Genomic DNA, 54310 nt, shown 5'->3' with positions numbered 1-54310 from the left:
GGCGGTTCGTTGCCGCTCGACGTCACGGTGTTCCTGCAAACCGCGCAGCTCGGCCTCGCCCATATCGCGCGCAACAGCTTCAACCGCTGCGTGCTGCTCGGCAATGGCCAGCGCCGCGACCTGCCGGTGAACCTCGTGGTGCCCGGCCAGATCGCCACCGGCTTTGGGCCCGTCATCAAGCTGGCCGGCGAGCTGTTTGCCCGCGTGCTAACCATGACCAATCCCATCTCGGCCAATTCCATGGTGGTGGCCGGTGGCATCGAGGACGAGGCGACGTTTCTGCCGCTGGTGGTGGAGCGGCTCGAGCGCCAGGTGCTGGCCCTGCGCCGGCTCGCCGCCATCGAGGCCATGCTGGCCGCCCAGGCCATGGACATCTCCGGCGACACGCCCGGCAATGTCCCCGGCATCATTTACGCACTGGTGCGCCGCCATGCTGACACCTATCGTCAGGATCGCCCGCTATCGGCAGAGGTTGAGGCCATAGAAGACGCCCTTGCGTCCGAAAGCCTCATGAACGAACTAATTTCTCACTCGACGATTATGGAGTTGGACGAGTTTTTCGCTTTGGGTCCGGTTGCTTAGCACAGGCGGCCTCGCTCAATTCCACCAACACGTTAGGTTAGGGACAGCCGGACCCGCCCAAAGTGGCAGCCGGAGAAAACGGAGAAACCAATGCGCCTCACTACCAAGCTCCTGAGCGCCGTCGCTGCGCTCGCCATCACGGTGACCGCCGCTCAGGCCCAGGTCGTCGTCTCGTCCAAGATCGACACCGAGGGTGGCGTTCTGGGCAACATTATCAAGCAGGTGCTGGAAGCCAACGATATCGCCGTTGAAGACCGGATCCAGCTCGGCGGCACGCCGATCGTCCGCGAAGCCATCACCGCCGGCGAAATCGACATCTATCCCGAGTACACGGGCAATGCCGCCTTCTTCTTCGAAAAGGCCGATGATCCGATCTGGAACGACGCCGCTTCGGCCTATGCCGAAGCCGCCAAGCTCGATTTCGAAGCCAACAAGATCGTCTGGCTGACCCCGTCGCCGGCCAACAACACCTGGGCCGTCGCCGTGCGCAATGACGTTGCCGAAGCCAACAACCTCTCGACCTTCACCGAATTCGGTGCCTGGGTTGCCGGCGGTGGCGAGGTCAAGCTCGCGGCCTCTGCTGAGTTCGTGAACTCGCCGGCGGCGCTGCCGAAGTTCCAGGAAGTCTATGGCTTCACCCTGACGCCCGACCAGCTCGTGACCCTCTCGGGTGGCGATACGGCCGCTACCATTGCCGCTGCTGCCCAGCAGACCAATGGCGTCAACGCCGCCATGGTCTATGGCACCGACGGTGGCATCGCCCCCTCGGGCCTGAAAGTTCTCGAAGACGACAAGGGCGTGCAGCCGGTTTACCAGCCCGCGCCGATCATCCGCGAGGAAGTGCTGGCTGAATATCCGCAGATCGAAGAACTGCTCAAGCCCGTCTTCGAAGGCCTGACCATCGAATTGCTGCAGGACCTCAATGGTCGCGTGCAGGTGGGTGGTGAAGCTGCTGCCGCCGTGGCGACGGACTACCTGACCAAGGGCGGTTTCCTGAACTAAGCCTTGCTTACCTCTCCCCTGAGGGGAGAGGTCGACCCGAAGGGGCGGGTGAGGGGTTCACTTCTTCGGCTTGGGCCGAAAGGCTGAACCCCTCACCCTAACCCTCTCCCCTCAGGGGAGAGGGGACCGCCCGGAGTTCTGCCTAGTATCGGAGGCCCAATGACCGCAGCAGAACTTTCGACCGTCTCCACCCGCCCCACCTGGCTCGCCCTCGACAAGCTCGGCGTTCTCATCGCCCTGATTGCCTTGGCCGGCGCCGTACTCCCCTTCGCCCTGTTCCGCGCCAATCGCATCGTCCTCGGCGAACCACGCTCGCTGCTCGATGCGCTGCCCAGTTTCCCGTCCGGCTTTCTTACCGGCATCCTGCTCGCCGGCATCATCGTGGCCCTGCTGCGTTTCCCAGTCGTGGCAAAACTCATCGCCGGCTTCCTCCTTCTGGCCGTGCTGTTCTTCTTCATCGGCCTGTCCGCCAGCTATCTCACCCCCGATGGCGACACCTTCGCCCGCGTCTCGCCCGGCGCCGGGTTCTGGCTGCTGGTCTTTGCCTTTGCCCTGCTGGTCACCGATGCCCTGACCCGCCTCCGCTTCAAGCCGCTGATCCGCATCGGCATTCTGGTGGCCGTCATCGCCGCAGTCTCGCTGCTCTTGTGGAGCGGCAGCTGGAACGATCTTTCCATCCTCAAGGAATATGCCACCCGTGCCCCCGCCTTTTGGGCCGAGGGACGCACCCATCTGGCGCTGGCCTTTGGCTCTGTCGCCATTGCCACCGTGGTCGGCATTCCGCTCGGTATTCTTTGCTACAAAGTCAAGCCGCTGCGCGCCGGCGTGCTCAACGTACTCAACATCGTCCAGACCATTCCCTCCATTGCCCTGTTCGGCCTGCTGATCGCCCCGCTGGCCTGGGTCGCCGCCAATATTCCCGGCGCCTCCGAAATCGGCATTTCCGGCATCGGTGCCGCGCCGGCGCTGGTTGCCCTTTTCGCCTATTCGCTGCTGCCCATTGTCTCCAACACCGTCGTCGGCCTGCAATCGGTCTCGCCCGCAGCAGTCGATGCGGCGCTGGGCATGGGCATGACCAGCCGGCAGCGGCTGATGGCGGTTGAACTGCCGCTGGCCTTTCCGGTCATCCTCACCGGCATCCGCATCGTGCTGGTGCAGAATATCGGCCTTGCCACCATTGCCGCGCTGATCGGCGGCGGCGGCTTTGGCGTCTTCGTCTTCCAGGGCATTGGTCAGACGGCCATGGACCTGGTGCTGCTCGGGGCGGTGCCGACCGTTGCCCTGGCCTTTGCCGCCGCCGTGGTGCTCGACGCCCTGGTTGAACTGACATCCCGTGGGAGCCGCCGCGCATGATCGAGATCGACGACATCACCAAGACCTATACCGGCACCACCGTCGTGGATCGGGTCACGCTGGCCATCCAGCCGCGCAGCATCTGCGTCATCGTCGGCACTTCGGGCTCCGGCAAGACCACGCTGATGCGCATGATCAACAAGCTGGTGACCCCCACCTCGGGTCATATCCGCATCGACCGCGAGGACATCGCCGGCATTCCCGCCTATGAGCTGCGCCGCCGCATCGGCTATGCCATCCAGGGCCACGGCCTGTTCCCGCATCGCACGGTCGGGCAAAACATCGCCACGGTTCCCAAACTCCTCGGCTGGGACAAGAAGAAGACGGCCGACCGCGTCGATGAACTGCTTAGCCTGTTCCAGCTCGATCCCGCCCAGTTCCGCGATCGCCTACCGCATGAACTGTCTGGTGGCCAGCAACAGCGCGTCGGCGTGGCCCGCGCGCTGGCCGCCTCGCCCAATATCCTGCTCATGGACGAGCCCTATGGCGCGCTCGATCCGGTGATCCGCGCCAAGGCGCAGGAGGACCTGCTGGCCATCCAGCGCAAGTTCGGCACCACCGTGGTGCTGGTGACCCATGACATGGAAGAAGCGATCCATCTCGGCGACACCATCGCCGTGATGGACAAGGGCAAGCTGCTGCAATGCGCCAAGCCGGCCGAAATCATCGCCAATCCGGCCACGCCTTTCGTTGCCGAACTCATCGGCACCAGCGAGCGGCCATTCCGCCTGCTGTCGCTGGCCAAAGTCTCCGACCATATCGAGCCCGGCGAAGTCACCGGCGAACCGATCGAAGCCTCAGCCTCGCTGCGCGATGCCTATGCCGAACTACTGTGGTCCGGTCGGCCGTCCCTGCCGGTGCGCCGTGACGGCCAGATCGTCGGCCAGGTGACGCTCAACGCCCTGTCGCGGCTGGCGGCGAGGCCACAATGAAGCCAGGCAATCTGATCCGGCTGGCGGTGTTTGCCCTGCTGATCCTGTTCCTCGCCAAGCCCGAGCTGTTCGCCGGCTTCTTCAGCCTGTTCACCAAGAACAGTCAGCCCGCCATCTACAATCAGGGCAGCCTGCTCGATATCACGCTCAACCACCTGGCCATCGTGCTGGCGGCGACGGTCGCCTCGACCATCATCGCCGTCGGCCTTGCCGTCATCGTGACGCGGCCCTTCGGCGCCGAATTCCTGCCGCTGTCGCGTTCGCTCGCCAATGTCGGCCAGACCTTTCCGCCCGTGGCGGTGCTGGCGCTGGCCGTGCCCATGCTGGGTTTCGGCACCGCGCCGACGCTGGTGGCGCTGTTCCTATATGGCCTGCTGCCGATCTTTGAAAACACCCTGACCGGCCTCACCAACCTGCCGCCCGCGGTGACCGATGCCGCCAAGGGCGTCGGCATGACCGGCTGGCAACGGCTTATCAAGGTCGAACTGCCGCTGGCCCTTCCGGTGATCCTCGCCGGCATCCGCCTCTCTACCGTCATCTCGCTGGCCACGGCGACAATCGGCTCGACCGTTGCCGCCCGCACGCTCGGCGAAGTCATCATCGCCGGCCTGCTCTCCAGCAATACCGCCTTTGTGCTGCAGGGCGGCCTCATCGTCGGCGTGCTGGCCGTGCTGATCTATGATGCATTGTCCGCGCTGGAGCGTTATCTGATGGCCCGGACCGGCCAATTGGGCCGTGCTGCAGCGTGACCATGGGCCTCTAACGATGATTCCCAATTCTCCCATTCGCGCCGAGCGTATCGCTGGCGATATCGACGCCCTGGCCGCCATCACCGAGCCGGGCCGCCCCTGGACCCGCCGCGCCTTCACCCCCATGTTCCTCGAAGGCCGCAAATGGCTGGAACATGCCATGCAGGCCGCTGGAGCCGTGACGCAGGTCGATGCGGCCGGCAATCTGATCGGCACCATTCCCGGCCGCAAGCCCGAGCTCGGCACCATCATGCTGGGATCCCATTCCGACACCGTGCCCGATGGCGGACGCTTTGACGGTATCGCCGGCGTGGTGGTGGCGCTCGAAGTCGCCCGCGCGCTGCGCGACCAGAACATTGTGCTCGATCACACGCTGGAAATCGTCGATTTCCTCGCCGAGGAAGTCTCGATCTTTGGCGTCTCCTGCATTGGCAGCCGTGGCATCAGCGGCACAAGGCCGGCGGAATGGCTGGCGCGGCAAAGCGACGGCGTGACGCTGCAGCAGGGCATTGCCCAGGTCGGCGGCCGGCCGCATCTGTCGGCCCAGCGCGACGACATCAAGGCATTCCTTGAACTGCATATCGAGCAGGGTCCCGTGCTGCAGAACGAGCAGCTCGATATCGGCGTCGTCACCGCCATTGCCGGCATTACCCGCGTGGAAATCATTGTCGAAGGGCGCGCCGATCATGCCGGCACCACGCCGATGAGCGCCCGCAAGGATGCGCTCACCACGGCTGCGTGGATCGCACTGGGCGTCGAAGAACTGGGCAAGGCCCTGGCCTCCGGCGAGGAGCATTTCGCGGCAACGGTCGGCGAATTCGAAATGACGCCCAATGCCGCCAATGTCGTGCCGGCCCGCGTCCGCATGCTGATCGACGCCCGGGCCGAATTGCGCGACGACATGGAGCGCTTCGTCGACGAGCTGGCCAATGGCGTTGCCGCCATTGCGGAAAAGACCGGCGTCAGCGTTTCGGTGCCGCGCATCGTCTCCGACAATCCGCCAACGCCCTGCGACGCCGGCCTGCTCAACGTGCTCGACGCCGCCTGCGAAAGCACAGGCGCCCGCCATCGCCGCATGGCCTCGGGTGCCGGCCACGACACCGCCTGGATGGCGCGCATCACCAGGGCGGCGATGATCTTCGTGCCCTGCGTCGACGGCCGCAGCCATTCCGCCGATGAATATGCCAGCACCGAGGATATCGCGCTCGGCGCCGCGGTGTTGCTGGACGCCGTCAAGACACTCGACGCCAAGCTACAAGGGGACTTCTAAATGGGCCGCATCCTCACCGAAAAGGACGTCGAAGCCGCCGTGCGCGGCGGCTCGATCTACGCCGCCGGTGGTGGTGGCTGGGCCGACCACGGCCGCATGCTCGGCAAGGCCGCAGTCAATGCCGGCAAGCCGGAACTGGTCTCCATCGACGAGCTCGACGAAAACGACTGGGTGGCCACCGCCGCCGCCATTGGCGCGCCGGCCTCGAGCACGCCGTGGGAAATGCAGGGCGTCGATTACATCAAGGCCGTGCAACTGCTGCAGGATGCGCTGGGCGAGAAGATCTCCGGCCTGATGGTCGGCCAGAACGGCAAGTCCTCCACCCTCAACGGCTGGCTGCCTTCGGCGATTCTCGGCACCAAGGTGGTCGACGCGGTGGGCGACATCCGTGCCCATCCGACCGGTGACATGGGTTCCATTGGCATGGCGGGCTCGCCCGACCAGGTGATCCAGACCGCCGTCGGCGGCAATCGCGCCGAGAACCGCTATATCGAGCTGGTAACGCGCGGCGCCACGGCGAAGGTCTCGCCCATCCTGCGCACCGCCGCCGACATGTCCGGCGGCTTCATCGCCTCCTGCCGCAATCCGCTGCGCGCCAGCTATGTGAAGCAACACGCGGCGCTGGGCGGAATTTCGCTGGCGCTGAAACTGGGCGAGGCGATGATCGCGGCCGAGGGCAAGGGCCCCGGCTCGATGATCGACGCCATCGTCAAGACCACCGGCGGCACCATCCTCACCAAGGGCTATATTACTGATATCGACGTGACCTACACCAAGGAAGCCTTCGACATCGGCAAGGTGCGGATCGGCGACGGCGACAAGGCCACGACGCTGCACATCATGAACGAATACATGGCCGTCGAAGACGCCGGCGGCACCCGGCTGGCGACCTTTCCCGATGTGATCACCACGCTCGATGCGGCCGGGCAGGCGCTGTCGGTCGGCCAGCTCGGGCGCGGGCAATATATCTTCGTGCTGCATGTGCCCAAGACGATCATTCCGCTCAGCTCGTCGGTGCTCGACCCGGCGGTTTATCCCTTCGTGGAAGAGCGGATGGGGATCGATCTGGCGAGCTATGCGCTGAACCGCGGTCGCCGTTCCGCGGACAAGGAATAGACTATGCCCACAGCCAATCCACGCCACCCGAACTTCCCCATCCCCGGAGGCCCTGAACTCCGCGCCAAGGGCTGGCGGCAGGAGGCTTTGCTGCGCCTGCTGGAAAACGTCCTCTCCGTCGGCGAGAACCCCGATGAGCTGGTGGTCTATGCGGCGCTCGGCAAGGCGGCGCGCAATTGGGCGAGCCACAAGGCGATCGTTGCGGCGCTGACCACGATGGACGAGGATCAGACGCTGATCATCCAGTCGGGCAAGCCGATTGGCCTTTTGAAAACCCATGCCAAGGCGCCGCTGGTCATCATGGCCAATTGCAACATTGTCGGGCAATGGGCCAAGGCCGAGGTGTTCTACGAGCTGGAGAAGAAGGGCCTGATCTGCTGGGGCGGGCTGACCGCCGGCGCCTGGCAATACATTGGTTCGCAGGGCGTCATTCAGGGCACCTATGAAATCTTCATGCGCATCGCCGAGAACCGCTTTGGCGGTTCGCTGGCCGGCCGCTTCATCCTGACCGCCGGCCTTGGCGGCATGGGCGGCGCGCAGCCTTTGGCCGGTCGCATGGCCGGCGCGGCCATCCTCTGCGTCGATATCGATGCCGAACGCGCCAGGAAGCGTCAGGCCATCGGCTATCTCGAAGAGATCGCGCCCGATCTCGATAGCGCGCTGGCCATGGTGGACAAGGCCGTTGCCGAAAAGCGCGCCACTTCCATCGGCCTCGTCGGCAATGCCGCCGAAATCTACCCCGAGATCGCCCGCCGCGGCATTGTTCCCGATATCGTCACCGACCAGACCTCGGCGCATGACCTGGTCTATGGCTATGTGCCCAAGGGCATGAGTCTCGATGAAGTGAAGCGCCTGCGCGTCGAAGGCCCCGGCCAGTTGATGGCGGCGAGCCGCGCCTCGATCGTCGATCATGTCCGCGCCATGCTGGCCTTTCAGGCGGCAGGCTCGGAAGTCTTCGACAATGGCAATCTGATCCGCACCCACGCCCGCGATGGCGGTGTCGAGAACGCTTTCGACATCAAGATATTCACCGAAGCCTATCTGCGGCCGCTGTTCGCTCGCGCCATCGGCCCCTTCCGCTGGATGGCGCTGTCGGGTGATCCAGCAGACATCGCCAAGATCGACGACAAGCTGCTCGAGATGTTCCCTGACAACAAGATCGTCACCAACTGGATTTCCCTCGCCCGCCAGCACGTGCCCTTCGAAGGCCTGCCGGCCCGCATCGCCTGGCTCGGCCACGGCGAGCGCACGGCGCTGGCCGAGGCGGTCAATCAGATGGTCGCGGACGGCAAGCTGGCCGGACCGGTTGCCTTCAGCCGCGATCATCTCGATGCCGGGGCCATGGCCCATCCCAATATCATGACCGAGCGGATGAAGGACGGGTCCGACGCCATTGCCGACTGGCCGCTGCTCGACGCCATGCTGCTCTGCTCGTCCATGGCCGATCTGGTGGTCGTCCATTCCGGCGGTGGCGGCTATGCCGGCTACATGACCTCGGCGGGGGTCACCATAGTAGCCGACGGCACTCATCTGGCTACAGAACGGTTAACCCATGCACTAACCAACGACACCGCCCTCGGGGTCATGCGTTATGCCGACGCCGGCTACGAAGAGAGCCTCGACGAGATCGAAAAGAAGGGCATTGGCTACATTCCGGTTGGATAACCGGATGGTGAACACCGCGGCGCAACGCATTGCGCCATCAGCGGGTTCTTCAAGCACTGTCCGGTGGCGGATCGCGCCGCCGTGACGTTCCTGTCCGGCCTTGTGCCGGCTCCACGAACCCATGGTGCTCCAATGATCCACATTCCCAACCTCCTGACGGCCACGCTGCTGTCCTCGGCTCTGCTGGCCGGTCCCGTATTCGCCCAGGTCGAGACGGCCCCGCCCAATGCGCCGGACCAGACCCCGGCTTTTGAGGGGCAGACCCGCGCGCCGACGCCTGCCGAGGCCACGGCAGTTAGCACTGAAGTGGTGGCCGATGGCCTGCCGCATCTCTGGGCCATGGAATTCCTGCCCGATGGCCGCATGCTGGTGACGGCCAAGGCCGGCGCCATGCATATCGTCAGCGAAGCGGGCAATGCCGGACCGGAAATTACCGGTGTACCAGAGGTGGATAGTCGCGGGCAGGGTGGCTTGCTCGATGTGGCACTGGCGCCCGATTTTGAGACCAGCGGGCTGATCTATTTCTCCTTCTCCGAGCCGCGTGATGGTGGCAATGGCACCTCGGTGGCCTCGGCCAAGCTGGTGCAGGACCCCGGCAACAACACCGGCGCGCTGGAAGACGTGAAGGTCATTTTCCAGCAGACGCCAACCTATAATGGCGACAAGCATTTCGGCTCGCGGCTGGTGTTTGGGCCCGAGGGCGAACTCTATGTGACGGTGGGCGAACGCTCCGATGTCGAGCCGCGCGTGCAGGCGCAGGATATCGGCAGCGGCCTCGGCAAAACCTTCCGTATCGATGTGACGGGCGCGGCTTTGACCGACAATCCCTTCGTCGATACCGAGGGCGCATTGCCGGAAATCTGGAGCCTCGGCCACCGCAACATGCAATCGGCAGCGCTCGATGGCGAAGGCCGTCTGTGGACGGTAGAACATGGCCCTAAGGGCGGTGACGAACTCAATCGCCCGGAAGCCGGCAAGAATTATGGTTGGCCGGAAGTGACTTACGGCGTCGACTATAGCGGCGCGCCAATCGGCGAGGGGATCACCGAAAAGGCTGAGACCGAACAGCCGGTCTACTACTGGGACCCGGTGATCGCCCCGTCCGGCATGGCCTATTACGAGGGCGCGGAATTCCCCGCCTGGGACAATAGCTTCATCATCGGCGGCCTGGTCGCGCAGGGGCTGGTCGTCGTGCATCTCGACGGCGACCAAGTCACCTCCGAAGAACGCATTCCGCTGCAGGCGCGCGTCCGTGACGTCAAGGTCGGCACCGATGGTGCGGTCTATGCGGTGACTGAAAACTCCGGCAGCTCGCAGATCATCCGCGTGTCGAGCGGCAGCTAGGCTTTCGCCGGCAGGTTACGACCTGCCGGCCACCTCGTTGCGCCAGCTGAACTGGGGCGAAAAGCCCAGCATGCGCTTGGCTTTTTCGATCGACAGCAGCGTGCCATTGGTCGTGAGGTTGCCCTTGGTCGGGACCGTTGGGAACACCTCGGCCAGCAGCGACATGTTGGAGCGGCTCATCACCGTATCGGCATTGGCGATGATGAACGCTTCGAAACCCTTGAAGTCCGCCTGGATCGAACGGCGGACGGCCTGGGCGCCGTCGCGGGCGTCGATATAGCCCCACAGGTTCCATTTGCGCGCCTGAGGATCGGCGTCGAACTTGGGGAAGGCGGTATAGTCGTCCGGGTTCATGACATTGGAAAAGCGCAGACCCACGATGCGCAGTTCCGGGTCCCAGCGGCAGAATTGGGCGGCCATGGTTTCGTCGAGCAGCTTGCCGAGCGAATAGGCGCTCTCGGGACGCGGGTAATATTCCTCATCGACGGGTGCGTAGGGGGGCGGGGTGTCGAATGGTAGGCCGAGCACGGTCTCGCTCGAAGCAAACACGATATTCTTGATGCCTGCCAATCGGCTAGCTTCGAAGACATTATAGGTCGTCGGCACATTGTTGGCGAAAGTCCTGGCATTGGCAGCGAGGCCCGGCGCCGGAATCGCGGCCAGATGCACGACCGCATCGAAGGGGCCAGTGCGCTCGTCGACGCCACCGAGAATGGCGGCAGCCACTTCGCCGAAATTGGTCAGATCGACGCGAATGCTGGGGCAAATCGCCTCGGGCAGGGCCTGCTGGTCGAGGTTCAGCACGTCATAGCCGTGCGCCACCAGGTCCTTCAGCACGGCACGTCCAAGCTTGCCGCTGCCGCCGGTCACCAGAATCTTGCTCATCGTCGGTCTCCTCTTTTCCCCATTCTGGCACGGCTCGGCGGCCAAGATGAACGGATTCTGAACGCCGACATCACGATGGGTTCAAGCCGGGGCGGGCAATCTGGCGACAACAGATGAAACGTCCAGGGGGACAGAATGAACAAGCGTCAGGAAAAACTACTCGTCGCCATGCTGTGTGGCCTGATCATGGTCTCGGCCGGTGCCTTCGCCGTGCAGCCCGCCATGGCCAAAAATGCCCAGCCCGTTTTCGCTAGTTCGGTGCAGCACGTGTCCCTGCACCGCTAAAAATTTCGTGCGGGCCTCCTTCCCATGCTGTGTTGACTTTTCCGGTCCTGCGCTGTTCCTCGTGACCAGCCTGGACCGGAGTTTTTCTGATGGATGCCAATCCCATTCTTGCCGAAACCATTCGCGGCAACTGGGTCGAAAACCGCCACCGCGGCGCCTATGTGGTGGTCGATGCCGATGGCAGGGTGATCGCCTCGGCTGGCGACATCGAGCGGCCGATCTTTCCGCGCTCGGCCATCAAGTCCATGCAGGCCCTGCCGATCTTTACGCGGGAGGCTGAGGGAAAATTCCATCATACCGCTGAAGAACTGGCTTTGGCCTGCGCCAGCCATCACGGCGAGACCGAGCATGTCGCGACCGCCAATGGCCTGCTGACGCGCATTGGCCTCTCGGCCGCCGATCTTGAATGCGGGGCCCATGCCCCGACCAATGCAGCGGCCCGCGATGCGCTGCGGGCCGCAGGCGGTGAGCCGAGCCCGTTACACAACAATTGCTCGGGCAAACATTCCGGCATGCTGAGCGTGGCGCTGGCCATGGGCGTGCCGACTGCTGGCTATGTCGGGCGAGAGCATGAGGTGCAGAAGGCCGTACGCGCGGCGGTGGAAGCCGTGATCGGCGAAAGCCTGACCGAAGACAAATGCGGCACCGATGGCTGCTCCATCCCGACCTATGCCGCCCCGCTACGCGCTTTTGCCTATGGCTTTGCGCGCATGTCGACGGGCAAGGGCATCACGCCCGAGCTGGGTCAGGCCGCACAGCGCCTGTTCAATGCGGCGATCAGCCATCCCCATCTCGTGGCCGGTACCGGCCATGCCGATACGCTGCTGATGACAGCGTTCAAGGGGCGGCTGATGCAGAAGGTGGGCGCCGAGGGGGTGCAATGCGGCGCCATCCGCGACAAGGGCTGGGGCTATGCGCTCAAATGCGACGACGGCAATATTGCCGCCAGCCAGGCCATGCTGGCCGGCCTGCTGCTGAAACTGGCCGATCCCGATACCGAGCAGCGCAAGCTGCTGGAGACGCTGGCGCACCAGACGATCAAGAGCGTGCGCGGTGCCGAAGTTGGCGAATTGCGCACCACGGTCTAAACGCACGAACTGCAATGGAAAATCGAGTTACGAGTTGTCCCCCGGCGAGGGGGACGGCTATAAGTGCGCAATTCACCAGGGGCGGCGCACATGCTCGTTGACGACAAGATCTTTCTCGGCACCAGCACGCAGCCCGAATACCTGGCCTTGAAATACGGCAATCGCCATGGCCTCGTCACCGGGGCCACCGGCACCGGCAAGACGGTGACGCTGCAGGTGATGGCCGAGGGCTTTTCGGCCGCTGGCGTGCCGGTGTTTGCCGCCGACATCAAGGGCGACCTCTCGGGCGTCGCCAAGATGGGCGCGGCGCAGGGCTGGCAGACCCAGCGCGCCACAGACATCGGCTTTACCGATTACAAGGACGACGTGTTCCCGGTGATCTTCTGGGACCTGTTCGGCCGCCAAGGTCATCCGATCCGTGCCACCATTTCCGAAATGGGCGCGCTGCTGCTCAGCCGCATGCTGCAGCTCAATGATACCCAGGAAGGCGTGCTCAACATTGCCTTCAAGCTGGCCGATGATGAAGGCTTACTGCTGCTCGATCTCAAGGATCTGCGCGCGCTGCTGGTTGATATCCAGGAGCGCAGCAAAGAAATTTCCACCCGCTACGGCAATGTTTCGGCGACCTCGATTGGCGCCATTCAGCGGGCGCTGCTGGTGCTGGAACAGCAAGGCGCCGAAAATTTCTTCGGCGAACGCGCGCTGGAAATTGCCGACCTGATGCGCACCGATCGCGACGGCAGGGGCTTCATCTCGATCCTTGCGGCGGACGAGCTGATGCGTTCGCCAAGGCTCTACGCGACCTTCCTGCTGTGGATGCTGAGCGAGCTGTTCGAGGAACTGCCGGAAGTCGGCGATGTCGACAAGCCCAAGCTGGTGTTCTTCTTCGATGAAGCGCATCTGCTGTTTGACGACGCGCCGAAAGTGCTGATCGACAAGGTGGAACAGGTGGTCCGCCTCGTCCGCTCCAAGGGCGTCGGCGTTTATTTCGTGACGCAGAACCCGGTCGATATTCCCGAATCCGTGCTGGCCCAGCTGTCCAACCGCGTGCAGCATGCCTTGCGCGCCTATACGCCGCGCGAGCAGAAGGCGGTGCGCGTTGCCGCCGAGACCTTCCGGCCCAATCCGGCTTTTTCGACGGAAGAGGTCATCACCCAGCTTGGCATCGGCGAGGCGCTGGTCTCAGTGCTGGAAGCCAAGGGCATTCCGTCGATGGTTGGGCGCACGCTGATTCGTCCGCCCTCGGCGCAGGTTGGGCCGCTGCTGGCCGAAGAGCGCCGGGCAATCATCGCCAATTCGCCGGTGGCCGGCCTCTATGACACCACGGTCGATCGCGAGTCGGCCTTTGAAGTGCTGGCCAAAAAGGCGCGCGACAAGCAGCTTGCCGAAGAACGACAGCGCCAGGACGACGAGATCAAGAAGACCGAGCGGACCTATCAGGAAGCACCGGCCCCACGTCGTTCGACCCGGCAAACCCCGGCCGAGGCGGCGATGAACTCGCTGGCGCGGACCGTGGCCAATCGGCTGGGGTCGGCCCTCGTGCGCGGCATTCTCGGCAGCCTGAAGCGCGGACGATGAGCATGGACACCAGCATGGCCCCGATGATTGCGATCTTTGCCTCGGACAAGGGCCCGGGCGATCCCGAACGCGCTTCGATCATGAGCCAGACCGGCACCTATTTTGCCAAGCGCGGTGCGCGGATCATCTGCCTCGCCGAAAATGGCGTCATTCCCGTGCCGCTGATCACCGCTGCGCGGGCGGCCGGTGGCCAGGTGCAGATCATTGCCGACAGCACCGTAGTGCTGCCGCCAGCTTTGTCGGGCGTCACCATGGAAGTGCTTGCCGGACGCGACGAGCGGCTGGAGCGGTTGGCACAATTGGCACATGCCTATGTGGCACTGCCCGGCTCGCTGGCCTCGGCCTCGGCGCTGTTCGGCACCTGGGCAGCGGCCAAGCTGCAGGGGCGCACGCCGCCGGTGGTGATGCTCAACCGGCACAAGGCCTACGAGGTCATTCGCGGCTATGCGGCGGACGTGCTGTCGCCGGGGCTCGCCGGTTACGAGCGCGCGGTGCAGTTTGCGGATTCGATCGAGGATCTGTGGGCGCGGCTGTCGCGGCTGGTGAGCGAGGGGCGGTAGCGTTCGCTACCCCTCCAACCCCGGATGCCGTGGCTTGCGGCGGTCTGGGAACAATTGCACGACATTGTCGGAGATGCGGCGCGTCGGTGTGGGCTGCGGCACCGGCATGGCGAGGCGGTTGCGGCGCTCGGGGCCGCGATAGCCGCCGAAGGTGCCAACGACGCTGCGACCGCGCAGGCGTGCTTGGATACGCTGCAGCAGATGACGCGGCGACATCGGTTTGATGATGACTTCGTCGATCCCGGCGCTGATCGCCTGATGGCGCATCGGCGGGGTGATTGTGCGGGTCAAGGCTATGACCGGCACATCTTGGCTGATCAGGTCGCCATTGAGGCGGATGCTTTCGACCATTTCATAGGCCGGACGGCCCTCGCGGTCGAAGTCGCAGACCAGCATGTCGACGGGGGCAATGCGCATATAGGCGATCAGGTCGATGTCGCTCTCGAACTGGCGCACCTTGAGATGCGAGTCGCCAGCCACCACCATCGCCAGCAGGGACGAAAGCGCAGGATTTGCCGCAATAATGGCAACGACCTTGGTGGAAACTGACAATGGGACCCCCGGATAGTAAACGAAACGTTACCATGTGTCGGGGAAGGGGTGAAGGGCTCGGCTCCGGAGATAGCTAATTGCCGGGGAAAAAACATGAAAAAGCCCGCCAGCGCAGGGCGCGGCGGGCTTCGTCCCTAAGAGCCTGAAAGGCGCTTAAGCCTTGGCTTCTTCGAACAGCAGTTCGACATGTTCCCAGTTCACCAGGTTGTCGAACCAGGCTTCGAGGTACTTGGGACGCGCGTTGCGGTAGTCGATGTAATAGGAGTGTTCCCAGACGTCGACGCCAAGGATCGGCTTGCCGCCGTGCACCAGCGGCGACTCGCCGTTGGCAGTCTTGGAGATTTCCAGCTTGCCGTTCTTGAGCGAGATCCAGGCCCAGCCCGAACCGAACTGGGTGGTGCCGGCGGCGATGAAATCGGCGCGCAGCTTGTCGAAGCCACCGAGATCGGAATCAACGGCTGCCTGCAGCTTGGCAGGCAGCTTGTTGCCGCCGCCGTTTGGCTTCATCCAGTTCCAGAAGTGGACGTGATTGTAATGCTGGCCGGCATTGTTGAAGAGGCCGGCATTCTTGCCGAAGCTTTCCTTGACGATGTCTTCGAGAGGCAGGATTTCGAGGCCCGAACCTTCCAGCAGCTTTTCGCCATTGGTCACGTAGGCCTGATGATGCTTGTCGTGGTGGAACTCGAGCGTTTCCGCCGACATATAGGGGCCGAGCGCATCATAGGCATAGGGCAGGGGCGGCAGAGTGAACTTGGTGGACATATGGGCCTCCATTTAGGGAAAGACGCTGAGGAAAGTCGGCCCTTGGTATAGGCCGAATGTGACGACACAACAATCAGTTGGAGGGGAATGATCCTTCCAAACCAACCGCATTGAGCGCAAAGGCGTAGCACATGGCGGTCTCCTTGAGGCGATCGAAGCGCCCCGAGGCGCCGCCGTGCCCGGCGCCCATGTTGGTCTTGAGATATAAGGGCGAAGTGCCGGTCTTGGTTGCGCGCAAGCGGGCGACCCACTTGGCCGGCTCCCAATAGGTGACGCGCGGATCGGTGAGGCCGCCCAGGGCAAAGATCGGCGGATAGTCTTTCGCCGCCACCTGCTCATAGGGGGCATAGGCGGCGATGCGGGCATAGTCCTCGGCCGAAGCCAGCGGATTGCCCCATTCGGGCCATTCCGGCGGGGTCAACGGCAGGGTCTCGTCGAGCATGGTATTGAGCACGTCGACAAAAGGCACCTGGGCCAGAATGCCGCCCCAGAGATCGGTGCGCAGATTGGCAATGGCGCCCATCAGCATGCCGCCGGCCGAGCCGCCTTGGGCGACGATCTTGCCCTTGGCGGTATAGCCCTTGTCGATCAGCATTTCGGCCGAGGCGATGAAGTCGGTGAACGTGTTGGTCTTGTGCTCGCGCCGACCCTCGACGTACCAGCGATAGCCCTTTTCCATGCCGCCGCGGATATGGGCCGTGGCATGGATGAAGCCGCGATCGACCAGTGACAGGGCCGAGATCGAGAATGTGGACGGCATGGACATACCATAGGCGCCATAGCCGTAGAGCAGGGCCGGGGCCGAACCGTCGAGCTTGGTGCCCTTGCGATAGAGCACGGTGACCGGGACCTCGGCGCCGTCGGGGGCGGTGGCGAAGAGGCGACGGGTTTCGTAGTCGTCTGGATCATGGCCGGAGGGCACTTCCTGCTCCTTGAGCAGGGTGCGGCTGCCGGTTTCGAGATCCATGTCATAGGTGCGTGACGGCGTGGTCGGCGAGGAATAGGTCAGGCGGAACACCGAAGTGTCGAACTCGTAGCCGACCGACATGCCGAGCGAATAGGCCTCCTCGTCGAACTTGACGGTCTCTTCCTTGTCGGTGCGCAGGTCGCGCACCACGATGCGCGGCAGGCCCTCGAAGCGTTCGAGGCGCAGCAGGTGGTTCTTGATGACAATGGTGTCGAGGATCAGAACGCCCTGCTGGTGCGGGACGAGGTCGGTCCAATTGTCGAGGCCGGGGTTGGCCACGGGGGCGACGGCGATCTTGAAGTCTTCGGCGCCGTTGGCATTGGTGCGGATGTAGAGCAGGCCATCGCGCTCGTCCACGTCGTATTCGAGGTCGGTGACGCGGGGGGCGACGAGGCGCGGTGCGCCGCCGGTCTCGGCATCGATCAGCCAGCATTCGCTGGTCTGGTGATCATGGGCGTCGATGACGATGTATTTGTCGCTCAGGGTGCGGCCGACGCCGACGAAGAAGCCGGGGTCCTTTTCCTCGAAGACCACCGGGTCATTGGCCTGGTCGGTGCCGATGGTGTGGAGCTTCACCCGGTAGGGGCGGTGGTTGTCGTCATATTCAGTGTAGTAGATCGCCTTGGAATCATTGGTCCAGACATAGGAGCCGGCGGTCTCAGTGATGACTTCGGCACTGTCTTCGCCGGTCTCGAGATCGCGGATGACGATGTCATAATATTCGGAGCCGGCGCGGTCGGCGGCCCAGGCGAGATAGCGGTGGCTGCGATCATGCTCGGCGCCGGCAAAGCCGAAATACTCGTCGCCGGCCTCGACATTGCAGTCGAGCAGAATGGTCTCGTCGCCGCCGTCGCGCGGGGTGCGGACTATCAGCGGGTATTGCTTGCCCTCCAGCATGCGCGAATTATAGGCGTAGGGGCCGTCGGGCGAGGCGATGCCGCTGTCGTCTTCTTTGATGCGACCGCGGATTTCCTTGTAGATGACCTCCTGCAGCGCCTCGGTCGGCTTGCCGAATTCAGCCTCGAAATAGTTGTTCTCGGCATCGAGATAGGCGCGGATTTCCGGGTTCAGCGTCTCGGGCTTCTGCATCACCTCCTGCCAATTGTCCGCCCGCAGCCAGTGGTAGGGATCGTCGCGCTCGATCGCGTGGAACGTGACGACATGCGGCTTGCGGGCGGCGACGGGAGCAGAGGTCTTGGTCATGGAACATCCGGAGCAATCTGGTCCCCTCACATAGGCCCGCGCCTCGCCCAAAGGAAGGGCCCGTCGAAGCCATGGGAGAAATCCCAATAGGCGACCGTTTTGACTTGTGGCGCGGCTTTCATTGACTAAGGTCTTGCCAACCCGGCCAAAAGAGTCGGAGCGGCAGGAGTATCTGATTTGGAGCTGGGGACAGACGCAAGCATAGCGCTGGTGGCGATCGCGCCATTTGCTGCCGCTGTGCTGGCGCCGCTGGTGCATCATTTCAGCAGGCCCTTTGCTGGCTGGGTGCTGGCGCTGGTACCGGCGGGGATAGTCTGGTTCCTGCTGACAATGGTCGATCCTGTACTGGCAACCGGCGCGATCTCCGCTCGCATCGGATGGGTGCCGGCCTATGGGCTCGACCTGTCCTTTTATGTCGATGGCCTCAGCCTGATCTTTGCGCTGACCATTGCCGGCGTGGGCACGCTGGTGACGCTCTATGCCGGGGCCTATCTCAAGGGGCATGCGCATCTCGGGCGGTTTTTTGCCTTCCTGATGGCATTCATGGGCGCCATGCTGGGATTGGTTTTGGCCGATAACATGCTGGCGCTGTTCCTGTTTTGGGAGGCGACCTCGGTCACCTCCTTCCTGCTGATCGGCTTCGACAACAGCCGCATGGCAGCGCGGCGCGGGGCGATCCAGGCGCTGGCGATTACCAATATCGGCGGCATGGCACTGCTGGTTGGGCTGTTGCTGGTGCATCAGGCGACCGGCGTCTGGGAGCTCAGCGCTTTTGGCGACGAGATCCGCGGCTCGGCATTCTATGGGCCGGTGCTGGCCTGTTTCCTGCTGGCTGCTTTCACCAAATCGGCGCAGCTGCCGTTCCACTTCTGGTTGCCCAATGCCATGGAGGCACCGACGCCGGTTTCGGCATTTCTCCATTCGGCGACCATGGTGCAGGCAGGCGTGTACCTGCTGGCGCGGGTGACGCCCTGGCTGGGTGGCACTCCGGTATGGACGGGGATTTTGGTCTCTATAGGTGGCGCAACCCTGCTTTGGGGCGCGCTGGGCGCGCTGCGGCAGACCGATCTGAAACAGATGCTGGCGCAGACGACCATTGCCTCGCTCGGCCTCTCGGTGCTGCTGCTCGGGCTGGGTTCGAGCTATGCCATTTCGGCCGTGGTGCTCTATTTCGTGGCGCATGCGCTCTACAAGGCCGGGCTGTTCATGGTGGTGGGGGCGGTGGACCACGAGGCTGGCACGCGCGACATCACGCTGCTCGGCGGGCTGGCGGATCGCATGCCGGTGACGTTTATCGGTGCGGCGCTGGCCGGGTTGGCGATGGTGGGCCTGCCGCTGACGCTGGGCTTTTTTGCCAAGGAGGAAATGTATCTCGGGCTGCTGCACTGGCAGTGGAGCGATATTGCGACGCTCGTGGTGCTGGTGGCGGGCAATGCTCTGCTGGCTGGGATTGCCATGCTGGTGGTGGTGAAGCCCTTCCTCGGGCCGGAACTGCCGACGCCCAAGGCTGGCCATGAAGCGCCGGTCACCATGCTGGTCGGGCCGATCCTGCTTGGCGCCGCGGGCATGGTGGCGGCGGTGATGCCGGACTGGCTGGGCCAGACACTGCTGCAACCGGGCGCCTCGGCTATTCTGGGGCAGCCGGTGGAGAGTCATCTGTCGCTGGCGATCCATCCGGCCAATCCAGTGCTCTGGCTGTCGCTTGCTACCTGGGCATTGGGCTTTTTGGTCTACCAGCAGGCGGCGACGCTACGAACCGTGCTCCGACGCCTCGAGGCCAGGCTGGGCTGGACGGCGGACAAAATGTTCGATGCGCTGATGTTCGGGCTGATCCGCTTTGCCGGCGCGGTGACGCGGCTGCTGCATCATGGGCGGCTGGAGCTCTATCTGGTCACGGTGTTCGCCGTGCTGGCCGTGGCGTTGATCGTGCCGGTGGGCGTGCTCGGTGGCTATCAGTTGCTGCTGCCCAATGCCGAGCTGGGCAATTGGTCGGCGTGGCTCACATGGCCGGAGCTGGCGCTTTATGAATGGGGCGTAGTGCTGCTGGCGCTCGTCGGACTTCTGGCCGTGCTGGCAGCGCCGAACCGCCTGGTGGCCATCATCGCGCTGGGCATTCAGGGCGCGGCGGTGGCGCTGATCTTCCTGCTGTTCGGCGCGCCGGACCTGGCCTTCACGCAATTCACGGTGGAAGTGCTGTCGGTGGTGATCCTGGCGCTGGTGATGACCCGTTTGCGTCTCGACGAGCGCGATCCGCGCGAATGGGAAGATCTGGCACGCGACGGGACATTGGCTTTGGTTTGCGGCGCGGGCATCAGCCTGCTGCTGATGGTAGTGCTGGCCGGCGATCTCGATACGCGGCTGTCGGACTTTTTTGCCGCCACCAGCGTCCCGATCGCCCATGGCGCCAATGTGGTCAATGTCATCCTGGTCGACTATCGCGGCTTTGATACCTTGGGCGAAATTGCCGTGGTGATGGGCGCGGGCATGGCAGTGATGGCGCTGCTGCGCCGCCGCAAGGTGGCGTCGTGAACACCATTATCTTCCGCACCATGGCGCCGATCATCGTCTGCATCATGCTGGTGTACGCCGTTTATATCTGCCTGCGCGGGCATAATGAGCCGGGTGGCGGCTTCATCGGCGGGCTCATTGCCGCTTCGTCTATTGCTATCCTCGGCATGGCCAATGGCGCCGAGGCGACGCGACGTGCGCTGCGGGTTGATCCGCTGTCGATTGCCGGCATTGGTGTGCAGATCGCTGCATTGTCGGGGCTGGCCTCGCTGTTTACCGGCTCGCCCTTCATGACCAGCATCTGGCTCTATCTGGAGCTGGGTGAGACCATCGTACCGCTGTCGACGCCGATGGCCTTTGATATCGGCGTGTTCCTCGTGGTGTTCGGCACCATCTCGGCGATCGCGCTGGGGCTGGAAGAGGGGGAGGCGGGCTGATGGATCAGGTGCTGGCCGTCCTCGTCGGTTGCTTCATGGCCGTGGGCATTTACCTGCTGCTGTCGCGCTCGGTGATCCGCATGCTCCTGGGGCTGGTGGTGTTCGGTAATGGCGTGAATTTGTTGATCTTTACCGCCGGTCGGCTGACCCGGGCGGCGGCGCCGATCATTCCGGCGGGGCTGGCGCAAGCCGAGGGGCCGATGGCCAATCCGCTGCCGCAGGCGCTGATCCTCACGGCTATCGTCATTGGCTTTGCCATGTTCAGCTTCCTGCTGGTGCTGGCTTATCGGGCCTATCAGAGCCTGGATGCGGACGACACCGATACGATGCGCGTTGCCGAGCCGGTCGATGCGCCCAACCCGCCGCTAAGTTATTGAGATGGAGGAAATTCTGCTTCCTCCGGCAATGATCGAGAGCGTGACGGCGGCCGGTGACTGGGTGCTGGTGCTGCCTTTGGCGCTGTGCCTGTTGGGCGCGGCTCTGGCGCTAATATTGCGGCGCGATAGGGCTTTAGTCCTAGTAATGTCGCTGCTGGTGATTGCTGCGGTGATCGCCTGCGAGGTGGTGCTTTTGCTGCGGGTCTATGAGGCTGGGCCGCTCAGCATGACCATGGGCAAGTGGCTGCCGCCGTTTGGGATAAGTTTTACCGCTGACCTGTTCGGCGCGGGTTTTTCCCTGACGGCTGCGGTGGTTACGCTGCTGGTGCTGGTCTATTACGAGGGGGATAGAGGCTCCGGTTTGGATGTTAATTTCCACGCCATGGTGCTGTTGCTGCTGGCGGGGGTGACGGGGTCGTTTTTGACCGGCGATCTGTTCAATCTCTATGTTTGGTTCGAGGTGATGTTGATCGCGTCCTTCGGGCTGCTGGTGCTGGGCGGACGGCCGTTACAGCTTGATGCGGCTGTGAAATATGGCTTTCTCAATTTCCTCGCGACGAGCTTTTTCCTTCTGGCGCTGGGCCTGCTCTATGGCAGTTTGGGCACGCTCAACATGGCCGACATTATGCGGGTGGCACCGCAAGCAAACATGGCTGCAATGGGGGGGATTGCAGCCATCTTGCTGCTGGCTTTCGGCATGAAAGCTGCCGTCTTTCCGCTCAATGGCTGGCTGCCGGCGTCCTACCATGCGCCACCACCGGCAATTTCCGCGCTGTTTGCCGGATTGCTGACCAAGGTCGGCGTCTTTGCACTGCTGAAGAGCATGGTCGTGCTGCTGCCCGCGAGCCGCGATCTGCTGGAGCCGGTGCTGGTGGCACTGGCCATGGCGACGCTGCTGATCGCGCCACTCGGGGCGATTGCCGAAACCAATCTGCGGCGGGCGATCGGGTTCCTGCTGATCGGTGGCGTCGGGGCGGTGCTGGTCGGGATTGCACTGCCGTCGCTCGATGGGGTGAGCGGAGCGGGGCTCTATATCTTTCACGCCATGCTGAGCATGACGGCGCTGTATCTGGTGGCCGGATTGATCGAGCGGGCTACCGGTGCGACGGATACGCGGGCCATGGGCGGGCTTTATGCTGCCAGTGCGCCACTGTCGATTTTGTTCTTCGTGCTGATCCTTGCCGTAGCCGGTGTGCCGCCGCTGCTCGGCTTCTGGCCAAAACTGCTGCTGCTGCAGGCGAGCCTGGGGCAGGGCGGTTGGAGCGGCGGGCTGCTGGCGGGGGCGCTGGTGGTCAATGCCGTGCTGACGTTGATTGCCGGGTCGCGGCTCTGGGCGCATATTTTCTGGCGGGCAGCGCCTGATGGGGCGGCGCCAGCCGTTGTAGGATCGGTAGCGGTGTGGACCGGATACGGCGCGACGGCCTTGCTGGTCTTGCTGATCGTCGCGGCCGGTCTGTGGCCCAATGCTCTGTTTGAAATCCTGGCCAAGGGTGCGCCGGACCTTTTGGATCCCTCGCGCTACGTGACGGCAGTTGGTCTGGCGGGAGGAGTGCCATGAGCGTGGCGGTGATCGTGCTGGGCCTGGCGTTGCTGTGGGCCGCGATGACCGGCAGTTTCTCCGGGCTCAACCTGCTGCTCGGCGCGGCGATCGGCACGCTGGCCGTACTGCTATTGCGCAAGAGCCTGGCGCAGCCCCGCGCTGTTCACAAGCTGCGAATGGCTGTCTCGCTGGCCGGGCTGTTTCTGCGGGAACTGGCGCTGAGTGCGGTCCGGGTGGCGATCGTGGTGCTGACGCCCAATCTCAAATCCGCCTTGCACCCAGAAATAGTTGCCTTCCCGCTGAGCGTCCGTTCCGATGCCGAGATCACGCTGCTCGCCAATCTGATCACCCTGACGCCGGGCACGCTGAGCATTGACGTCAGTGCGGATCGCTCGGTGCTTTACGTGCATGTGCTGACGGCAAGTACATCGCAAAATGTTATTGTCGAAATTGCCAATGGCTTTGAAGCCAGAGTGCGGGAGCTGTTTGCATGAGCCCGGCCGCTGCCCTGTCGCTTGCCAGCTTTGTCGCCCTGCTGATGCTGGGCCTGGCGCTGCTGATTTCGACCGTCCGCATCATCATCGGCCCGACGTTGGCCGACCGGGTGCTGGCGCTCGACCTGCTGACCGTAGTAGCCATGGGATTTGTCGCGGCAATCGCCATCCGCACGGGACTGACGCTCTATCTCGATATTGCCATCGCGCTGGCGCTGCTCGGTTTTCTCGCCACCATTGCCCTAGCGCGGTACATAATGTCGCGCCGCCTCAAGTCAGGAGGCGCGCCACAATGATCACCGATTTACTCGTCTATACTGGGTGCGTCGTGCTGGTGCTGGGGGCCGCTTTCACCCTGATTGCCAGTATCGGCGTGGTGCGATTGCCCGACCTTTACACCCGCATGCACGCTGCCTCCAAAGCAGGGGCAGTTGGGGGTGGATTAGTGCTGCTGGCAGTAGCCTTGACTTGCTTTGATGCAGGTGTGGCGCTGCGGGCAGTAGTGGGCATTGTATTCCTGCTGCTGACCACCCCGGTTGGGGCGCATCTGCTAGCAAGGGCCAATCATCACATCACTGATCAAAAACTCAATGACGGGTCGATTACGCAACTAAAGTCTAGAAATAGACGAAATCCACAGAGATGAATTGTCGCAGAGTTACATGTTAATCGCGGCATATTGGGTTGCGAAGCACAATGAACAGTCTTAGGAATGAATCATGGCCATGATTGCCCCCCGTCATGACCCAATAAAAATAATGGAAGGTTGAAATATGAATGACACCGCCGTATCGACGACGGGTTATGAACACGATCTGATCGAGCTCAGCACCGATATCGTCTCCGCCTATGTGAGCCACAATTCGGTGAGCGTCACCGATCTGCCCAAGCTGATCGCCGAAGTCCATGGCGCTTTGCGTGCTCTACAGACCAACGAAGTTGTGGTGCCAGTCGAAGAGCTGAAGCCTGCTGTTCCGGTTCGCAAGTCTGTTGCCGCCGACTACATCATCTGCCTCGAAGACGGCAAGAAGTTCAAGTCGCTGAAGCGCCACCTGCGCACCCACTACAATCTCTCGCCGGAAGAATACCGCGAGAAGTGGGGCCTGCCGGCTGACTACCCGATGGTCGCTCCCAACTATTCGGCAACGCGTTCCAAGCTTGCCAAGGACAATGGTCTCGGCCGCAAGGCTGCCTGATCCGTCACCGACCCTCCGCTACGAGACGTCGCGTCCATTCCGGACCCCGGCGATAAAGAGTTCAGACGGCCGCCCGCAAGGCGGCCGTTTGCCTTTTTACCCACTTATCCCCCTCCGCTCTTGCCTGTCGCAGTATGTAGGAATAAATTCTTACACCCAAGCGAGGCAATACGATGCATCATACTCCCACTCAATCGACGTTGCAGCATGCCATGCCGTGGTCCGGCCCGGCACAGCGCAGTTGCGACCAGGTTATTGCACTGGTTTCCCAGCATAAAAGAGTGCCGTCGCGATTGCTTGTGCATGCCGGTCGCGGCCGCAATGCCGCGTCGCGGGCACGGCAGCTGGCCATGTATCTGGCCCATGTCATCTATGGCCGAACCCTGGCCGAGATCGGTCATGCCTTTGGTCGGGATAGGACAACAGTCTCATACGCCTGCGCGCGGATCGAAGACCTGCGCGATGATCCGTGCTTCGACGCCGAGGTTTGTGCGCTGGAACAGCGGCTGGAAACCACCATGGCTGCGGAGGCCGCGGATCATGGTCTCTAGCGCAAGGGACGACGTGACGGTGGCACGGCTGGCCGCCGGCAAGGACGGCTTTCTCGGCGCGCACCATCTGGCGGCGGCCGATCGGCTGGAGCGGCTGATCCTTCGGGCGCAGCTGATGCCGCGGGTGACCATGTCCTATGATCCGACCCGGATTGGCGGCAACAAAGGCTGCGGCAATAGCGTCGAAGCCGCCAGCGATAGTGCTGCGGCGGCGCGGCAGGTGCTGAGCAAACTGGCCGGCACGCTGCCACCCGATTGCTGGGGCGTGCTGCTGGATGTGTGCGGACTGGGCAAGGGCCTGCAGCAGGTCGAGACCGAGCGGCGCTGGCCGCGGCGCAGCGCCAAGCTGGTGCTGCGCATCGGGCTCGACCAGGTGGCGAGCCGGTTTGGCCTGTCGCCGCAGGCCAGCGGAGAGGCGGCCGGGGCCTTGCGCGGATGGCTCGGCGAGCGACTGCCGCTGATCGGCGAAAACAGGCCTTAACTATGTAATGTTTGGTAACATTTGGTCCGCGCCGACCTGTGGTAAGACACTGGCATGAAGCAGAAATTCATCTCGATCCAGTATTTGCGCGGTTTCGCGGCGGTGTTCGTTCTGGCATCGCACGCCTTGCTGTATCCGCTGGTCGGTCACGACCTCGGCTTCAGCCGGTTGGGCTGGATGGGCGTGATCCTGTTTTTCGTGATTTCCGGCTTCATCATGGTCGTGGTGACCGGGGAAGGGCGCTTCTCGGCAACGGATTTCCTGCGCCGCCGCTTCATCCGCATCGTGCCGATGTATTGGGGCGCGACGCTGATCGCTGCCGCCCTGGCGCTGGCGCTGCCGCATATGTTCAAGACCACTGTCTATGACACCGGCCAATTGATCCTGTCGCTGCTGTTCATCCCGTTCCACAACCCGGTCAGTGGCGGCATTCACCCGCTCTACAAGCTGGGCTGGACGCTGAACTACGAGATGTTCTTCTACGTCTGCTTCGCGCTGCTGGCCTTTCTGGGCGCACAATCGCGCGTCATATGGCTAACCATTGCCTTTGCCGCGCTGACGCTGATCGGCGCGCTGCTGCAGCCGGAGCCGGCGATTGCGCAATTTTATACCAGCTTCATGCCGCTGGCCTTTGTCGCCGGGGCCTGGATTGGCCTTGCCACCCTGCAGGGCAAGATCGCGCGGTTGCCGCGCTCGATGATCTATGCGGTCATTGTGCTGGGCCTGATCGGGCTGGTGGAAGGCTTTTCGGTCGATCGCAACGGTCTGCTTGAGGATGGCCTGGCCTTTGTCGGCCTTGCGGCTTTTGCTTCGGCGCTGGTGCTGCTGGCGGTACGCTTCGAGGCGGTGCTGCCAAAGGTGCGCCTGCTCGAACTGGTCGGCGACGCCTCCTATTCGATCTACCTGGTGCATATCTACGAAGTGGCGATCCTGTCAGGTATCGCCTTCAAGCTACTCGATCCGGCCGATCTCTGGGCCGACTATCTGGTGGCTGCAGTATCGGTGGTCGGCGGCACGGTGGCGGGCATCGTCGTCTATCGCCTGGTGGAAATGCCGGCGCTGCGTTTCTTCAATGGTGTGTTCGGCAAGAAGCGCCCGGCGCCGGTTCCGGCTCCGGCCGAATAGCTCAGCTTAGCGCCTTGCCCTCGGTGCGGATGCGATTGACCATGGCGACGAGGCCATTGGAGCGCTGCATGCCGAGATGCTCGCTGAGGCCAACCTTCTTGAACCACTCGATGGCGTCCGTCTCGGCGATTTCTGCTGCCGGGCGGTCCGAATAGAGCGCGATCAGCACGGCGACGAGGCCCTTGGTGATGATAGCATCGGATTGGCCGCGGAAGCGCATGACCGGCGCGCCCGATGAGCGATCGACGCTCGACACCAGCCAGACGTTGGAGACGCAGCCCTTGACCTTGTTCTCGGCGCTCTTGTCGGTCTCGGGCATGTCCGGCAGCGCCTGGCCCAGCTCGATGAGATAATTCAGCCGGTCTTCCCAATCGTCGAGGAAGGCAAGGTTGTCGGCAATGTCCTGGAAGGCTTGAGGCTGGGTCATGGCAATTATCTAGTCAAAGCCGGCCGGCTTTACCAGAGTGCGGATGCTGCAAGAAAAAACCGCAAGCACGGGCAGCGTGCTTGCGGCTCAGGACCAGTTCGCGTTGGGCTGTCGCTTGGGGAAGGGACACGGGGACTGGTATGACCTCGGGGCTGGAGGACCCCCGCTAGCCCGCCCAGGCCGGTCGCGGCCTTGGAACCGGGGCCAGCCGCGCCGTCGCTGTCTCATGCATGGGAAGAGCGACAGGCGGGAGAGCTGGTGCTGCGATGCTGGACAGCGTGTGCGTGGCAATGGCCTTGCCGCCAAAACACTGGAAGCTGTCGCAATCAATCGAATCGATGTGGGAGGCAATCGCCGCGCTGCCGGCCGCCATGGCCTGCTGCGACAGGGCATTGGCATCGGGCAGGTCAACGCCAGGCTTGATCACCATATAGGCGACCGTCAGCCAGAAAACGGAGCGAACCACTACGAACATTGCCAATCCCGAAAAGCCTGAGCAGAGCGAATAGTGCCTGCCAGACTGACCTTAGGGAGCGCTCGTTAAACCGTGCTGGGACTTTTCGATAAAATTTGATGCAAATCTTAGGAGCGATCCTAGCGGGGGCAACACCTTGTTTACGCTAACCCGAGAAAGCACGTCGTTGGGCCTTCCGGGGCTTGTTCCCGGACCCGGTATTTAAGGGCGAATTTAGCTCTTGAGACGCAGTGTGGCCGCAACGAGACCTGATCCGATCAGGCGGGCTGCAGCTGCAGCCAAACCCTGGATGCCCCGGCATCCGTCACTGCTGGCGTCGTGATAGTGAGTAATGCGTATGCGTAGCCTGTTCTCTTTCGGCGCAAGCAGAGAGATGCCTCTGGTCGCGGCCGGGAACGGTCATCGGCCCGAAATGCTGCGCCGCAAGACGCTCGCCAACAATTCCCGCATCCTGCTGGCGCTGAGCGCGCTGGCCATGCCCTTTGCCATCTACCTGCTGGTCATCGGCAACGCCTTTCCCTTGATCGTCGCCACCCTGGCGCTGGGCGCGGGCATGGCGACCATGGCGCTGCACCAGCGCCGCCTGTTTGACCTTGCCGCGGCCGGCCAGGTCTATGCAATGTTCCTGATCGGCTTCCTGCTGACACTGGCCGATCCCAATGTTGGCGATGCCGGCCTCGCCATCGTCATGATGGGTCCGGTGATGGCGGCTCTGCTCGGTGGCGCAGCACTGCGGCACCAGAGCTGGTTGCTGCTGGCGGGCGTGCTGATCGTCATCGGTGTTGCGGCGCTGATGGCGCTGCCCGGGCTACCGGTTGCGGGCGCTGTGCTGATGGGCACTGCCGTCGCGGCTTTTGCAGCGGCCATGGCCGTGGTGCTGCATACGGCCAACCGGATCAATGCCGGCTATGAAGTCTATGACAAGTCGCAGATGACCGCCTATCGGCACCTGATCGAGCATGTGCAGGATGGCGTGATCCGCTTTTCCAGCGAGGGTGAAATCTTGCTTGCCTCGCGCTCGTCGGAGACGCTGTTCGGCTGCCGCCGCTATGAGCTCTCGACCATGGCGCTGAGCGAGCGTATTCATGTGGCCGACCGGCCCGCCTATCTCACCGCCTTTGCCGATGCCAATATCGACGGCCGGACGCGGACGCTCGAAGTGCGCATGCGGCAGGACGATCCGCGCGGCGCGCGCAACGTGCCGCGTTTCATCTGGGTGGAAATCAGCCTGTCGCCGGTCCTCGATCCCGAGCTTGGCGGGGAGCGCCATGAAGTGGTGGCGCTGTTCCATGACGTCACCAGCCGCAAGGATAATGAACTGGCCATGGCCGAAGCCCGGCGCATTGCCGAGGAAGCCTCGGCCGCCAAGTCGCGGTTCCTCGCCACCATCGGGCATGAGCTGCGCACGCCGCTCAATGCGGTGGTCGGGTTCTCGGAAATGATGACCAGCGGTATCGGCGGCGAGCTGTCGGACACCCATCGCGAATATGCCGGGTTGATCCACCAGAGCGGCAAGCACCTGATCGAAGTGGTGCGCATGCTGCTGGATATGTCCAAGATCGAGGCCGGCAAGTTCGAGCTGCAGGCCGAGGCTTTCCTCGTCGAAGACATGGTCGGGCCGTGCTTCAGCATGGTCGAGGCGCTGGCCACGACGCATCAGGTGACGCTGACGGCCGATATCGCCAGCCAGCTGCCGATGCTGGTGGCCGACGAGCGCGCCTGCCGGCAGATCCTGATCAACCTCCTGTCCAATGCCATCAAATTCAGCCATCCGGGTGGCAAGGTGACGGTCAGCCTCAAGCGGCAGGGCCAGAGCATCAACCTGTCCGTCTCGGACAATGGCGTCGGCATGGCCCCCGAATCGCTGGAGCGCATCGGCGAGCCCTTCTTCCAGGCGCATGACGGTCTCGACCGCCGCTATGAGGGCACAGGCCTTGGCCTTTCCATCGTCAAAGGGCTGGTCGACCTGCACAAGGGCACGCTGCGGGCGCTGTCGGAAATTGGAGCGGGGACAACCGTGACAGTTTTGCTGCCCATAAACGGTCCGGCAATAAAGAGTGACGACACTGGCTCCGTAACGCCCTTCCGTAAAGAGCCGCCAGCTGCTCAGATCCATCCATGGCAAGACGAAAAAAGAAAAGCGCAATGACGGCAACAACCTTCTCGCGCCTGCCTCTGCTGGCGGGTAGTGCTGTCGCGGCCACGCTCGGCCGCGCCGGCCTTTGGACCCTGTCGCGCTATATGCGCGCGCCACTCGCCTCGACCGGCCTCCTGGCCCTGGTGACGCTGACGGCGCTGGCCGCCAGCAATGCCCTGTATTTCCAGACCGCGCGCCATCCGGCGCCGTTCTTCTCTGCGCCGGTCAATGTCTCGGTCGCCCAGCCGGTGGTTGCCCCGGTGCCGCAGCCCGCGCCGGCGCAGCAGACCGCCGTGCTGCCGGCGATTTCCAGCGACACCACCGGCGGCATTGCGCCGCTGCAGCAGGTCGCACCGGTGCAAGCCGTGATTCCCGATGGCCCGGTGGGCAACAAGGACGCCTTTGCCGTGCAGAAGAAACTGGCCGAACTGGGCCTGTTCAACGGCACGGTGGATGGCTTCTACGGTCCGATGACCGCTTCGGCGATCCGCTCGTTTGAAACCCGCAATGGAATGACCCCCACTGGCGCTCTGACGCCGGGTGTGATCGACGCCATCCTGCGCTCGGATGCCAATGGCCGCATGCCAGTGGCGCAGCAGGTTGCGCCCGTGGTGCAGCCGGCGCCGGTGCAGCAGGCTGTGGTCCAGCCGCAGGCCGATATCGTGGTGGGACGCGTGGCCGAACTGTCGCCGATCGATGCGGCGGTGGATACCGTTGGCACGGCTGCCGCCAGCACGATCGACTCCATCGTTGCCGCCGTCGACGGTGGCCGTTCGACCCCGCCACAGCCAACTGCCAATGCGCCCGTGCCGCAGCGCCCGCTGCTGGCCGCTTCAGCGCCGGTGCAGCCCGCGCCGATCCAGGTCGCTTCGCTCGAACCCATGGCGCCGCCGCGTCCGGTCACCGCCGTGCAGGCCGAGCCGGTGCAACAGCAGGCGAGTTTCGATCCGGTGTTGCCGGCCAATAATGTGCAGCTGGTCAGCTCGATCCAGAAGGGTCTGGCGAGCCTTGGCTTCTACCATGGCTCGATCGATGGCCATCCGGGCGACGGTACCGCCAAGGCGATCCGCGAATTCGAGAATTTCCACAGCTACAAGGTCACCGGGCAGATCAATCCGGACCTCGTCGGCCTGCTGCGCCAGGCCGGCGCAGCGATCTAGTGTCGCGCCTCCGCAGCGACCTGTGGTGCGGCGTCTTCGTTAGGCGCCACAATGACCTGGGCAATATGTGCGTCGTGGTGCGGCGCGGCGATCCCATCGCCGGCCAGGTGTTCGTGGAAGTCGACCACCTCGACGGCACGCGCTCGCTCTATACGCCCGCGCCGCTCTCCAGCGACCGTGATGATGCGCGGCTGGTGTTCCAGTGCCGCTTCAAGCGGGAGGATCCGGCCAAGGTCAATGATCGCATCGCGCGCGAAGTGGATTTCGATCCAGACCTCTGGGTGATCAGCCTGGATCTGCGCGGCGATGATGTCGGGATTGATGTGGTCTAGTCACCAATCGCAAACTGTCAGCCGATTGTTGACATATGTAAGCTATCTGCTTACATGAGCCATGCTCAAAAGCTTCAGGCACAAGGGGCTGGATGAACTGTGGTCTACGGGTCGATCAGCCAAGATCGACGCGAAGATGCACAGGCGTATCCTGGCCCGGCTTGATGCTCTCGATGCAGCGAGCCGGCCCGAGGACCTGAATATCCCCGGGTTCGACTTTCATGGTCTAAAGGGTCATGACCCGAAGCGCTACACGGTGCATGTCAATGGTCCGTGGTGCGTGACCTTCGAATTCGACGGGGTGGATGCACTCAATGTCGATTTCGAACAGTATCATTAAAGAACGATTGGATGTCCGATGACTGCCTATGCTGCCCAGCGCGGGGCTGACCGGTGCCCCACTCATCCGGGATTTTTGCTGGCCGATACGGTCATTCCGGCGACCGGCAAGAGCAAGTCCGAGATTGCCCGGCTGCTGGGCATTTCGCGGCAGCATCTGCATGACATTCTGAACGAAACCAAGCCGGTATCGCCCGAGACGGCGGTTCGGCTGGGCAAGCTGTTCGGCAATGGCCCCGGCGTCTGGATCCGCATGCAGACGGCCTATGATACCTGGCACGCCGAGCGCCAGGTCGATGTCAGCAATATTCCTACGATCGAGGCGATGGACGCTTAGCCCGCCTTGCGCGCCCCAATGCGGGCGAGGGCCTCGATGGCCTGGTCGACGACCGGGTTGTGCGCCGGGGCCAGCGCGGCGTTGGGCGTGCGGCGGCTGGTCTGGGTGAAGGGCTTGTATTCGGGCTTGTTGAGCTCGAGCAGGTTCACTTCGCCGCGCCAGGCGCTCATCAGATAGGCCATGGATTCAGGCGTCACATTGCCGAACATGGTGGCAAAATCGGCCAGGGCCCGGGAGCGCTCGTTGTCGTGGCTGGTGGCGTGGATCAGCACTTTCAGCCCATCATAGGCCGTGCAGCCGAAGGCGCGCAGGATGACGAAGAGCGAGGCGCCGGTGACGTCGTGGGCGATCTGGCCGCAGCGCACTTCATCGAGCCCGGTGATCTGGCTGAGCAGGCGCGTGACTTCCGGGCGGCGGTTCTCGGAGAACAGCTTCATCAACGCCTTGGTCAATTCGCCATTGGCGACAGACAGTTGCTCGATGGTCTTGCGGATCGGCGAGGGCGGGGTCTCGCGCTGGGTGAAAGCCTGGATGACCTTGATACGGTGTTCGTCGGAGAGATCGAAGAAGGCAGGCGCGAGCAGCGCTGCGTCGAAATCCGTGCGCTTGGCCAGGGCCTCGGCGACCATATGGTCCATCTGGGCGGAGCGGGCGAGGGCGCTGAGATAGGCGCCGCGCGGCACGATGGCCGTGTTGGAGGCGAGAGCGCGGTAGACCTTGCGCGAGTTCATCTGGAACAGCTTGGCCAGCACGACATTGGACAGGTCGGGGCGGGCAGCAATGGTGGCGGCGCCGGGCACGTCATAGCGGGCGACGATTTCGAGCATGGTTGGCTCGGAGAGTTCCTTCGCGCCGGCGAGGAAGCTGTTGAGGTCTTCACCGATATTGTCGACGACGAGCTGTTCAAGAGCGGGCGAGAGCATTTCGGCGCGGCCGAGGATGGCGGCGCCCTTGGCCTTGGCCTGCGATCCGGCGATTGGGAACAGGCGCCCGGCAAGGGCTTCAAACTGTTCCATTTCGGGAGCGGTCGGCCGGCCGCGGCGCGCATAAGCGTCGCAAGCGGCGATCAGCAGGGTGTTCGTACGGTCGACGCCGCCCGTCTCGATGAGCAGTTGAAACGTCTCGTAGGGCTGAAAACCAAGCATTGTCGGGGACCGTCTATTCGGAATCGCATCACATTTGATGCCCGAACACTTTTGCAGCCAATTCGTTAGCAGACTGTTAACCTTGACGATCTCTTAATGGCGCCCATGAGCAGTCAGAGCGAGGGGCGTCGCGCGGCTGATTTGGAACGCAAACCACCTGCCACCGATGGGACCGGTGGGGTGACCATTTGGAGGACAGCTTGGGAAAGCTCGTCATACTCGACTTACAGCCCGTACCCCCGCGTGACGGGGCCAAAAAACCGGGCAGCGCCCAGATACTTCTCTTCACTGGGGTGCGTTATGAGCGCGGGACTTTGCCGCCGACAAGGCTCGATCCAACGCGGCCCAAGCGCAAGCGTGGCTAGATCACTTCGCCTTGTGACGGCGCTGGCCATGGCCGCGCTGCTGACTGCCTGCTCGCCGGTCGCCCGGCCGGTGGGCGATTTCGGCCGCGCCGCGCCGAGCTGGACGCATGACACGGCCATGCCGGTTGCGGGCAATGTACTCGCCAGCATGCGCAAGGAGCCGGTGTCCGACTTCAACAAGACCGACCAAGAAGAGGAGATGCATGATCGCGTCTGGCGCTTCCTCGTGGCGGCCCATGCCAAGGACTGGCTGTTCGACAGCTCGGTGGAGCTGCAGCGGACGCGCATCATTCCGCCGGGCAAGGACGAGCATTACCGCAAGGACCGTTATTACGACTGGCTGAAGCGGACCGAATACGCCTCCTCGCGCACGCGCTATTCGACAGTGGGGCGGCATATTGCGGCTGACATCGATACGCTGCCGACGACCTTTGCCGCGATCTGCGCGGTGATCGAGGTGGATCGGCAAAGGGCGGTGGCTTATGCGGGGCTGGGTGGCGGTTTGCCGGCGGCGACGGCTGGAAACCTTCAAGCGCGGAAGTATGAGAATGATGCGTTCATTGCCTGGTTCGTGCGGGCGTTGAACTATCGCTATGACAGCTATGACTATGCGCTGGACAACCTCTTGGTGGAAACGCCGCATGAGCAGTCGCTAGCGGTCAACAATGGGCTGCAGGTGCTGGGGACCTTCGTGGCCCGGGCCAATCGCGCCGATTTCTGCGGGGATGGCAGCCGGCATCTGACCGGCGGCGGTGTCATCATCCCGTCACGCTACCAGCGTAGTGGCGACACCGAGGTCGTGCTGCCCAAATAGCACCGGGGGCAGGGTTGGACGACACTACCACAAGTAAAAACGATGGTTCGGTTGGCGAGGTGTTTATCGCCTTCCTCAAGCTCGGCCTGACCTCATTTGGCGGACCGATCGCCCATCTCGGCTATTTCCGTGACGAGATCGTCACCCGCCGCCGCTGGATCGGCGAGAGCGCCTATGGCGACTTGGTGGCGCTGTGTCAGTTTCTACCCGGACCAGCCTCGAGCCAGGTCGGCTTTGCCCTTGGCCTGTGGCGGGCCGGTTGGGGCGGGGCGCTGGCCGCCTGGGCCGGATTTACCCTGCCATCGGCGATTGTGCTGGTGCTGTTTGCGCTGGGAGCGTCGTTCCTCGATGGGCCGCTGGCGCAGGGCGTGTTGCATGGGCTGAAACTGGTGGCCGTTGCCGTGGTGGCGCAGGCGGTGTGGGGCATGGCGAAAAGCCTGACGCCTGACCTGCAGCGCGCCGGCATTGCGCTGGTGGCGATTGCGATGGCCGTGCTGCTGGCCGGGTCGGCGGGGCAGGTGGTGGCGATCGTGCTGGGGGCCGTGGCGGGGCTGGTGCTGTGCCGCGGGCCGGTGCTGCCGGTGACGCAGGCGATGCGGTTTCCGATCTCGACCAGGGTTGGACTGCTGTGCCTTGTGGCCTTTGGGCTGTTGCTGGCTGGCCTGCCGCTGCTGACGGCCGTGGGCGGGCAGGGCGTAAATCTGTTCGATGCCTTTTATCGCGCCGGGGCGCTGGTGTTTGGCGGCGGCCATGTCGTGTTGCCGCTGCTCGATGCCGAGACTGTGACCACAGGCTGGGTCAACAGGGACGCCTTCATTGCCGGCTATGGCGCCACGCAGGCCATGCCGGGGCCGCTGTTCACCTTTGCCGCCTATCTCGGTGCCGTGGCCGATGGTTGGAGCGGGGCCGTCATCGCGCTGGTAGCAATCTTCCTGCCGGGCTTCCTGTTGCTGGTGGGCGCACTGCCGTTCTGGGATGCGCTGCGCGGAAGACCCATGGCACAGGCGGCGATGCGCGGCGCCAATGCTGCGGTGGTCGGCATTCTGGCCGCGGCGCTCTATGATCCGGTGTGGACCGGCGCTGTGCGTGGGCCGCTGGACATTATGCTGGCTCTGGCAGGGTTTGCGGCGCTGGTGTTCTGGAGGGCACCGCCGTGGATCGTGGTGCTGGCGCTGGCGGCTGTCGGTGGCGCGATGGGCTGGTCCGGTCTTGGGCTAACTTAAGGCAATGAAGCGCGCGATTCTGAGGCTTCATACCCTCGCGACGCATGACAACGGCGCGCCACAAGGATAGTCTGGCAGCAGAAGACTTCCGGATTGCCATGAGCCACGACTTTCAAGCCGACATCGACGCCGTGGCCCGTATTGACGCGGTCAACACCATTCTCAACGTCGTCTGCCAGACGACAGGCATGGGCTTTGCCGCCGTGGCCCGAGTGACCGAAGACCGCTGGATTGCCCTGCAGGTGCTCGACCAGATCGACTTCGGCCTGACGCCGGGCAGCGAGCTGGAACTGGTTTCCACCATCTGCAATGAAATTCGCGACAATGGCCGGGCCGTGGTGATCGACCATGTGGCCGAGGATCCGACGTTCCGCACCCATCACACGCCGCTGCAATATGGCTTCGAGAGTTATATTTCGGTGCCGATCGTGCGCCAGGACGGCTCGTTTTTCGGCACGCTCTGCGCCATCGATCCCAAGCCGGCCAAGCTGAACAATCCGGCTGTGATCGGCATGTTCGAGATGTTCGCCAAGCTGATCGCCTCGCAACTGGACTCCGCTGACAACGTGTCGCTGGCCCAGGCCGGTCTGGCCAGCGAGCGCCAGATGGCCGAATTGCGCGAGCAGTTCATCGGCGTGCTTGGCCACGACCTGCGCAACCCGCTGGCCGCCATCGGCTCGGGCGCCAATATGCTGCTCAAGACGCCGCTCAATGAAAAAGCCACACGTATCGTCACGCTGATGCAGGGCGCCGTGGTGCGGATGGAATCGTTGATCAGCAATGTGATGGATTTTGCCAGCGGACGGCTGGGTAGTGGCATCGAGCTGAACAAGGTGCGCGATGACATGCGCCCGGCGCTGCACCAGGTCATCGAAGAATTGCGCGTCGCCAATCCCGAGCGCCAGATCGTGGCGCGGATCGATGTCGAAACCCCGGTGCATGCCGACAAAGCACGCGTGGCGCAGCTGTTCTCCAACCTTCTGGCCAATGCGTTGACCCACGGCGCGCCTGAGCAGGCGGTGGAAGTGGAAGCCACAGCCGGCGCCGAACATTTCCAGCTCACCGTGGTCAATGGTGGCGAGCGGATTCCAGAGGATATTCAGGCCGAGCTGTTCCAGCCCTTCTCGCGTCCCTCCGGCAGCATCGGCCGGCCCGGTCTCGGCCTCGGGCTCTATATCGCCAGCCAAATCGCCGAAGCGCATGGCGGGACGATCACGGTCAACTCCACCGAGCAGGAAACGCGATTTACGTTTAGTATGCCCAACGGCTAGGCTCTCGCCTGCATCATCTGGGAGGATAGGATGCACAAGGGATCATGTCTTTGCGGCGCCGTGCGCCTGAGCGTTACGGGCGATCTTGCTCCCCCCAGCGCCTGCCATTGCACGCAGTGCCGCAAGCATACCGGGCATTTCGAGGCCGGTACCGATGTGTTGCGCTCGGCCCTGACGGTGGTTGGCGAGGACAACGTCACCTGGTTTCATACCGCGAAGGTGCGGCGCGGCTTTTGCGCGATCTGCGGTTCGTCCTTATTCTTCGATGCGCCGCATATGGACCGTATCGGCATCAACATGGGCGTCTTCGACACGCCCACCCATGTGAAGCTTGCCATGCATATCTTCGTTGCCGACAAGGGCGACTATTACGACATCACCGACGGCCTGCCGCAAAACCAGCAGTAGGCAGGCCTGGCTCAGGGCCGGTTTCCGCAGCTCACCGATTTGAGGGCGGTCTCGAAGCGCGCCCGCATCACCTGATGCGGCGGGGCGAGGCGGACCAGGACCAGCAGGTTGTCGCTGCTGGATTCAACCACCAGCAAGCCTTCGGCGACGTCGAGCTGTTGCTGGGCCAGCAGGCGCGTCTGGTCGGCGTTGAAAATGCCGAGGTCGAGGGTCTGGCCGATGCCGTCGCGATTGGTGGTGGAATAGGCGACGGTGCCGGCGGGGGTGAACAGCGCCACCGACCAGAAGGCATCTGGAAGGGTGCCCTTCACATAGGCCGGCCCTTGGCTGAGATCGACGCGGCAGAGGCCATAGACCATCTCCGGATCGAGGCCGAGCGGATTGGGCTCGCCGGCTTTGACCGGCGGGAGAATGGCCATGCGGTTGTCGGCGTCTATACTGGCGACGCGGGTCCAGACCGACTGTTCGGCAAGCGCCGGCAGGGTGAGGATCACAATGATGTGGATGATGCCGCCGAGCACGGCGCCGGCCAAGAGCCAAAGCAGGGCGCGGGTCATGCGCAGGCTCCGCGCAGGATGACGGGCATGGATTCGTCGCTGGAAAAGCCGGAAAACACCGCGGTGTCGTAGAGGCTGAGCACCAGCTTGAACGGGCCGTCTCCGGTCAGTTCGAGCCAGGTTCCGGGCATCAGGCGCGTGCCGATATTGATCTGCAGGTCGCCGTCATTGTCGCGGACAATGTCGGAACTGCGCAGGGCCGGCGAGACGTCGGGGGCGGCGATGTTGATGCCGGTGGGGTCGAGGGCGACGAGGGTCCAGAAGGTCGCGAGTGGGGTCTTGCCCTCGACGCTATAGCTGCAGTCGCGGGAAAGCGGCTGGCCGTCGCTGTCATTGGTGGCGGTGAATTGCAGACCCTCCGCCTGGCCGAGCTCGAAGGCGGCGGTGCGGGCGAGATGGCCGCGGGTATAGGGATTGGGGGCGCTTGAGCCGACATCGGGCCAGGCATGCCAAGGGCCGACCTGGGCCACGCCGAACAGGCGCCCATCGGTCAGCGCATAATAGCTCAGCCCGAAGCCAACCCCGAGGGCCACGGCGCTCATCAGCAGCAGATAAAAGACAAAGCGCACCGGTCAGTGGCTCGAAGCGGCGATGAAGGGCATGGGCGACGAACCTGCGGGCGAGGGAGTGGGATGCTTGTAGCAAGGGGGGCAGGTGGGTGGAAGGGGGCGGGTGGATTGCGGGGTGGGAAGGGGCGTGAAATGAATGTGTTCGACATGGAGGGGGAAATGTCGCCATCGCAAATCGAGCAAACCGAGCTGACCGCTGCTTTCCTGAACGCGCTCGCGTCGGGCACTATTCTGGCTGCACCAGTCGCGCCCTATATAGGTATGGGCATGAGGACCCTGTCGACCGACACAAACATACTGAACTTGACCGCACTATCCGCTTTTTGTGTCGTGCTGGGGATCAAGCTACATTTGATCGGACGACGTCAGCTGCAACGGCTGGAGGAGTGACATGACAGATCTGATATTCTGGCTTTGGGGGCCGGGCGTCTTGCTCGTGGTGGTGCTGTTTGCAATGTACATCAACCGAAGCGACAAGCGGCATCCGGGGGAGTAGCGGGTCACACCAGATCGTCGATTGTTACCCGTAGCGCATCGGCCAGCTTCCGCACCGTTTCGATGGAGCCTGATTTTCGCCTGGCTTCTATGTCGGCGATCTGGACGCGGTTGACCTTGGCGGCGGCGGCGAGCGCCGTCTGGGTCAATCCCCGATATTCCCGGTAGACGCGCAACGGGCTCTCGCCATCAATGATACGATCCGCAAATTCGGACGGGATCATTTCTTCGCGGCCAGCGGCTAGGTCGGCCTTGACCCGGTGATAGGCAGCAATGTCGGCGAGGTCCTCGGCCGCCTCAACAAGGCGGTCGTATTCCTCGCGGGGGATGGTGACCATCTCATTCATCGACAACCTCCTTCAATCATAAACGCTGCCTCTGGGGCCGATCCGCAGCACATCGAGAACAAAGCCATCCTCCATCACAACACGCCAATCTCCAACGCGCAGTCGGATGGCATCGGTGCCTTTGAGCTTTTTGACATTGTTCGCTTGTGACGCTGGATCAGCAGCGTAGGCGGAAATCTTGCTACGTATTCGCGAAGCACTATTGCGAGGCATCTTGCCAAGCGTTTGCAGAGCCACTCTGGAATAGATGATCTGCTTCACAAGATGATAATGTAGCTAATAACTACATTGAAGTCAACAGCTACAGCCCCTGCGTGCTCACCGGTACTTCCACACTCGCCTGATTGGCCGGTGCGCCGACCGCTCCGATCGTCACTGCCAGCAGATCCGCCAAATCCACCAGCTTGCGCGCGGCGCCCGGTGTCAGGCTCGGTGGGCGTTGCACGATCTCTTCTTCCAGCGCCGGGTCGGTTTCGGCGACCACGGTCTGCTCGGGGACGAAGTCGACGCCGAACACCGGCTGGATGTCGATATTGGTGTGGGCATAGGCCATGAACTTCTGCCAGGCGATGGCCGGGAGGGTGCCGCCGGTCAGGTTGTTGGTGGGGTGGTAGTCATCATTGCCGAACCAGACGGCGGCGACGTAATTGCCGGTGAAGCCGCAGAACCAGGCGTCGCGATAGCTCGACGTGGTGCCGGATTTGCCGACCACCGGCACGCCCACCACGTCGGCGCGGCGGCCAGTGCCGCCGGTGACCACGCCGCGCAGCATGGAATTCATGTTGGCGACGGTGGTTTCGCTGAGAATGCGTTCGCGGGGAGCGTCGGGATCGAGGTCGAAGACGTTCTCGCCGCTCAGCGTCGTCATACGAGTGATGCCATAGGCCGGGGTCTTGAGGCCGTGATTGGCGAGGACGGCGTATGACGAGGTCATGTCCATCACCGAAACCGAGGCCACGCCCAGGGCAAGCGAGCGGGTAACCGGGTAATCGGCTTGCAGGCCCATGCGGTGGCTGAGGGCGGCGATGGTGTCGCGGCCGGTCTTGATCGAGAGGGTGACGGGGACCGTATTGAGCGACTGGGCGAAGGCCGAGGCCAGCGTGACCGAGCCCTTGTAGCTGCGGCCGTAATTTTGCGGACACCAGTCGCCGATGCAGACCGGACGATCGGTGATGACATCGGCGGGGGTCAGGCCGAGCTGCTCGAAGGCTTCGGAGTAGACGAAAATCTTGTAGGCCGAGCCGGGCTGGCGGGTGGAGACGATGGCGCGGTTGAACTGGGACTTGCCGTAATCGGTACCGCCGACCATGGCGCGAATGGCGCCCTGGGTATCGGTGACCACCATGGCGGCCTGGGTCACGTCATATTGCTCGCCCTGTTCGCGCACAGTCGAGACCACGGCCTCTTCGGCATATTTCTGCAGCGTGGTGTCAATCGTGGTGCGGACGACGAAATTATTGGTGGCGTGCTGGCTGGTCTCGATCTGCTTCTTGGACTGCTCGAAGGCCCAGTCGAGGAAATAATTGGGTGAATTGGCGTCGGCGGTGCGGGCGATCGGGGTGGCCGGATGGCGCCGAGCGGCGGTGACCTGGCCTTCGGTCAGAAAGCCCGAGGCGACCATGTTGGAGAGCACCAGATTGGCGCGGCCGCGCGCGGCGGCGAGGTCGACATGCGGTGCATAGCGGGTGGGGGCCTTGAACAGGCCGGACAGCATGGCGGCTTCGGCCAAGCTGATATCCTGCACCTTTTTGCCGAAATAATAGTCCGACGCCGCCACGACGCCGAAATTGCCGCCGCCCATATAGGCCTTGTCGAAATAGAGTTTGAGGATCTCGTCCTTGGAATAATGCCACTCCAGCCAGACGGCGAGGAAAGCCTCGATGATCTTGCGCTCGAGCGTGCGCTCGGAGGAGAGGAACAGGTTCTTGGCCAGCTGCTGGGTGATGGACGAGCCGCCCTGGGTGGAGTTGTCGCCGCCGGCATTGCTGGCGATGGCGCGCAGGGTGCCGACCACGTCGATGCCGAAATGCTCGTAGAAGCGCCGGTCTTCAGTGGCGAGGGTGGCTTTGAGCAGATAGTCGGGCATATCGGCAAGGGCGACGGAATCGTCGGAGCGAATGCCGCGGCGGCCGATTTCGGTGCCGAAACGGTCGAGGAAGACCACGGAATAGTCTTCGGCCTTGTTGAACTCTCCCGAGGCGGTGGCATCGAAGGCGGGGAGCGCCAAAGCGGTCATCAACACGCAGCCAATGGCGAAGAACGAGAATCCGTCGCTGACCAGTTCGACGAACAGCCGCTTCCAGCCGGCGACATGGAACAGGCTCATGAAATCCTGGAAACGGGTATAGCCGCGGCCAAGCGATTGCCAGAATTCATAGAGCGAGGAATCGAGCCAGGCATCGGCGGCCAGCATGCCGCCTGATTTCTTGCGCTTTTCCTTGGTATAGAACGGATCCTGCACCACTTATCCCCGGGCGTGAGCGTCATGGACATTTGTTCGCAGGCGGCGGCGAAAGCAACACAATCGCTGGAATATGATTGCGCTTGCCCGCCGACAGGAGCAAACCGGCAACAGAGCTAGCAGACCTCAGGTTAAGATGGCCTTCTGGGATGAAAAATCGCTGGACGAAATGACCGACGCCGAGTGGGAAGCCCTCTGCGACGGCTGCGGTCGCTGCTGCCTGATCAAGCTTGAGGACGAGGATTCGGGGCTGCTGATTACCTCGGACGTGCGCTGCCAGTTGCTCGACGGCGATACCTGCGCCTGCACCGACTATCCCGGCCGCCAGGCCAAGGTGCCGGACTGCATCAAGCTCACGCCGCAGAATGTCAGCGAAATCAAATGGATCCCCACCACTTGCGCCTATCGCCGCATTGCCGAAGGCAAGGGCCTGGCCTGGTGGCATCCGCTGATCTCGGGTGACCCGCAGACGGTGATCGATGTGGGGGTATCGGCGCGCGGCCGCACCTTCGCCGAGCAGGACATTGCGCCCGATGAGTGGGAAGAACATGCCGTGGACTGGCCGGAGTGGGAGCCACCCGAGGCTCTCTAGGCCAGCCGGCATTCAGCTGATGCTGGCCTGTAAACGCCGATTTGCTGCGCTTCCGGTGCTCACGTACCCAAACGTACGCTGCGCTCCGGTTCTTACAAACCGACGTTTTCGGCTCATCCTGAGCTGAATGCCGGCGGCCCTTTGCCTGCATTTACCATCCGTTAACCATCTTGTGGCCAGATCGCGACCGTGTGCGAGCCTAGGATGGGCGACGATCATGACAGTTACGGCGACTTCCAAAGACGAGTCTGACCATTTCTGGAACCGCGTGCGGACGGCGTTGAATACGCTGCGTCCGGTGCGCCAGCCGGCCTACGGCCAGGCGGCGATCGCGCGGTCGATCGGCATGAAGCCAAAACTCGGGACATTGATCGAGGACGAGCTGGCCTTTGGCTGGACCAAGGCCGCCGAGAAGAATGTCTCGCTGAGCCTGATGGTGATCGAGATCGATCGGGCGCTGGACTATTTCTCTGCCTATGACCCGGACGAGACCCATGACGGCGTCCTGGCCGTGATGCAGGCGATTGCCAATGCCCTGCCGCGCGAGGGCGATCGCTGCCTGCGCATGGGGCGTTCGGGCTTTGTCGTGGTGCTGCCCGACCTGCCGGTGCTGATGGCCAAGGCCGTGGCGACCAAGATTGCCGATGCAGTGCGGCGCCAGACCATTGCCCACAAGGAAAGCCATGCCGGCATCGTTACGGTCAGCCTCGGGCTGGCGGTGACCAATCCGCGCGGCGCCTATGACAAGAAGTTCTTCGAAGCCGGGGCCGAGGCGCTGAAGAAGGCGCAGCGCAAAGGGTTGGGCTATCAGCACAGCGTTGACCTGCGACCGGCACTGGATCGCAAGAAGAAGCGTAGTCAGCGGTTGCTGGCGGCTTAGTTAGGATCATCTCTCCATTCATCCCCGCGTGAGCGGGGATTTTGTTTTTGGGGTAGGGGCCCTGTACGTAAGGGCTGCCGGCCAGATGTTGCCTAAACTCACCCCCACCCGACCCCCTTCGGGGGCCACCCTCCCCACAAGGGGGAGGGATAAGAAAGATCGAGGCCACTGAGCTATCCCATCCCTCCCCTGAAGGGTGGCCCCCGAAGGGGGGCGGGTGGGGTGATGGGGGCCACAATTGTGGTTCGGACTCCGACCTTGCGGCCGTGGCGCGATCTCGAGGTAGATCTCGGCTCGAGGCCGGGATGACACCGTGGGCGTGACGCGGTTCGGATAAACGGCTCAATCATCACCAGTTCTGTGGATGTTGGCCGTCCCTGCCTGATCTAGGACAATCCCGTCACACCTGTGGGGGCTGTCCTGATGAAATATGCCAAGGGAATTCTGGCGCTGGTGGTGCTCGTTGCCCTGGCGATTGGCATTTACTTCTATTGGCAGCATCAGGCGCGGTATCCGTCGACGGACGATGCTTATGTGCAGGCCAATATCATCACCATTGCGCCCGAGATCACCGGGCGGGTGACGGCGGTCAATGTGGTGGAGAACCAGCTGGTGGCGGCGGGGGACGTGCTGTTCACGCTGGATGATACGGTGTTTGCCAATGCCGTGCAGCAGGCGGAGCAGCAGGTGCAGTCTTTGCAAAAGACTGGCGAGGCGCTGGCGCAGCAGGTGGTGGCGGCCACGGCTCAAGTGACCAGTGCGACAGCGGCCAAGCAGGTGGCCGATGAGCAGGCGGCGCGGACGCAGACGCTGCTCGGGCAGGGCAATGCCAGCCAGGTGCAGGGCGATGACGATACTGCTGCAGCCGTGCAGGCGGCGGCAGCGCTCGATTCCGCGCAGTCCGGCCTGGCGCAGGCCAATGCCGATGTGATTGCCAATCAGGATGATGTGGTGGCGGCCCAGGCGCAGTTGAACACGGCGCAGCTGGCGCTCGATCATGCCACGGTCAAGGCGCCGGTGGCGGGCTGGATCGCCAACCTGACGCTGCGGCCGGGTTCCGTCGTGGCGGCCTATCAGCCGCAGTTTGCGCTGGTCGACGCGGGTGACTGGTGGGTCGATGCCAATTTCGCCGAGACCGACCTGCCGCGCATTGTGGCGGGGCTGCCGGTCAGCATCGAAGTCGACATGTTGCCTGGGGTGACGCTGACCGGCAAGGTGGCGTCGCTGGGCATCGGCTCGGGTTCAAGCTTTTCGCTGCTGCCGGCACAGAATGCCTCGAGCAATTGGGTCAAGGTGACCCAGCGCTTTGCGGTGCGGGTGACGCTGGATGAGCCGGTGCAAGGGCTGCGCGTCGGGGCCAGCGCCAATGCCACGGTGGATACAACCGCCGCGCCGGTCGCGCCGTGACCATGGACGTAGCGGCACCGGCCGTGGCGCAACCGAAGGGCGTGCGGCTGGCCATCGTCGTCGCCGTGGTGCTGTCGGCGGTGCTGGAAGTGCTCGACAGCACGATCGTCAACGTGGCGCTGCCGCATATTTCGGCGGCCTTTGGCGCCAGCACCGACCAGACCACCTGGATCCTCACCAGCTATATTGTCGCCGCCGTGGTCATCATGCCGCTGACCGGCGTGCTGGCGCGGAGGGTGGGGCGGCGCAACCTGATCCTCACCGCCATCACCGGCTTTGTGTGCTTTTCGATGCTGTGCGGGCTCTCGACCGGGCTCGAGATGATCGTTGCCTGCCGCATGGGGCAGGGGGTGTTCGGGGCCTTTCTGATCCCGCTGTCGCAATCGATCCTGTTCGATGCTTTTCCGCGCGAAAAGCGTGGGCAGTCCATGGCGATGTTTGGGCTTGGCGTGGTGGTGGCACCAGTGCTGGGGCCAACCTTGGGCGCGGTGCTGACGGAGTATTTCTCCTGGCGCATGGTGTTTTTCGTCAACCTGCCGGTCGCGGCTTTTGCCCTGATGATGCTGGCCGGCGAATTGCCCAAGGACAGGCGTGAGGACGTCCGTATCGACTATCGCACGCTGGTGCTGATGGCGCTGGGCATCGGGGCACTGCAGTTCACGCTGGACCAGGGGACGAGTCTCAACTGGTTGTCATCGCATGTGATCCAGGTGGCGATCATGGTCGCTGTGCTGGGCGGGGTGGCCTTCCTGTGGCGCAGCCTGCGGCAGGACGCGCCGCTGGTCGATGTGCGGCTGTTTGCCGAGCGCAATTTCGGGCTGGCCAATCTGGTGATTGCCGGCTTTGCCGTGTCGATGTTCGGCGGCATCGCCATCCTGCCGCTGTTCCTGCAGGGGCTGCTGGGCTATCCGGTGATCGAGGCGGGCATGATCTTCATTCCGCGCGGTTTGGCTGCCGCCGTGGCCACGGTGCTCGTGGGGGCGGTGCTGGTCAACCGCATGGACCCGCGCCTGCTCGGCGGGCTGGGGCTGGTGCTGCTGGCGATCAGCAATTTCATGATGGCGAGCATGACGCTGGAGGCCGACTTCTGGCAATTGGCCTGGCCGGGGGTGTTTTCCGGCCTCGGCATGGGGCTGGTTTTCGTGCCGATGTCGACGCTGGCCTTTGACCGGATCAGCAGCGCCCGGCAGGACGAGGCTTCGGGCCTGTTCAGCGTGACGCGGCAATTGGGCTCGTCCATCGGCATTGCCATCGTCGGGGCGATCCTGGTCAACCAGATCAGTACCAGCAATGCCATTTTGGGCGGTTCGATCACGCCGTACGATCCGGCCGCCTATGCTTATCTGAGCGGGCTGGGCCTGACACCACAATCCACGCAGGGCGCGGCTCTGATGGCCGGCGAGGTGGCGCGGCAGGCCGAGCTTTTGGCCTATACCACGGTGTTTCGCCTGCTGGGCTGGACCAGCCTCGTGCTGGTGCCGCTGGTCGCCCTCATGCAAAAGCCGCTACCGGGCGCGGCAAAGCCCGTGGCGGTTTGAGGCAGGGGTGCAATCCTGGGTTGCCATGACCGAGCGCGCAACCTAATAGAGCCGTCCCTCGCGCGTCACGCGCATTCCCAGCTCTGGATGGCATGCCATGACCCTTGTTTGCGGCCTCGACTTCGGCACGTCCAATTCCACCATTGCCCATCTCGATTCCGGCGGCGTGCCGCATTTGCTCAAGCTCGAGGCGGGACGCGAGACCATTCCCAGCGTGATCTTCTTCAGCTTCGAGGATGACCGCATTCATTTCGGCCGCCAGGCGGTGGCCGAATATGTCAGCGGCGCCGACGGGCGGTTGATGCGGTCGCTGAAAAGCGTGTTGGGCACGGCGCTGATTGGCGACACCACGCGGGTGAAGGCCAGGAGCTATGGCTTTGTGGAAATCCTCGGGATTTTCATCGCCGAGCTGAAAAAGCGCGCCGAGACCGAGCTGTGGGGCACGGTGGACAGCGTGGTTTGCGGCAGGCCGGTGCATTTCGTCGATGACGATGCGACAGCCGATGCGGCGGCGCAGGAACAGCTGGCCGGCGCGGTACGGGCGCAGGGCTTCAAGCATGTGGATTTCCAGTTCGAGCCGATCGCCGCGGCGCTCGACTATGAGCGGCAGGTGTCGGCTGAAAAGCTGGCACTGATCGTCGATCTGGGCGGCGGTACGTCGGACTTTTCCGTGGTGCGGGTGTCGCCGGAGCGAGCGAAATCCATGGATCGCGGTGGCGATATCCTGGCCACGGCGGGCGTGCATATCGGCGGCACCGATTTCGACCGTCTGCTGTCGATGGCCAAGGTGATGCCGGAGCTGGGGCTGGGCACGATGACCAAGGATGGCAAACGGCATCTGCCGGTGGCGCCCTATCATGATCTCTCGACCTGGCACCGCATCAATAGGCTCTATAATGCCCAGACGCTGCGCGACCTGCGCGGCACCCGCAACGAGGCCAAGGCGCCCGAGCGGGTGGAGATGATGATGGAACTGGTGGAAGACCGTCTGGGCCACAAGCTGGTCGGCGCGGTGGAGGCGGCCAAGATCGCGCTGTCGGATGCGGATGCGACGGATTTCAGTTTCGCGGTGCGCGACCAGACGATTGCCACGACGATGACGATTGCCGATTTCACTGCGGCGCTGCGGCTGTCGGTGGGGCGGATCGAGGCGACGATCGAGGAGACGCTGAAGCGGGCCGGGGTGACGGTCGGCGATATCGACAGCCTGATTTTGACGGGCGGTTCGACCCAGGTGCCGGCGATTGCCAGCCGGCTGCAGGGGATGTTTCCCGAGGCGGAACTGGTGCGGACGGATGTGCTGGGGAGCGTGGGGCTGGGGCTGGCGATGGATGCGAAAAGGAAGTTTGGGTGACCACCTCTCCCCTGAGGGGAGAGGTCGGCGCGTCAGCGCCGGGTGAGGGGTTCAGAGGTTGGTTAAAGCACAGTGCCGCCGCCGGTCTGTGAACCCCTCACCCTCACCTCTCCCCTCAGGGGAGAGGGTACGCAGGAGCCGAAGCAACCAGTCTGGTCACTCCTGTCTGTGGGGAGGGGTCGGGTGGGGTGATGGCTAGGCGCGATACGCGTTAGCGTCCCCCGTTACCGCTGCTTTCAGCTTGCAGCTTGCGCCAGCGGTCGAGGCGGGCCGGGTCCAGTGTACCCGCGGCCACGGCCGCACGAACCGCGCAGCCGGGTTCGTGGTCATGGGTGCAATTGCGGAATTTGCACTGGGGCGCCAGTTCGGTGATTTCGGCGAACAGGATATCGAGGCCTTCGCCGACATCCTTGAGATGGAGGCTTCGCACCCCCGGTGTATCAATGACCCAGCCTCCGCCGGTCATGGCGTGCAGCGAGCGCGAGGTGGTGGTGTGACGGCCTTTCGAATCGCCTTCGCGCACGCTGCCGGTCTGTTGCTTCTGCCAGCCCGTGCCGACGAGCGTATTGACCAGCGTGGACTTGCCGACGCCGGAGGAGCCGACCAAAGCCACGGTGGCCCCGGCGCCGCACCAGGGTTTTAGCGTGGCAACGGCATCCGGCTCGCGGGCATTGACCGTCACCACGGCCAGACCGCGCTGCAGGCCGGCGGCCTGGCGCCGGAAGTCTTCGGCGTCCTCGGCCATGTCGGCCTTGGTCAGAACGATCACCGGCTCGGTGCCGGCGTCATTGGCGAAAGCCAGGTAGCGTTCGAGGCGGGCCAGGTTGAAATCGGCATTGCACGAGCCGACGATGAACAGCGTATCGACATTGGCGGCGACCAGTTGGGTCGGGCGCTTGCCATCGGCCGGGCGCTGCAGCAGGGCCTTTCGATCGAGCCGACGCGTCAGCAGGCCGGTGACGGGATGCACGAGGATCCAGTCGCCCACCGCATAATCGGCGGTATCGACGCGCGGCGGCATTGTGACCTGTACCTGGCCCTGATCCGACAGGGCGGTCAGGCGCGCCCGGTGCACCGCGTCGATGCGCAGTGGCGCAAGCGCGCGATCGTCCTGGCTCAACTGCTCTTCGAAAAAGCCCTGCCAGCCGAGGGGCTGGAGGCGGGCGAAGGCCTGGTCATCCGGAGACGTCATTCACCGTGGTCCTGAAGAGAGAAGTCGGTCACCCTGCGCGCGCGGAGCAGCACTAGTCTGCCTCGCCCGGCGGCTGGTCCGCGGCGCCGCTTGGGCTATCTTCATCCGAAGCGGGCTTGAGCTTGGCCTGGGCGCGCTCTTCGTTCTTTTGCTTCTTGAGGCGCTCGCGTTCTTTGCGCTCGAAGTCGTAATTGGGTTTTCTTGCCATTGTGCCTCAATTCTTGAACCCTGTTCCTGTGCCCAATCGCGACTAAACGCAAGTTCCGCGGCTGGGGATCAGCATGGCCTCGGATGCTCAATTGGCCGCCGGCCTTGCTTATTGGCGATAATACCCGCATACACTGCCTTACGTTTTCAGCCTGCAACGGCTGCCTTTGCCGGTCATTTCCGTCCTCGGCTCACTGCTCCACAATGTGAACGTCGTTCGTCAGCATGTCGCTGCGGACAACCGCTCGCGCCAAAGGCTCCGAGCTTTCAAGGACTATTTCGATGGGTAACATCACCGGCACCGTCAAGTTTTTCAACACGACCAAGGGCTTCGGCTTCATTTCGCCAGAAGGCGGCGGCAAGGATGCTTTCGTGCATATCTCGGCCGTTCAGCAGTCGGGCCTGCAGGGCCTCTATGAGAATGACAAGGTCACCTATGACGTCGAGAGCGGCCGTGACGGCAAGGAATCGGCTGTCAACCTGACGCTGCTCTAGTCGCGCCTCTAGCGGCGCCAGCCTGTTCACACGGGCTGGTTGCCGCTTCACGCAAGGGCGCTTTGCGCCTATGGAAGGCTCGCTTTGGCGGGCCTTCAGCATTTTGATGGATCGGCGCAGGGCGCGATTTATGGAGGCAGAGGTGATTGATTTTCGCCGCCACGATACGACGGCCAAGAACCTGACGCACCCGGCGCAGCAGGCCTACCGCGTGAAGAAAGCCGCGCTGATCAAGGCCGGCGTGTCACAGGACGAGGCCGACACGGCGCTCAATGCCTTCTTCTGGCAGTGCTTTGAAGATGACGACGAGGACGAAGGCGACGAGACGCCCACGGCCTAGAGGTTTTCCAGCGCCGCGCGGTCGGCGATGGCATCGGCGATCGTATCGGGTTCCTTGACCAACAGCGTATCGAGGATGGAGACCACGAGTGCGGCGACGAGCGTGCCGCCGACAGTCAGCGCGGCGCGCTGGATGAAGGCAAAGCCGGGCTCGGAGGTGGCGAGCGCCGAGCCAACCAGCGAGATCATCACCGAAGCGGCATCCTGATAGGCCATGGCGGGCAGGCGGCCGGTGACCATCTTGTTGGCGAAATAGAGCGTCACCAGGAACAGCAGCGCCATCAGCACGAAGAGATGGCCCACGACCTGCAGCAGGGCGAGAATGCCGAGACCGGCCAACCCGCCAAGGATCACCGAAAAGGAGCGCTGCCCCGCCTCGCGCCAGATCGACTGGCGGGTGGAATGCACCAGCACGAACATGCCGGCGACGGCCAGCATCATGTTGGAGAAGTCGAGGATAGTATAAAGATAGACGGTATAGGCGAGCAGCACCGCGGTGCGGATGGCGGCACGGGTGCCCCAGCCATAGCCGAAGGCGGGGCCTGCCTCGTCGACATGCAGCTCGGCGGTCTGAGGCGGCAGCAGCATGTACAGCACGGGAATGACCACGGCCGAGCAGATCGCCGCCTTGGTCATTTCGGCGCGGAGATAGGCCATGGCGGCGTAGTTGCCCAGCCCCATGATGGTCATCAAGACGCCGGCGACGATGATCAGCATGCCAAAGGCCGTGCCGGTGCGCTGGATCATGTAGAAGGCCAGAAAGAACAGCGTGCCCATGACGGTGACAAGGACCAGCGGCAGGCCCTGCAGGGTCACGAAAATGCCCGACATGATCCACAGCGCGCCGCCGAAGACGATTGGCGCGGCGAACACCCGGCTCGGGTTGAAGGCCTTGCGATTGGTGGCGAGCAAGGAAAACATCAGCGTCGGATAGATCATCGGCAGCGGCGAGCGCAGCAGCATGGCCAGCACCAGCCCGATCAGCGGCATCAGCGCAGCGCGCAGCGCAAAATGCGGGTCATCGTCGAGCAGCGGGCGCGGGGCGATATACATCGCTCAGTAGAGGAACGAGACGTAGGACGAGACGGTCTGCAGGCCATTGGCGATGAAGGCCACGGGATTGCCGCGGCCCTGCGCAAACACCAGGGCGCTGACCTTGGAGCCGACCCGCACATTCGCCGGCCATTGGCTGGCATCGACCAGTTCGAGATGCACCGGGATGGTGCGGGCCGGCTCGAACCAGCGGGTCATCGCCTGGTTCTGCGGCAGGCCATTGGCGGCGGTGCGGCCGGGGTCGATGCCCAGGGCAATGCCGCGCACGCGGGCGTCGAAACTGCGGCCGGGGACGCCGTCGAAGACCAGGTTCGCTTCGTCGCCGACCTGCACATTGGCCAGCTGGTTCTCGCGCATATCGACCACCACCCACATGCTGTGGTCTTCGATGAAGGTCAAAGCCGGGGTGCCGGCATTGATATACTGGCCGGGCGCCAGCTTGAGGTTGGTGACGACGCCATCGGACGGTGCGGTGACCGTGGCAAAGGAGCGGTTGAGCTGGGCCTGTTCGAGCTGCACCTTGGCGGTTTCGACCTGCGGATTGGTGCCGGCGCCACCGGCGCGCAGCACGGCGCTTTCGAGCTCCGCCTGGGCGGCTTCAAGATTTGAGGCGGCCGTGGCGAGCTGGGCATTGGCGGCATCGACGGCCGACTGGGCGCTGAGGCCGCGGGCGAAGAGGCTCTGGGTGCGCTCGGTGGTGACGCGGGTGGTATCGAGCGCGGCCTGGGCCTGATTGACCTTGGCCTCGGTGGAGGCCAGCGAAATCACCGAGGCGCCGACGGTCTGGGTCACCGTATCGAGCTGCGCCTGGGCCTGGCGCAGGGTGAGCTCGAAGGGGGCGGGGTCGAGGGTGAACAGCGGATCGCCGGCCTTGACGGATTGATTGTCTGATACCAGCACCTGCTGCACCTGGCCGGCGACGCGCGGCGCCACGAGGGCGGTGAGCGCGGTGACCGAGCCGGTGGAGCTGGACGGCACCAATTGGTCGGTAGCGACATGCCAGGCGAGGCCGAGGACCAGCAGCAGCAGGATGAACAGGCCAATCTTGCCGGCGGCGCTCTTGCGCTTGACCTCGGGTTCGGGTGGCGTCGTGGCGGGATCGGCGACGAGGGTTTCGACCACCAGCGTGCCGCCTTCGCTGCGCCTGACCTCTGAAAGTCCAGCAGCCGGCGTGACCGGGGTGGTTTCCGACAGGGTTTCCGACTTAGTCTGCGCCATGATGCGACTCCCGCTTGCGTCAAACAGCCGGGCAGTTTAACTCGACCAGGCATTAACTTGAACATCGAGATAATTGATGGCCCAGAAGACGTCAAGCCAAACTTCGGAGCACGAGGTCCTGCTCAAGCGCGTCGGGCGGGGCATGCAGGAACTGATCGAGGCGGTGAGCACTGCCCGCGAGCAGGCGGCCAAGGCGCAGGGGCTGCATCCGACCGACTTTGCCTGCATCGGCTATCTGCACCGGGTCGGCACGCCGGTCAGCCCGAAGCAGATCATCGCCCAGCTCAATCTCACTTCGGGCTCGGGCACAGCGCTGCTCGATCGGCTGGAGGCGGCCGGCTACACGCGGCGCCTGCCCAATCCGGACGACCGCCGGAGCCTCCTCATCGAGCTCAACCTCGAAACCGCCGCCGAACCGCTCCAGCGTTATCGGCAAATTGAGCAGAGCTATCGGGAGGTGACTGAGGCGTTTTCGGAAGAGGATCTGGAAGCGATTGCCCGGTTTCTGGAGGCGATGGGGACGTTTACCAAGCAGTTGGCTTGAGGAGGGGCCGGACGCAGTGCAATCGGCCGGTTGGCGGCGCCGTACGAATTGTTCCAAATCGCGCAACGCCCGGCCCTTCCTGAGTAACCATGCGGCCCACGTTCCTTCCCGAACACTTGCCGCGCCAGACAGCACATGGTGTTGTGGCGGCTGGAGGAATTTCATGACCGGACCAGCATTCGTCTTTGCGGCAATTGTCTCTTTCGGTGTGTTGGCAATGGGCTCTGCCGCGCCCTCGGCGCAGGAGTCTGGTGCCTGCAACATCAAGGGCAATGTCAGCACTCGGGGCGAGCGCATCTACCATGTGCCGGGCCAGAAATATTACAACGAGACCCGTATCAGCGCCTCGCATGGCGAGCGCTGGTTCTGTTCTGAAGCCGAGGCCCGGGCCGCCGGCTGGCGCGCGTCGCGGGTCTAGAGTCAGCGACCGCTCGGCAGCCTGGGGCGTAAGCCAGCGGCACTGCGGCTTCGTCAAGACATGCCCCCTGTATCACGCGGAACAGACAATCTCGGCACACTCGGCCATTGCTTGGGCAGGATCAGTGGGCCGAGGGTGTGGCGTGGCGAATGAGGCTTGGAATGAGCTCTATGATGAGTATACCCAGGACTATGACGAGGACGGTCATTGGGCGTTTCCGGAAGAGTCGCGTTTCGGCGGGAATCTGCAGATTGGCCCGAAGGGCATAAGGGTGGTGATCCTGCGGGTTGAGCTGTCGCTGGACCCCTGGCATGTCGAAATCGCTCATTGCGCGCATCAGCACGATCATTCCGAGCGGCCGACATCTTGTCTGGTCGAGCGGTTCTGGGATGACAGGCAGGCCTGGGAGGCCGTGCTCACGCGGCTTCGGGAGTATGGCATGCAGGATTTCTAGAATGTGACGTCGCCGGCTGGAGCGGGCCTTGGGCTAGATTTCGGCCTTGCAGCGCAGTTCCAGTCCCAGCAATTGCGAGGTGCTCGAGACTTCGGCGACCTGAAAACTCTGGCCGAGATAGAGCACGCGGTGGCCGCGGGCGAGATTGGGAATGTGGGGGATGTGGAAGATATGCAGCGTGGTGGGCTGGCTCTGGTCTTCATCGGCCCGTTGAGCGGTGCCGGCCTGCCAGACCGGGACCTTTTCGCAATTGGGCAGGGTGCGCCAATCCATGGTGCCGCCAGTCGGGCGTGATTCCTGGATGCGTAGGTAACGCGCGATATCCCGAGCCATGTGAAGTCCTCCAGCATCGACGATAAAGCAAATGCGTTGATTTTGCTTGAAGGTGCTGCTGTTTATTGTTCGCAATCAGCATGTTGCGCGGAAGTTATTGCGTGTATTTTTGCTGCTGAAAGTCGCGCAGTCCAGTTTTCTGCAAAAAAATCAATCCCGTTTATCCCCGCGTGACGCTGGCCTGCTATAGTTCAGGCATGGTCGGAAAAGTGGGTCAGGACGCCGAGCGCAGGCCCTGCCAGCGCTGGTTGGCCTGTTCGGACGGGCCTGCGAGCTGGCAATCGAAACGGCCTCGGATCGACTGGTTGAAGAAGCGGCCGCGAGACTCAGCGCTGCGGAAAGCCTCGTAGAGGGTTTCGGGCACGTTGAAATAGCGATAACGGCGGCCTTCGGGACCGAACCAGATCGTCAGGGTCTGGCTGGCCGGGTTGTAATGGATATGGCGGATCACGGCGGACATCGGGGGCTCCCGTTGGATGACGCGAGGGTGAATCCGGGACGGAGTCATCGGGTTCCCGGCGCGAGCGGCGGGGCGATTCACAAGTGAGTCATTGGCATGGATGACGGCGTGGTATTGGCGATCCGCTGGGATCTCATTCGCGGCGAATATGAAGGGCGCGTCTTCCTGCCGGCGGTGATCTGCAAGCGCTATGGCATCACCCTGGCTCAGCTGCGCTATCGCCGGGAGGTGGAGGGCTGGTTGAGCGCAAGGGCCCGCGTCGTTCGGCAGGACGATCTGGTGGCGCGCATGCTCAAGGTTTTGGACAAGCAGGTCAGGCGGTTGGAAATGGCGAAAGACGAACCCTTCGACAAGCAGGCGCG

63 protein-coding genes (2 of these 63 only partly in view) are annotated in these 54310 nt (G+C 63.4%); 45 read left to right on the top strand and 18 right to left on the bottom strand.

Going from position 1 to position 54310, the window contains the following annotated elements; translation table 11 throughout:
- From BM045_RS04360 to BM045_RS04320, 9 genes are all read left to right on the top strand, one after another.
- Positions 1–582, top strand: the end of a protein-coding gene (locus BM045_RS04360; protein WP_092179976.1) for an aromatic amino acid ammonia-lyase. 978 nt of this gene lie to the left of the window's left edge; 582 of the gene's 1560 nt are visible here — the last part of the coding sequence; its start codon lies off the left edge, out of view; its stop codon occupies positions 580–582.
- A gap of 90 nt (positions 583–672) precedes the next feature.
- Positions 673–1584, top strand: coding sequence for a glycine betaine ABC transporter substrate-binding protein OsmF (locus tag BM045_RS04355; RefSeq protein ID WP_092179974.1), 912 nt, complete (start codon positions 673–675; stop codon positions 1582–1584).
- A 159-nt stretch (positions 1585–1743) separates the two neighbouring features.
- Complete coding sequence (locus BM045_RS04350; RefSeq protein ID WP_092179972.1) at positions 1744–2937, top strand: ABC transporter permease; 1194 nt, start codon at positions 1744–1746, stop codon at positions 2935–2937.
- The gene (locus BM045_RS04345; protein ID WP_092179970.1) at positions 2934–3869 is read left to right on the top strand and encodes an ABC transporter ATP-binding protein; all 936 of its coding nucleotides are present in this window, start codon (positions 2934–2936) and stop codon (positions 3867–3869) included. Before BM045_RS04350 ends, BM045_RS04345 begins: the two co-directional genes overlap by 4 nt.
- The gene (locus BM045_RS04340; RefSeq protein ID WP_092179968.1) at positions 3866–4618 is read left to right on the top strand and encodes an ABC transporter permease; all 753 of its coding nucleotides are present in this window, start codon (positions 3866–3868) and stop codon (positions 4616–4618) included. Before BM045_RS04345 ends, BM045_RS04340 begins: the two co-directional genes overlap by 4 nt.
- Before the next feature lie 16 nt (positions 4619–4634).
- Entirely contained in the window at positions 4635–5888 is a 1254-nt protein-coding gene (locus BM045_RS04335) for a Zn-dependent hydrolase (protein ID WP_092179966.1), read from the top strand.
- Positions 5889–7004, top strand: coding sequence for a DUF917 domain-containing protein (locus BM045_RS04330; RefSeq protein ID WP_092179964.1), 1116 nt, complete (start codon positions 5889–5891; stop codon positions 7002–7004).
- A gap of 3 nt (positions 7005–7007) precedes the next feature.
- Positions 7008–8669, top strand: a complete 1662-nt coding sequence (locus BM045_RS04325; RefSeq protein WP_092179962.1) for a urocanate hydratase — start codon at positions 7008–7010, stop codon at positions 8667–8669.
- Between the two features lie 132 nt (positions 8670–8801).
- Entirely contained in the window at positions 8802–10013 is a 1212-nt protein-coding gene (locus BM045_RS04320) for a PQQ-dependent sugar dehydrogenase (RefSeq protein ID WP_092179960.1), read from the top strand.
- 15 nt (positions 10014–10028) lie between these two features.
- Here BM045_RS04320 and BM045_RS04315 read toward each other — a convergent pair whose 3' ends face one another.
- On the bottom strand, positions 10029–10898 hold the full coding sequence (locus BM045_RS04315) for an NAD-dependent epimerase/dehydratase family protein (protein ID WP_092179958.1): 870 nt from the start codon (positions 10896–10898) through the stop codon (positions 10029–10031).
- A gap of 135 nt (positions 10899–11033) precedes the next feature.
- Between BM045_RS04315 and BM045_RS18840 the strand changes: the two genes are divergently transcribed.
- The 4 genes from BM045_RS18840 to BM045_RS04300 all read left to right on the top strand — a co-directional run bounded on the left by BM045_RS18840 (position 11034) and on the right by BM045_RS04300 (position 14409).
- A complete protein-coding gene (locus BM045_RS18840; protein WP_170848366.1) occupies positions 11034–11183 on the top strand; it encodes a hypothetical protein in 150 nt (49 codons plus the stop codon).
- Between the two features lie 89 nt (positions 11184–11272).
- Positions 11273–12271 (top strand): asparaginase, encoded by a 999-nt coding sequence (locus BM045_RS04310; protein ID WP_092179956.1) that lies wholly within the window; start codon positions 11273–11275, stop codon positions 12269–12271.
- A gap of 90 nt (positions 12272–12361) precedes the next feature.
- Positions 12362–13849: a helicase HerA-like domain-containing protein gene (locus BM045_RS04305; protein WP_092179954.1), complete on the top strand. Its 1488-nt coding sequence runs from the start codon at positions 12362–12364 to the stop codon at positions 13847–13849.
- A gap of 2 nt (positions 13850–13851) precedes the next feature.
- Positions 13852–14409 (top strand): LOG family protein, encoded by a 558-nt coding sequence (locus tag BM045_RS04300; RefSeq protein ID WP_170848365.1) that lies wholly within the window; start codon positions 13852–13854, stop codon positions 14407–14409.
- Between the two features lie 6 nt (positions 14410–14415).
- Here the strand turns inward: BM045_RS04300 and BM045_RS04295 are convergent, their stop codons facing one another.
- From BM045_RS04295 to BM045_RS04285, 3 genes are all read right to left on the bottom strand, one after another.
- Positions 14416–14961, bottom strand: a complete 546-nt coding sequence (locus BM045_RS04295) for a response regulator (RefSeq protein ID WP_092179951.1) — start codon at positions 14959–14961, stop codon at positions 14416–14418.
- A 153-nt stretch (positions 14962–15114) separates the two neighbouring features.
- A complete protein-coding gene (locus BM045_RS04290) occupies positions 15115–15723 on the bottom strand; it encodes a superoxide dismutase (protein ID WP_092180938.1) in 609 nt (202 codons plus the stop codon).
- Between the two features lie 73 nt (positions 15724–15796).
- Positions 15797–17893 carry a S9 family peptidase gene (locus BM045_RS04285; RefSeq protein WP_092179950.1) on the bottom strand — a complete coding sequence of 699 codons (2097 nt, stop codon included), beginning with the start codon at positions 17891–17893 and terminating at the stop codon, positions 15797–15799.
- A 177-nt stretch (positions 17894–18070) separates the two neighbouring features.
- Here BM045_RS04285 and mbhE point away from each other — a divergent pair, with 177 nt between their 5' ends.
- The 11 genes from mbhE to BM045_RS04230 all read left to right on the top strand — a co-directional run bounded on the left by mbhE (position 18071) and on the right by BM045_RS04230 (position 26602).
- Entirely contained in the window at positions 18071–20422 is a 2352-nt protein-coding gene (gene mbhE, locus BM045_RS04280) for a hydrogen gas-evolving membrane-bound hydrogenase subunit E (protein ID WP_244522871.1), read from the top strand.
- A complete protein-coding gene (locus BM045_RS04275) occupies positions 20419–20838 on the top strand; it encodes an MnhB domain-containing protein (RefSeq protein WP_092179947.1) in 420 nt (139 codons plus the stop codon). The genes mbhE and BM045_RS04275 overlap by 4 nt, the downstream gene beginning before the upstream one ends.
- On the top strand, positions 20838–21215 hold the full coding sequence (locus BM045_RS04270; RefSeq protein WP_092179945.1) for a Na+/H+ antiporter subunit C: 378 nt from the start codon (positions 20838–20840) through the stop codon (positions 21213–21215). Before BM045_RS04275 ends, BM045_RS04270 begins: the two co-directional genes overlap by 1 nt.
- 1 nt (position 21216) lies before the next feature.
- A complete protein-coding gene (locus tag BM045_RS04265; protein WP_092179943.1) occupies positions 21217–22773 on the top strand; it encodes a proton-conducting transporter transmembrane domain-containing protein in 1557 nt (518 codons plus the stop codon).
- Positions 22770–23249: a Na+/H+ antiporter subunit E gene (locus BM045_RS04260; protein WP_092179941.1), complete on the top strand. Its 480-nt coding sequence runs from the start codon at positions 22770–22772 to the stop codon at positions 23247–23249. Before BM045_RS04265 ends, BM045_RS04260 begins: the two co-directional genes overlap by 4 nt.
- Positions 23246–23545, top strand: coding sequence for a cation:proton antiporter (locus tag BM045_RS04255; protein ID WP_092179939.1), 300 nt, complete (start codon positions 23246–23248; stop codon positions 23543–23545). The genes BM045_RS04260 and BM045_RS04255 overlap by 4 nt, the downstream gene beginning before the upstream one ends.
- Entirely contained in the window at positions 23542–23895 is a 354-nt protein-coding gene (mnhG, locus tag BM045_RS04250) for a monovalent cation/H(+) antiporter subunit G (RefSeq protein ID WP_092179937.1), read from the top strand. Before BM045_RS04255 ends, mnhG begins: the two co-directional genes overlap by 4 nt.
- Before the next feature lie 127 nt (positions 23896–24022).
- Positions 24023–24445 (top strand): Ros/MucR family transcriptional regulator, encoded by a 423-nt coding sequence (locus BM045_RS04245; RefSeq protein ID WP_092179935.1) that lies wholly within the window; start codon positions 24023–24025, stop codon positions 24443–24445.
- A gap of 173 nt (positions 24446–24618) precedes the next feature.
- Complete coding sequence (locus tag BM045_RS04240) at positions 24619–24996, top strand: helix-turn-helix domain-containing protein (RefSeq protein ID WP_348271226.1); 378 nt, start codon at positions 24619–24621, stop codon at positions 24994–24996.
- Entirely contained in the window at positions 24986–25477 is a 492-nt protein-coding gene (locus BM045_RS04235; protein ID WP_139198699.1) for a DUF6456 domain-containing protein, read from the top strand. Before BM045_RS04240 ends, BM045_RS04235 begins: the two co-directional genes overlap by 11 nt.
- A 54-nt stretch (positions 25478–25531) precedes the next feature.
- A complete protein-coding gene (locus BM045_RS04230) occupies positions 25532–26602 on the top strand; it encodes an acyltransferase family protein (RefSeq protein ID WP_092179932.1) in 1071 nt (356 codons plus the stop codon).
- Position 26603: 1 nt separating this feature from the next.
- On the opposite strand, the gene BM045_RS04225 is transcribed toward BM045_RS04230, so the two are convergent.
- Entirely contained in the window at positions 26604–27029 is a 426-nt protein-coding gene (locus BM045_RS04225) for a SufE family protein (RefSeq protein WP_092179930.1), read from the bottom strand.
- Between the two features lie 166 nt (positions 27030–27195).
- Positions 27196–27504, bottom strand: a complete 309-nt coding sequence (locus BM045_RS04220; RefSeq protein ID WP_092179928.1) for a hypothetical protein — start codon at positions 27502–27504, stop codon at positions 27196–27198.
- A gap of 373 nt (positions 27505–27877) precedes the next feature.
- Between BM045_RS04220 and BM045_RS04215 the strand changes: the two genes are divergently transcribed.
- The 5 genes from BM045_RS04215 (at position 27878) to BM045_RS04195 (ending at position 31809) form a co-directional block, all read left to right on the top strand.
- Positions 27878–29653: a PAS domain-containing sensor histidine kinase gene (locus BM045_RS04215; RefSeq protein ID WP_170848364.1), complete on the top strand. Its 1776-nt coding sequence runs from the start codon at positions 27878–27880 to the stop codon at positions 29651–29653.
- Entirely contained in the window at positions 29650–30801 is a 1152-nt protein-coding gene (locus BM045_RS04210) for a peptidoglycan-binding domain-containing protein (RefSeq protein WP_170848363.1), read from the top strand. The genes BM045_RS04215 and BM045_RS04210 overlap by 4 nt, the downstream gene beginning before the upstream one ends.
- Complete coding sequence (locus tag BM045_RS04205) at positions 30801–31133, top strand: DUF1491 family protein (RefSeq protein WP_170848362.1); 333 nt, start codon at positions 30801–30803, stop codon at positions 31131–31133. The genes BM045_RS04210 and BM045_RS04205 overlap by 1 nt, the downstream gene beginning before the upstream one ends.
- A 61-nt stretch (positions 31134–31194) precedes the next feature.
- Complete coding sequence (locus tag BM045_RS04200; protein ID WP_092179920.1) at positions 31195–31473, top strand: type II toxin-antitoxin system RelE/ParE family toxin; 279 nt, start codon at positions 31195–31197, stop codon at positions 31471–31473.
- A gap of 18 nt (positions 31474–31491) precedes the next feature.
- Entirely contained in the window at positions 31492–31809 is a 318-nt protein-coding gene (locus tag BM045_RS04195) for a HigA family addiction module antitoxin (protein WP_092179918.1), read from the top strand.
- Here the strand turns inward: BM045_RS04195 and BM045_RS04190 are convergent.
- Positions 31806–32954 carry a DUF2336 domain-containing protein gene (locus tag BM045_RS04190; protein WP_092179916.1) on the bottom strand — a complete coding sequence of 383 codons (1149 nt, stop codon included), beginning with the start codon at positions 32952–32954 and terminating at the stop codon, positions 31806–31808. The two genes, BM045_RS04195 and BM045_RS04190, sit on opposite strands and share 4 nt — an antisense overlap.
- 357 nt (positions 32955–33311) lie before the next feature.
- Here BM045_RS04190 and BM045_RS04185 point away from each other — a divergent pair, with 357 nt between their 5' ends.
- The 4 genes from BM045_RS04185 to BM045_RS04170 all read left to right on the top strand — a co-directional run bounded on the left by BM045_RS04185 (position 33312) and on the right by BM045_RS04170 (position 37035).
- Positions 33312–34133 (top strand): hypothetical protein, encoded by an 822-nt coding sequence (locus tag BM045_RS04185; protein ID WP_139198698.1) that lies wholly within the window; start codon positions 33312–33314, stop codon positions 34131–34133.
- A 14-nt stretch (positions 34134–34147) separates the two neighbouring features.
- A complete protein-coding gene (gene chrA, locus BM045_RS04180) occupies positions 34148–35356 on the top strand; it encodes a chromate efflux transporter (RefSeq protein ID WP_092179912.1) in 1209 nt (402 codons plus the stop codon).
- Between the two features lie 98 nt (positions 35357–35454).
- On the top strand, positions 35455–36627 hold the full coding sequence (locus BM045_RS04175; protein ID WP_092180932.1) for a GAF domain-containing sensor histidine kinase: 1173 nt from the start codon (positions 35455–35457) through the stop codon (positions 36625–36627).
- Positions 36628–36657: 30 nt separating this feature from the next.
- Positions 36658–37035, top strand: coding sequence for a GFA family protein (locus BM045_RS04170; protein ID WP_092179910.1), 378 nt, complete (start codon positions 36658–36660; stop codon positions 37033–37035).
- Between the two features lie 11 nt (positions 37036–37046).
- On the opposite strand, the gene BM045_RS04165 is transcribed toward BM045_RS04170, so the two are convergent.
- Entirely contained in the window at positions 37047–37592 is a 546-nt protein-coding gene (locus tag BM045_RS04165) for a DUF1254 domain-containing protein (RefSeq protein ID WP_092179908.1), read from the bottom strand.
- A complete protein-coding gene (locus tag BM045_RS04160; protein ID WP_092179906.1) occupies positions 37589–38161 on the bottom strand; it encodes a DUF1214 domain-containing protein in 573 nt (190 codons plus the stop codon). Before BM045_RS04160 ends, BM045_RS04165 begins: the two co-directional genes overlap by 4 nt.
- A 132-nt stretch (positions 38162–38293) precedes the next feature.
- Between BM045_RS04160 and BM045_RS04155 the strand changes: the two genes are divergently transcribed.
- The gene (locus BM045_RS04155) at positions 38294–38551 is read left to right on the top strand and encodes a hypothetical protein (RefSeq protein ID WP_092179904.1); all 258 of its coding nucleotides are present in this window, start codon (positions 38294–38296) and stop codon (positions 38549–38551) included.
- A gap of 110 nt (positions 38552–38661) precedes the next feature.
- On the opposite strand, the gene BM045_RS04150 is transcribed toward BM045_RS04155, so the two are convergent.
- Genes BM045_RS04150 through BM045_RS04140 form a run of 3 tightly spaced genes read right to left on the bottom strand, consistent with a single transcriptional unit; the run spans position 38662 to position 41464 of the window.
- Positions 38662–39003 carry a helix-turn-helix transcriptional regulator gene (locus tag BM045_RS04150; RefSeq protein ID WP_092179902.1) on the bottom strand — a complete coding sequence of 114 codons (342 nt, stop codon included), beginning with the start codon at positions 39001–39003 and terminating at the stop codon, positions 38662–38664.
- Between the two features lie 12 nt (positions 39004–39015).
- Positions 39016–39264 carry a type II toxin-antitoxin system RelE family toxin gene (locus tag BM045_RS04145; RefSeq protein ID WP_092179900.1) on the bottom strand — a complete coding sequence of 83 codons (249 nt, stop codon included), beginning with the start codon at positions 39262–39264 and terminating at the stop codon, positions 39016–39018.
- Positions 39265–39304: 40 nt separating this feature from the next.
- Positions 39305–41464, bottom strand: a complete 2160-nt coding sequence (locus BM045_RS04140; RefSeq protein ID WP_092180930.1) for a transglycosylase domain-containing protein — start codon at positions 41462–41464, stop codon at positions 39305–39307.
- Positions 41465–41600: 136 nt separating this feature from the next.
- Here BM045_RS04140 and BM045_RS04135 point away from each other — a divergent pair, with 136 nt between their 5' ends.
- From BM045_RS04135 to BM045_RS04115, 5 genes are all read left to right on the top strand, one after another.
- Positions 41601–42056 (top strand): YcgN family cysteine cluster protein, encoded by a 456-nt coding sequence (locus tag BM045_RS04135; protein WP_092179898.1) that lies wholly within the window; start codon positions 41601–41603, stop codon positions 42054–42056.
- A gap of 217 nt (positions 42057–42273) precedes the next feature.
- Positions 42274–42936 carry a diguanylate cyclase domain-containing protein gene (locus tag BM045_RS04130; protein WP_170848361.1) on the top strand — a complete coding sequence of 221 codons (663 nt, stop codon included), beginning with the start codon at positions 42274–42276 and terminating at the stop codon, positions 42934–42936.
- Positions 42937–43359: 423 nt separating this feature from the next.
- The gene (locus tag BM045_RS04125; RefSeq protein WP_092179894.1) at positions 43360–44343 is read left to right on the top strand and encodes an HlyD family secretion protein; all 984 of its coding nucleotides are present in this window, start codon (positions 43360–43362) and stop codon (positions 44341–44343) included.
- Positions 44344–44345: 2 nt separating this feature from the next.
- Positions 44346–45881: a DHA2 family efflux MFS transporter permease subunit gene (locus BM045_RS04120; RefSeq protein WP_092180927.1), complete on the top strand. Its 1536-nt coding sequence runs from the start codon at positions 44346–44348 to the stop codon at positions 45879–45881.
- A gap of 97 nt (positions 45882–45978) precedes the next feature.
- Positions 45979–47235: an Hsp70 family protein gene (locus BM045_RS04115; RefSeq protein WP_092179892.1), complete on the top strand. Its 1257-nt coding sequence runs from the start codon at positions 45979–45981 to the stop codon at positions 47233–47235.
- 211 nt (positions 47236–47446) lie between these two features.
- Here the strand turns inward: BM045_RS04115 and rsgA are convergent, their stop codons facing one another.
- Both rsgA and BM045_RS18835 read right to left on the bottom strand, forming a co-directional pair.
- Complete coding sequence (gene rsgA, locus BM045_RS04110) at positions 47447–48427, bottom strand: ribosome small subunit-dependent GTPase A (RefSeq protein ID WP_092179890.1); 981 nt, start codon at positions 48425–48427, stop codon at positions 47447–47449.
- A gap of 52 nt (positions 48428–48479) precedes the next feature.
- A complete protein-coding gene (locus BM045_RS18835; protein WP_170848360.1) occupies positions 48480–48635 on the bottom strand; it encodes a hypothetical protein in 156 nt (51 codons plus the stop codon).
- Positions 48636–48916: 281 nt separating this feature from the next.
- On the opposite strand from BM045_RS18835, the gene BM045_RS04105 reads away from it, so the two are divergent.
- Both BM045_RS04105 and BM045_RS04100 read left to right on the top strand, forming a co-directional pair.
- Complete coding sequence (locus BM045_RS04105; RefSeq protein ID WP_092179888.1) at positions 48917–49129, top strand: cold-shock protein; 213 nt, start codon at positions 48917–48919, stop codon at positions 49127–49129.
- A 142-nt stretch (positions 49130–49271) separates the two neighbouring features.
- Positions 49272–49469 (top strand): hypothetical protein, encoded by a 198-nt coding sequence (locus BM045_RS04100; protein ID WP_139198696.1) that lies wholly within the window; start codon positions 49272–49274, stop codon positions 49467–49469.
- Here the strand turns inward: BM045_RS04100 and BM045_RS04095 are convergent.
- Together BM045_RS04095 and BM045_RS04090 are read right to left on the bottom strand one after the other, a co-directional pair.
- Positions 49466–50521: an FUSC family protein gene (locus tag BM045_RS04095; protein ID WP_092179884.1), complete on the bottom strand. Its 1056-nt coding sequence runs from the start codon at positions 50519–50521 to the stop codon at positions 49466–49468. The genes BM045_RS04100 and BM045_RS04095 overlap by 4 nt on opposite strands.
- Before the next feature lie 3 nt (positions 50522–50524).
- A complete protein-coding gene (locus tag BM045_RS04090) occupies positions 50525–51739 on the bottom strand; it encodes an HlyD family secretion protein (protein WP_092179883.1) in 1215 nt (404 codons plus the stop codon).
- A 76-nt stretch (positions 51740–51815) separates the two neighbouring features.
- Between BM045_RS04090 and BM045_RS04085 the strand changes: the two genes are divergently transcribed.
- From BM045_RS04085 to BM045_RS04075, 3 genes are all read left to right on the top strand, one after another.
- Positions 51816–52283, top strand: coding sequence for a MarR family winged helix-turn-helix transcriptional regulator (locus BM045_RS04085; RefSeq protein ID WP_139198695.1), 468 nt, complete (start codon positions 51816–51818; stop codon positions 52281–52283).
- Between the two features lie 217 nt (positions 52284–52500).
- Entirely contained in the window at positions 52501–52701 is a 201-nt protein-coding gene (locus BM045_RS19055) for a sunset domain-containing protein (protein ID WP_244522905.1), read from the top strand.
- Positions 52702–52843: 142 nt separating this feature from the next.
- On the top strand, positions 52844–53155 hold the full coding sequence (locus BM045_RS04075; RefSeq protein ID WP_092179882.1) for a hypothetical protein: 312 nt from the start codon (positions 52844–52846) through the stop codon (positions 53153–53155).
- Positions 53156–53188: 33 nt separating this feature from the next.
- Here BM045_RS04075 and BM045_RS04070 read toward each other — a convergent pair whose 3' ends face one another.
- Both BM045_RS04070 and BM045_RS04065 read right to left on the bottom strand, forming a co-directional pair.
- Complete coding sequence (locus BM045_RS04070; RefSeq protein WP_092179881.1) at positions 53189–53488, bottom strand: hypothetical protein; 300 nt, start codon at positions 53486–53488, stop codon at positions 53189–53191.
- Positions 53489–53702: 214 nt separating this feature from the next.
- Positions 53703–53948, bottom strand: a complete 246-nt coding sequence (locus BM045_RS04065) for a KTSC domain-containing protein (protein ID WP_092179879.1) — start codon at positions 53946–53948, stop codon at positions 53703–53705.
- A 96-nt stretch (positions 53949–54044) separates the two neighbouring features.
- On the opposite strand from BM045_RS04065, the gene BM045_RS04060 reads away from it, so the two are divergent.
- On the top strand, positions 54045–54310 hold the 5' portion of the coding sequence (locus BM045_RS04060; RefSeq protein WP_092179877.1) for a hypothetical protein. 145 nt of this gene lie beyond the right edge of the window; 266 of the gene's 411 nt are visible here — the first part of the coding sequence; its start codon is at positions 54045–54047; its stop codon lies off the right edge, out of view.

Origin of the sequence: Devosia sp. YR412 (assembly GCF_900110945.1) — a bacterium.
Lineage (GTDB): Bacteria > Pseudomonadota > Alphaproteobacteria > Rhizobiales > Devosiaceae > Devosia.
The sequence above is the reverse complement of the archived record's forward strand: the minus strand, read 5'-3'. Positions and strand labels throughout refer to the sequence as shown.

Coding starts and splice junctions, on each gene's coding strand:
- BM045_RS04200 (WP_092179920.1), top strand. CDS start 31,195: ATGCTCAAAAGCTTCAGGCACAAGGGGCTGGATGAACTGTGGTCTACG.
- BM045_RS04340 (WP_092179968.1), top strand. CDS start 3,866: ATGAAGCCAGGCAATCTGATCCGGCTGGCGGTGTTTGCCCTGCTGATC.
- BM045_RS04195 (WP_092179918.1), top strand. CDS start 31,492: ATGACTGCCTATGCTGCCCAGCGCGGGGCTGACCGGTGCCCCACTCAT.
- BM045_RS04315 (WP_092179958.1), bottom strand. CDS start 10,898: ATGAGCAAGATTCTGGTGACCGGCGGCAGCGGCAAGCTTGGACGTGCC.
- BM045_RS04330 (WP_092179964.1), top strand. CDS start 5,889: ATGGGCCGCATCCTCACCGAAAAGGACGTCGAAGCCGCCGTGCGCGGC.
- BM045_RS18835 (WP_170848360.1), bottom strand. CDS start 48,635: ATGGCAAGAAAACCCAATTACGACTTCGAGCGCAAAGAACGCGAGCGC.
- BM045_RS04155 (WP_092179904.1), top strand. CDS start 38,294: ATGAATGTGTTCGACATGGAGGGGGAAATGTCGCCATCGCAAATCGAG.
- BM045_RS04300 (WP_170848365.1), top strand. CDS start 13,852: ATGGACACCAGCATGGCCCCGATGATTGCGATCTTTGCCTCGGACAAG.
- BM045_RS04290 (WP_092180938.1), bottom strand. CDS start 15,723: ATGTCCACCAAGTTCACTCTGCCGCCCCTGCCCTATGCCTATGATGCG.
- rsgA (WP_092179890.1), bottom strand. CDS start 48,427: ATGACGTCTCCGGATGACCAGGCCTTCGCCCGCCTCCAGCCCCTCGGC.
- BM045_RS04105 (WP_092179888.1), top strand. CDS start 48,917: ATGGGTAACATCACCGGCACCGTCAAGTTTTTCAACACGACCAAGGGC.
- BM045_RS04335 (WP_092179966.1), top strand. CDS start 4,635: ATGATTCCCAATTCTCCCATTCGCGCCGAGCGTATCGCTGGCGATATC.
- BM045_RS04270 (WP_092179945.1), top strand. CDS start 20,838: ATGGATCAGGTGCTGGCCGTCCTCGTCGGTTGCTTCATGGCCGTGGGC.
- BM045_RS04065 (WP_092179879.1), bottom strand. CDS start 53,948: ATGTCCGCCGTGATCCGCCATATCCATTACAACCCGGCCAGCCAGACC.
- BM045_RS04175 (WP_092180932.1), top strand. CDS start 35,455: ATGAGCCACGACTTTCAAGCCGACATCGACGCCGTGGCCCGTATTGAC.
- BM045_RS04120 (WP_092180927.1), top strand. CDS start 44,346: ATGGACGTAGCGGCACCGGCCGTGGCGCAACCGAAGGGCGTGCGGCTG.
- BM045_RS04070 (WP_092179881.1), bottom strand. CDS start 53,488: ATGGCTCGGGATATCGCGCGTTACCTACGCATCCAGGAATCACGCCCG.
- BM045_RS04255 (WP_092179939.1), top strand. CDS start 23,246: ATGAGCCCGGCCGCTGCCCTGTCGCTTGCCAGCTTTGTCGCCCTGCTG.
- BM045_RS04325 (WP_092179962.1), top strand. CDS start 7,008: ATGCCCACAGCCAATCCACGCCACCCGAACTTCCCCATCCCCGGAGGC.
- BM045_RS04240 (WP_348271226.1), top strand. CDS start 24,619: ATGCATCATACTCCCACTCAATCGACGTTGCAGCATGCCATGCCGTGG.
- BM045_RS04130 (WP_170848361.1), top strand. CDS start 42,274: ATGACAGTTACGGCGACTTCCAAAGACGAGTCTGACCATTTCTGGAAC.
- BM045_RS04210 (WP_170848363.1), top strand. CDS start 29,650: ATGACGGCAACAACCTTCTCGCGCCTGCCTCTGCTGGCGGGTAGTGCT.
- BM045_RS04285 (WP_092179950.1), bottom strand. CDS start 17,893: ATGACCAAGACCTCTGCTCCCGTCGCCGCCCGCAAGCCGCATGTCGTC.
- BM045_RS04245 (WP_092179935.1), top strand. CDS start 24,023: ATGAATGACACCGCCGTATCGACGACGGGTTATGAACACGATCTGATC.
- BM045_RS04125 (WP_092179894.1), top strand. CDS start 43,360: ATGAAATATGCCAAGGGAATTCTGGCGCTGGTGGTGCTCGTTGCCCTG.
- BM045_RS04260 (WP_092179941.1), top strand. CDS start 22,770: ATGAGCGTGGCGGTGATCGTGCTGGGCCTGGCGTTGCTGTGGGCCGCG.
- mnhG (WP_092179937.1), top strand. CDS start 23,542: ATGATCACCGATTTACTCGTCTATACTGGGTGCGTCGTGCTGGTGCTG.
- BM045_RS04265 (WP_092179943.1), top strand. CDS start 21,217: ATGGAGGAAATTCTGCTTCCTCCGGCAATGATCGAGAGCGTGACGGCG.
- BM045_RS04090 (WP_092179883.1), bottom strand. CDS start 51,739: ATGGCGCAGACTAAGTCGGAAACCCTGTCGGAAACCACCCCGGTCACG.
- BM045_RS04170 (WP_092179910.1), top strand. CDS start 36,658: ATGCACAAGGGATCATGTCTTTGCGGCGCCGTGCGCCTGAGCGTTACG.
- BM045_RS19055 (WP_244522905.1), top strand. CDS start 52,501: ATGGGCTCTGCCGCGCCCTCGGCGCAGGAGTCTGGTGCCTGCAACATC.
- BM045_RS04230 (WP_092179932.1), top strand. CDS start 25,532: ATGAAGCAGAAATTCATCTCGATCCAGTATTTGCGCGGTTTCGCGGCG.
- BM045_RS04225 (WP_092179930.1), bottom strand. CDS start 27,029: ATGACCCAGCCTCAAGCCTTCCAGGACATTGCCGACAACCTTGCCTTC.
- BM045_RS04345 (WP_092179970.1), top strand. CDS start 2,934: ATGATCGAGATCGACGACATCACCAAGACCTATACCGGCACCACCGTC.
- BM045_RS04150 (WP_092179902.1), bottom strand. CDS start 39,003: ATGAATGAGATGGTCACCATCCCCCGCGAGGAATACGACCGCCTTGTT.
- BM045_RS04085 (WP_139198695.1), top strand. CDS start 51,816: ATGGCCCAGAAGACGTCAAGCCAAACTTCGGAGCACGAGGTCCTGCTC.
- BM045_RS04305 (WP_092179954.1), top strand. CDS start 12,362: ATGCTCGTTGACGACAAGATCTTTCTCGGCACCAGCACGCAGCCCGAA.
- BM045_RS04235 (WP_139198699.1), top strand. CDS start 24,986: ATGGTCTCTAGCGCAAGGGACGACGTGACGGTGGCACGGCTGGCCGCC.
- BM045_RS04135 (WP_092179898.1), top strand. CDS start 41,601: ATGGCCTTCTGGGATGAAAAATCGCTGGACGAAATGACCGACGCCGAG.
- BM045_RS04310 (WP_092179956.1), top strand. CDS start 11,273: ATGGATGCCAATCCCATTCTTGCCGAAACCATTCGCGGCAACTGGGTC.
- BM045_RS18840 (WP_170848366.1), top strand. CDS start 11,034: ATGAACAAGCGTCAGGAAAAACTACTCGTCGCCATGCTGTGTGGCCTG.
- BM045_RS04350 (WP_092179972.1), top strand. CDS start 1,744: ATGACCGCAGCAGAACTTTCGACCGTCTCCACCCGCCCCACCTGGCTC.
- BM045_RS04165 (WP_092179908.1), bottom strand. CDS start 37,592: ATGACCCGCGCCCTGCTTTGGCTCTTGGCCGGCGCCGTGCTCGGCGGC.
- BM045_RS04320 (WP_092179960.1), top strand. CDS start 8,802: ATGATCCACATTCCCAACCTCCTGACGGCCACGCTGCTGTCCTCGGCT.
- BM045_RS04095 (WP_092179884.1), bottom strand. CDS start 50,521: ATGTATATCGCCCCGCGCCCGCTGCTCGACGATGACCCGCATTTTGCG.
- BM045_RS04115 (WP_092179892.1), top strand. CDS start 45,979: ATGACCCTTGTTTGCGGCCTCGACTTCGGCACGTCCAATTCCACCATT.
- BM045_RS04190 (WP_092179916.1), bottom strand. CDS start 32,954: ATGCTTGGTTTTCAGCCCTACGAGACGTTTCAACTGCTCATCGAGACG.
- BM045_RS04220 (WP_092179928.1), bottom strand. CDS start 27,504: ATGTTCGTAGTGGTTCGCTCCGTTTTCTGGCTGACGGTCGCCTATATG.
- BM045_RS04215 (WP_170848364.1), top strand. CDS start 27,878: ATGCCTCTGGTCGCGGCCGGGAACGGTCATCGGCCCGAAATGCTGCGC.
- BM045_RS04355 (WP_092179974.1), top strand. CDS start 673: ATGCGCCTCACTACCAAGCTCCTGAGCGCCGTCGCTGCGCTCGCCATC.